At 71.9% G+C, this 54194-nt stretch carries 59 protein-coding genes (2 of these 59 only partly in view); 30 read left to right on the forward strand and 29 right to left on the reverse strand.

What is annotated here, in order from left to right:
- The 3 genes from ACZ6CL_RS01905 to ACZ6CL_RS01915 all read right to left on the reverse strand — a co-directional run.
- Window positions 1–242 carry the start of an NAD(P)-dependent oxidoreductase gene (locus tag ACZ6CL_RS01905; protein WP_468929920.1) on the reverse strand. It extends 370 nt beyond the left edge of the window, so the window shows 242 of its 612 coding nt (coding positions 1–242); it begins with the start codon at window positions 240–242; the stop codon falls past the left edge of the window.
- 141 nt (window positions 243–383) lie between these two features.
- Complete coding sequence (locus ACZ6CL_RS01910; protein ID WP_468929923.1) at window positions 384–1130, reverse strand: SDR family NAD(P)-dependent oxidoreductase; 747 nt, start codon at window positions 1128–1130, stop codon at window positions 384–386.
- A complete protein-coding gene (locus tag ACZ6CL_RS01915) occupies window positions 1127–1255 on the reverse strand; it encodes a hypothetical protein (protein ID WP_468929925.1) in 129 nt (42 codons plus the stop codon). The genes ACZ6CL_RS01910 and ACZ6CL_RS01915 overlap by 4 nt, the downstream gene beginning before the upstream one ends.
- A gap of 70 nt (window positions 1256–1325) precedes the next feature.
- Here ACZ6CL_RS01915 and ACZ6CL_RS01920 point away from each other — a divergent pair, with 70 nt between their 5' ends.
- Both ACZ6CL_RS01920 and ACZ6CL_RS01925 read left to right on the forward strand, forming a co-directional pair.
- Entirely contained in the window at window positions 1326–2210 is an 885-nt protein-coding gene (locus ACZ6CL_RS01920; RefSeq protein WP_468929927.1) for a LysR family transcriptional regulator, read from the forward strand.
- Window positions 2211–2473: 263 nt separating this feature from the next.
- A complete protein-coding gene (locus ACZ6CL_RS01925; protein WP_468929929.1) occupies window positions 2474–3265 on the forward strand; it encodes a GNAT family N-acetyltransferase in 792 nt (263 codons plus the stop codon).
- A 6-nt stretch (window positions 3266–3271) separates the two neighbouring features.
- On the opposite strand, the gene gap is transcribed toward ACZ6CL_RS01925, so the two are convergent.
- The 6 genes from gap to ACZ6CL_RS01955 all read right to left on the reverse strand — a co-directional run bounded on the left by gap (window position 3272) and on the right by ACZ6CL_RS01955 (window position 7499).
- Entirely contained in the window at window positions 3272–4270 is a 999-nt protein-coding gene (gap, locus tag ACZ6CL_RS01930; protein ID WP_468929931.1) for a type I glyceraldehyde-3-phosphate dehydrogenase, read from the reverse strand.
- A 113-nt stretch (window positions 4271–4383) separates the two neighbouring features.
- On the reverse strand, window positions 4384–5340 hold the full coding sequence (locus ACZ6CL_RS01935) for a GlxA family transcriptional regulator (RefSeq protein WP_468929934.1): 957 nt from the start codon (window positions 5338–5340) through the stop codon (window positions 4384–4386).
- Window positions 5341–5362: 22 nt separating this feature from the next.
- Entirely contained in the window at window positions 5363–5509 is a 147-nt protein-coding gene (locus ACZ6CL_RS01940) for a hypothetical protein (protein ID WP_468929936.1), read from the reverse strand.
- On the reverse strand, window positions 5493–6341 hold the full coding sequence (locus ACZ6CL_RS01945; protein WP_468929938.1) for a hypothetical protein: 849 nt from the start codon (window positions 6339–6341) through the stop codon (window positions 5493–5495). Before ACZ6CL_RS01945 ends, ACZ6CL_RS01940 begins: the two co-directional genes overlap by 17 nt.
- 85 nt (window positions 6342–6426) lie before the next feature.
- The gene (locus ACZ6CL_RS01950) at window positions 6427–6630 is read right to left on the reverse strand and encodes a DUF397 domain-containing protein (RefSeq protein WP_468929941.1); all 204 of its coding nucleotides are present in this window, start codon (window positions 6628–6630) and stop codon (window positions 6427–6429) included.
- An 11-nt stretch (window positions 6631–6641) separates the two neighbouring features.
- On the reverse strand, window positions 6642–7499 hold the full coding sequence (locus ACZ6CL_RS01955) for a helix-turn-helix domain-containing protein (RefSeq protein ID WP_468929942.1): 858 nt from the start codon (window positions 7497–7499) through the stop codon (window positions 6642–6644).
- Between the two features lie 159 nt (window positions 7500–7658).
- On the opposite strand from ACZ6CL_RS01955, the gene ACZ6CL_RS01960 reads away from it, so the two are divergent.
- Complete coding sequence (locus tag ACZ6CL_RS01960; RefSeq protein WP_468929945.1) at window positions 7659–7952, forward strand: hypothetical protein; 294 nt, start codon at window positions 7659–7661, stop codon at window positions 7950–7952.
- 133 nt (window positions 7953–8085) lie between these two features.
- On the opposite strand, the gene ACZ6CL_RS01965 is transcribed toward ACZ6CL_RS01960, so the two are convergent.
- Window positions 8086–9078, reverse strand: coding sequence for an alpha/beta hydrolase (locus ACZ6CL_RS01965; RefSeq protein ID WP_468929948.1), 993 nt, complete (start codon window positions 9076–9078; stop codon window positions 8086–8088).
- Between the two features lie 47 nt (window positions 9079–9125).
- Window positions 9126–9599, reverse strand: coding sequence for a hypothetical protein (locus ACZ6CL_RS01970; protein ID WP_468929949.1), 474 nt, complete (start codon window positions 9597–9599; stop codon window positions 9126–9128).
- A gap of 88 nt (window positions 9600–9687) precedes the next feature.
- On the opposite strand from ACZ6CL_RS01970, the gene ACZ6CL_RS01975 reads away from it, so the two are divergent.
- Complete coding sequence (locus tag ACZ6CL_RS01975) at window positions 9688–10335, forward strand: TetR/AcrR family transcriptional regulator (RefSeq protein WP_468929950.1); 648 nt, start codon at window positions 9688–9690, stop codon at window positions 10333–10335.
- A gap of 45 nt (window positions 10336–10380) precedes the next feature.
- Window positions 10381–11145 (forward strand): NAD(P)-binding domain-containing protein, encoded by a 765-nt coding sequence (locus tag ACZ6CL_RS01980; protein WP_468929952.1) that lies wholly within the window; start codon window positions 10381–10383, stop codon window positions 11143–11145.
- Between the two features lie 70 nt (window positions 11146–11215).
- Here the strand turns inward: ACZ6CL_RS01980 and ACZ6CL_RS01985 are convergent, their stop codons facing one another.
- From ACZ6CL_RS01985 to ACZ6CL_RS02005, 5 genes are all read right to left on the reverse strand, one after another.
- A complete protein-coding gene (locus ACZ6CL_RS01985; protein ID WP_468929955.1) occupies window positions 11216–12316 on the reverse strand; it encodes an ABC transporter ATP-binding protein in 1101 nt (366 codons plus the stop codon).
- A 12-nt stretch (window positions 12317–12328) separates the two neighbouring features.
- Window positions 12329–13366: an ABC transporter ATP-binding protein gene (locus ACZ6CL_RS01990; protein ID WP_468929958.1), complete on the reverse strand. Its 1038-nt coding sequence runs from the start codon at window positions 13364–13366 to the stop codon at window positions 12329–12331.
- A gap of 13 nt (window positions 13367–13379) precedes the next feature.
- Window positions 13380–14357, reverse strand: a complete 978-nt coding sequence (locus ACZ6CL_RS01995; protein WP_468929960.1) for an ABC transporter permease — start codon at window positions 14355–14357, stop codon at window positions 13380–13382.
- Between the two features lie 79 nt (window positions 14358–14436).
- Window positions 14437–16224 (reverse strand): ABC transporter substrate-binding protein, encoded by a 1788-nt coding sequence (locus ACZ6CL_RS02000; RefSeq protein ID WP_468929963.1) that lies wholly within the window; start codon window positions 16222–16224, stop codon window positions 14437–14439.
- Between the two features lie 54 nt (window positions 16225–16278).
- Entirely contained in the window at window positions 16279–17283 is a 1005-nt protein-coding gene (locus ACZ6CL_RS02005) for an ABC transporter permease (protein ID WP_468929966.1), read from the reverse strand.
- A 532-nt stretch (window positions 17284–17815) separates the two neighbouring features.
- Between ACZ6CL_RS02005 and ACZ6CL_RS02010 the strand changes: the two genes are divergently transcribed.
- The gene (locus ACZ6CL_RS02010; protein WP_468929968.1) at window positions 17816–18865 is read left to right on the forward strand and encodes a hypothetical protein; all 1050 of its coding nucleotides are present in this window, start codon (window positions 17816–17818) and stop codon (window positions 18863–18865) included.
- A gap of 24 nt (window positions 18866–18889) precedes the next feature.
- Here the strand turns inward: ACZ6CL_RS02010 and ACZ6CL_RS02015 are convergent, their stop codons facing one another.
- Entirely contained in the window at window positions 18890–21055 is a 2166-nt protein-coding gene (locus ACZ6CL_RS02015) for an alpha/beta fold hydrolase (RefSeq protein WP_468929970.1), read from the reverse strand.
- A gap of 353 nt (window positions 21056–21408) precedes the next feature.
- On the opposite strand from ACZ6CL_RS02015, the gene ACZ6CL_RS02020 reads away from it, so the two are divergent.
- From ACZ6CL_RS02020 to ACZ6CL_RS02055, 8 genes are all read left to right on the forward strand, one after another.
- Complete coding sequence (locus ACZ6CL_RS02020) at window positions 21409–21603, forward strand: hypothetical protein (protein WP_009715279.1); 195 nt, start codon at window positions 21409–21411, stop codon at window positions 21601–21603.
- An 84-nt stretch (window positions 21604–21687) separates the two neighbouring features.
- Window positions 21688–22572 (forward strand): N-acetyl-1-D-myo-inositol-2-amino-2-deoxy-alpha-D-glucopyranoside deacetylase, encoded by an 885-nt coding sequence (mshB, locus tag ACZ6CL_RS02025; RefSeq protein WP_468929972.1) that lies wholly within the window; start codon window positions 21688–21690, stop codon window positions 22570–22572.
- The gene (locus ACZ6CL_RS02030; protein ID WP_468929974.1) at window positions 22569–22937 is read left to right on the forward strand and encodes a DUF6113 family protein; all 369 of its coding nucleotides are present in this window, start codon (window positions 22569–22571) and stop codon (window positions 22935–22937) included. Before mshB ends, ACZ6CL_RS02030 begins: the two co-directional genes overlap by 4 nt.
- A 208-nt stretch (window positions 22938–23145) precedes the next feature.
- The gene (locus ACZ6CL_RS02035; RefSeq protein WP_468929976.1) at window positions 23146–25212 is read left to right on the forward strand and encodes a peptidoglycan binding domain-containing protein; all 2067 of its coding nucleotides are present in this window, start codon (window positions 23146–23148) and stop codon (window positions 25210–25212) included.
- A 165-nt stretch (window positions 25213–25377) separates the two neighbouring features.
- Complete coding sequence (locus ACZ6CL_RS02040; protein ID WP_468929978.1) at window positions 25378–26361, forward strand: ABC transporter ATP-binding protein; 984 nt, start codon at window positions 25378–25380, stop codon at window positions 26359–26361.
- 2 nt (window positions 26362–26363) lie between these two features.
- Window positions 26364–27107, forward strand: a complete 744-nt coding sequence (locus ACZ6CL_RS02045; RefSeq protein ID WP_468929980.1) for an ABC transporter permease — start codon at window positions 26364–26366, stop codon at window positions 27105–27107.
- Window positions 27104–28312, forward strand: a complete 1209-nt coding sequence (locus ACZ6CL_RS02050) for a sensor histidine kinase (RefSeq protein ID WP_468929982.1) — start codon at window positions 27104–27106, stop codon at window positions 28310–28312. The genes ACZ6CL_RS02045 and ACZ6CL_RS02050 overlap by 4 nt, the downstream gene beginning before the upstream one ends.
- Before the next feature lie 28 nt (window positions 28313–28340).
- Complete coding sequence (locus ACZ6CL_RS02055) at window positions 28341–28946, forward strand: response regulator transcription factor (RefSeq protein ID WP_468929984.1); 606 nt, start codon at window positions 28341–28343, stop codon at window positions 28944–28946.
- Window positions 28947–28958: 12 nt separating this feature from the next.
- Here ACZ6CL_RS02055 and ACZ6CL_RS02060 read toward each other — a convergent pair whose 3' ends face one another.
- Window positions 28959–29783 carry a transglutaminase-like and tetratricopeptide repeat-containing protein gene (locus ACZ6CL_RS02060; protein ID WP_468929987.1) on the reverse strand — a complete coding sequence of 275 codons (825 nt, stop codon included), beginning with the start codon at window positions 29781–29783 and terminating at the stop codon, window positions 28959–28961.
- Window positions 29780–30793: a GNAT family N-acetyltransferase gene (locus ACZ6CL_RS02065; protein ID WP_468929989.1), complete on the reverse strand. Its 1014-nt coding sequence runs from the start codon at window positions 30791–30793 to the stop codon at window positions 29780–29782. Before ACZ6CL_RS02065 ends, ACZ6CL_RS02060 begins: the two co-directional genes overlap by 4 nt.
- A gap of 112 nt (window positions 30794–30905) precedes the next feature.
- Here ACZ6CL_RS02065 and fdxA point away from each other — a divergent pair, with 112 nt between their 5' ends.
- Complete coding sequence (fdxA, locus tag ACZ6CL_RS02070) at window positions 30906–31232, forward strand: ferredoxin (RefSeq protein ID WP_014054705.1); 327 nt, start codon at window positions 30906–30908, stop codon at window positions 31230–31232.
- Window positions 31233–31385: 153 nt separating this feature from the next.
- Window positions 31386–32483 (forward strand): succinyldiaminopimelate transaminase, encoded by a 1098-nt coding sequence (gene dapC / locus ACZ6CL_RS02075; RefSeq protein ID WP_468929991.1) that lies wholly within the window; start codon window positions 31386–31388, stop codon window positions 32481–32483.
- 74 nt (window positions 32484–32557) lie between these two features.
- Here dapC and ACZ6CL_RS02080 read toward each other — a convergent pair whose 3' ends face one another.
- Both ACZ6CL_RS02080 and ACZ6CL_RS02085 read right to left on the reverse strand, forming a co-directional pair.
- The gene (locus ACZ6CL_RS02080; RefSeq protein WP_468929994.1) at window positions 32558–33193 is read right to left on the reverse strand and encodes an ATP-binding protein; all 636 of its coding nucleotides are present in this window, start codon (window positions 33191–33193) and stop codon (window positions 32558–32560) included.
- 203 nt (window positions 33194–33396) lie between these two features.
- The gene (locus ACZ6CL_RS02085) at window positions 33397–34314 is read right to left on the reverse strand and encodes a VldE C-terminal domain-containing protein (protein ID WP_468929996.1); all 918 of its coding nucleotides are present in this window, start codon (window positions 34312–34314) and stop codon (window positions 33397–33399) included.
- A gap of 136 nt (window positions 34315–34450) precedes the next feature.
- On the opposite strand from ACZ6CL_RS02085, the gene dapE reads away from it, so the two are divergent.
- Together dapE and ACZ6CL_RS02095 are read left to right on the forward strand one after the other, a co-directional pair.
- Window positions 34451–35521, forward strand: a complete 1071-nt coding sequence (gene dapE / locus ACZ6CL_RS02090; RefSeq protein WP_468929999.1) for a succinyl-diaminopimelate desuccinylase — start codon at window positions 34451–34453, stop codon at window positions 35519–35521.
- A gap of 163 nt (window positions 35522–35684) precedes the next feature.
- Window positions 35685–36434, forward strand: a complete 750-nt coding sequence (locus ACZ6CL_RS02095; protein WP_385445822.1) for an LOG family protein — start codon at window positions 35685–35687, stop codon at window positions 36432–36434.
- A 20-nt stretch (window positions 36435–36454) separates the two neighbouring features.
- Here ACZ6CL_RS02095 and folP read toward each other — a convergent pair whose 3' ends face one another.
- Window positions 36455–37315 (reverse strand): dihydropteroate synthase, encoded by an 861-nt coding sequence (gene folP, locus ACZ6CL_RS02100; RefSeq protein WP_468930002.1) that lies wholly within the window; start codon window positions 37313–37315, stop codon window positions 36455–36457.
- Window positions 37316–37415: 100 nt separating this feature from the next.
- Between folP and ACZ6CL_RS02105 the strand changes: the two genes are divergently transcribed.
- Window positions 37416–37847 (forward strand): DivIVA domain-containing protein, encoded by a 432-nt coding sequence (locus ACZ6CL_RS02105; RefSeq protein ID WP_468930004.1) that lies wholly within the window; start codon window positions 37416–37418, stop codon window positions 37845–37847.
- On the forward strand, window positions 37844–38440 hold the full coding sequence (locus ACZ6CL_RS02110; protein ID WP_468930006.1) for a DNA-3-methyladenine glycosylase I: 597 nt from the start codon (window positions 37844–37846) through the stop codon (window positions 38438–38440). The genes ACZ6CL_RS02105 and ACZ6CL_RS02110 overlap by 4 nt, the downstream gene beginning before the upstream one ends.
- A 93-nt stretch (window positions 38441–38533) precedes the next feature.
- Here ACZ6CL_RS02110 and chcB read toward each other — a convergent pair whose 3' ends face one another.
- Window positions 38534–39352, reverse strand: a complete 819-nt coding sequence (gene chcB / locus ACZ6CL_RS02115; protein ID WP_468930009.1) for a 2-cyclohexenylcarbonyl CoA isomerase — start codon at window positions 39350–39352, stop codon at window positions 38534–38536.
- Window positions 39353–39578: 226 nt separating this feature from the next.
- Here chcB and ACZ6CL_RS02120 point away from each other — a divergent pair, with 226 nt between their 5' ends.
- Window positions 39579–39746, forward strand: a complete 168-nt coding sequence (locus ACZ6CL_RS02120; RefSeq protein WP_003966491.1) for a DUF3117 domain-containing protein — start codon at window positions 39579–39581, stop codon at window positions 39744–39746.
- 120 nt (window positions 39747–39866) lie between these two features.
- On the opposite strand, the gene ACZ6CL_RS02125 is transcribed toward ACZ6CL_RS02120, so the two are convergent.
- Window positions 39867–40535, reverse strand: coding sequence for an O-methyltransferase (locus ACZ6CL_RS02125; RefSeq protein ID WP_123102139.1), 669 nt, complete (start codon window positions 40533–40535; stop codon window positions 39867–39869).
- Between the two features lie 131 nt (window positions 40536–40666).
- Here ACZ6CL_RS02125 and sigE point away from each other — a divergent pair, with 131 nt between their 5' ends.
- The 5 genes from sigE (at window position 40667) to ACZ6CL_RS02150 (ending at window position 45672) form a co-directional block, all read left to right on the forward strand.
- Window positions 40667–41470 (forward strand): RNA polymerase sigma factor SigE, encoded by an 804-nt coding sequence (gene sigE, locus ACZ6CL_RS02130; RefSeq protein WP_468930012.1) that lies wholly within the window; start codon window positions 40667–40669, stop codon window positions 41468–41470.
- A complete protein-coding gene (locus ACZ6CL_RS02135) occupies window positions 41467–42390 on the forward strand; it encodes an anti-sigma factor family protein (RefSeq protein ID WP_468930015.1) in 924 nt (307 codons plus the stop codon). Before sigE ends, ACZ6CL_RS02135 begins: the two co-directional genes overlap by 4 nt.
- 235 nt (window positions 42391–42625) lie before the next feature.
- A complete protein-coding gene (locus ACZ6CL_RS02140) occupies window positions 42626–44320 on the forward strand; it encodes a S1C family serine protease (RefSeq protein WP_468930018.1) in 1695 nt (564 codons plus the stop codon).
- Window positions 44321–44420: 100 nt separating this feature from the next.
- The gene (locus tag ACZ6CL_RS02145) at window positions 44421–44894 is read left to right on the forward strand and encodes a sec-independent translocase (RefSeq protein ID WP_468930021.1); all 474 of its coding nucleotides are present in this window, start codon (window positions 44421–44423) and stop codon (window positions 44892–44894) included.
- A gap of 118 nt (window positions 44895–45012) precedes the next feature.
- Window positions 45013–45672 carry a hypothetical protein gene (locus tag ACZ6CL_RS02150; RefSeq protein ID WP_468930023.1) on the forward strand — a complete coding sequence of 220 codons (660 nt, stop codon included), beginning with the start codon at window positions 45013–45015 and terminating at the stop codon, window positions 45670–45672.
- A 77-nt stretch (window positions 45673–45749) separates the two neighbouring features.
- Here the strand turns inward: ACZ6CL_RS02150 and ACZ6CL_RS02155 are convergent, their stop codons facing one another.
- From ACZ6CL_RS02155 to ACZ6CL_RS02165, 3 genes are read right to left on the reverse strand one after another with little or no spacing between them, the layout of a single operon-like run.
- Complete coding sequence (locus ACZ6CL_RS02155) at window positions 45750–46904, reverse strand: Mrp/NBP35 family ATP-binding protein (RefSeq protein WP_468930025.1); 1155 nt, start codon at window positions 46902–46904, stop codon at window positions 45750–45752.
- Window positions 46905–46946: 42 nt separating this feature from the next.
- On the reverse strand, window positions 46947–47474 hold the full coding sequence (locus ACZ6CL_RS02160; protein ID WP_468930027.1) for a DUF1003 domain-containing protein: 528 nt from the start codon (window positions 47472–47474) through the stop codon (window positions 46947–46949).
- Entirely contained in the window at window positions 47464–48747 is a 1284-nt protein-coding gene (locus tag ACZ6CL_RS02165) for a magnesium transporter MgtE N-terminal domain-containing protein (RefSeq protein ID WP_468930030.1), read from the reverse strand. The genes ACZ6CL_RS02160 and ACZ6CL_RS02165 overlap by 11 nt, the downstream gene beginning before the upstream one ends.
- Window positions 48748–48918: 171 nt before the next feature.
- Here ACZ6CL_RS02165 and ACZ6CL_RS02170 point away from each other — a divergent pair, with 171 nt between their 5' ends.
- Window positions 48919–49668, forward strand: coding sequence for a hypothetical protein (locus ACZ6CL_RS02170; protein WP_468930031.1), 750 nt, complete (start codon window positions 48919–48921; stop codon window positions 49666–49668).
- 196 nt (window positions 49669–49864) lie between these two features.
- Here ACZ6CL_RS02170 and ACZ6CL_RS02175 read toward each other — a convergent pair whose 3' ends face one another.
- A complete protein-coding gene (locus tag ACZ6CL_RS02175; protein WP_468930034.1) occupies window positions 49865–50422 on the reverse strand; it encodes a hypothetical protein in 558 nt (185 codons plus the stop codon).
- Window positions 50423–50516: 94 nt separating this feature from the next.
- Between ACZ6CL_RS02175 and ACZ6CL_RS02180 the strand changes: the two genes are divergently transcribed.
- Window positions 50517–51503 (forward strand): DMT family transporter, encoded by a 987-nt coding sequence (locus tag ACZ6CL_RS02180; RefSeq protein ID WP_468930036.1) that lies wholly within the window; start codon window positions 50517–50519, stop codon window positions 51501–51503.
- Here ACZ6CL_RS02180 and ACZ6CL_RS02185 read toward each other — a convergent pair.
- Window positions 51500–52600: a magnesium and cobalt transport protein CorA gene (locus tag ACZ6CL_RS02185; protein ID WP_468930038.1), complete on the reverse strand. Its 1101-nt coding sequence runs from the start codon at window positions 52598–52600 to the stop codon at window positions 51500–51502. The genes ACZ6CL_RS02180 and ACZ6CL_RS02185 overlap by 4 nt on opposite strands.
- Window positions 52601–53056: 456 nt before the next feature.
- Between ACZ6CL_RS02185 and ACZ6CL_RS02190 the strand changes: the two genes are divergently transcribed.
- Window positions 53057–53656 (forward strand): suppressor of fused domain protein, encoded by a 600-nt coding sequence (locus ACZ6CL_RS02190; RefSeq protein ID WP_468930041.1) that lies wholly within the window; start codon window positions 53057–53059, stop codon window positions 53654–53656.
- A 69-nt stretch (window positions 53657–53725) separates the two neighbouring features.
- Window positions 53726–54194, forward strand: the 5' portion of a protein-coding gene (locus ACZ6CL_RS02195) for a DUF6758 family protein (RefSeq protein ID WP_468930043.1). 170 nt of this gene lie beyond the right edge of the window; the window shows 469 of its 639 coding nt (coding positions 1–469); it begins with the start codon at window positions 53726–53728; its stop codon lies off the right edge, out of view.

Genomic DNA, 54194 nt, shown 5'->3' on the forward strand with positions numbered 1-54194 from the left:
GCCCCCGGACCGTCGTCCTTGCCGATACCGATGGCCGAGACGGCCGCCTCGACGTCATCCAGGCCGGGGAAGGTCTGAGGGGAGAAGACATCCGCCTGCCGGACGTCGACCTGTCGCGACGTGGGCACGGTGACCCGATCCGGGGTGCGGACGAGGGCCACGACCTGGTGTCCCCGCTCAAGTGCCTGGTCGACGAGCAGGCGGCCGACCCGGCCTGACGCGCCGAGTACTGCGATGCGCATGATGGTCCGTTCTCTGACTGAACAACTGTGGATGAAATGAGTGATCGGGTCACGTGCCCGCCGGGGACGGTCCCGCCTCCGGCCGATCTGGACCCCGGGCGGAACGCCTCGGTGGCCACGCGCCCCTCGCCGCGATGCCCCTTATGCCCGCCGCCCGCCGTCGACCGACATCGCGATCCCGGTGACGTAAGAGGCGGCGTCCGAGCAGAGCCAGACCGCTGCCGCCGCGGCCTCCTCCGGCGTGGCCAGCCGGCCGAGCGGCGTGATCGCCTCCTGCATCGCGATCATGTCGGTGCCGACCGCCACCTTCTCGAACCCCGGAGTGCGGGTCGGACCGGGGCAGACGGCGTTGACCCGGATGCCGTCCGGCGCGTAATCGACCGCGGCGGCCTTGGTGAGCCCGACGATGCCGTGCTTGGCGGCCACATAGGCGGGGGCGTGCGGGATCGCGTACAGGCCGCCGTTGGAGGCGATGTTGACGATCGCGCCGCCGCCTCTGAGCAGGGGCAGCTCGTACTTCATGCACAGGAAGGTCCCGGCCAGGTTGACGCGGGCCACGCGCTCGAACTCGTCCAGGGTCATCTGGTCGAGCCGCCGGTGGTGCGAGGCCATGCCGGCGTTGTTCACGGCGAAGTCGAGGCCGCCGTACGCCGTGACCGTGTGCTCGACGGCCGCCCGCACGGAGCGTTCGTCGGCGATGTCGACGGTGACGGCCAGTGCTTCCCCGCCGTCCGCCCTGATCATCTGCACGGACTCGGCCGCCGTGCTTCCGTCGATGTCGAGTACGGCGACCGCGGCGCCGCTCCGGGCGAACTGCAGGGCCGCCGCGCGGCCGATCCCGCTGCCGGCGCCGGTGACCAGTCCCACCTTTCGGGAAGCGTCGCTCATGCCAGCGGCTCCTGCTGCACGAGACCGGTGTCGAGCATGGCCCGTTCGATGGCTGCGAGATATTGGTCGAGCTCGGTATCGGGCGGCGGCTGATCGAAGGAAACGATCGTTGTGTGGTTGACCATGCGTCAATTCTTGGCGGCGTACGCCGCCGGTGTCCAAGATCTGTTCGATATTCGGCGATAACCTACAGGCATGATCGAACTGGAGACCCGCGAGCTGGAGTACTTCCTCGGCCTCGCTGACGAGCTGCACTTCGGCCGGGCCGCCGCCCGGCTCTCGATCGCCCAGCCGGCGCTCTCGAAGGCGATCCGAAGGATCGAGACCCGGCTCGGCGTCTCGCTGTTCATCCGCTCCAGCCGGCACGTCGAGCTGACCCCGGCCGGGCAGGCGTTGCAGGAACACGGCCGGCACGCGCTCAACGCGGTCAGCGCCGCCGTCCGGAACGCCCGGCGTGCCGGCGACACTCAGGCTCACCTGCGGCTCGTGCTCAAGCCCGGCGGCGACGCCGGCCTGCTGTCCGGGATCCTGGCCGCGTACGCCCACCAGCCTGACGCCCGCCAGGTGGACATCCTGTTCAGCGGCCCCGCCGACCGCACCGACTTCCTGCGCGACGGCCGGGCCGACGTCGGCCTGCTCTATGCGCCGTTGGACGATCTCGACGGCCTGGCCCACGAGACGCTGCACGTCGAGGACCGCGTGGTCATCCTCCCGTCCGAGCACCGGCTGGCCGGGCACACTTCGGTGCGCAGGTCCGATCTGGAGGGTGAGACGCTGCCACGCTGGAAAGGAATACCCGGGGGCGACGGCACCGGCCCCGAGGTCGCCGACGTCACCCAGCTGCTCCACATGATCACGGTGAGCAGGATGATCGGCATGCTCCCCCGCTCACTGGTCGAACCGGCTCCGGCCGGTCTGGTCTGCGTCCCGGTGACCGACGCGCCGCCCAGCCGCCTCGTGCTCGCCTGGAATGAGCAGGACCGCCGGCCGACAGTCGCATCATTCGTGGCCGCTGCGCTCAGGTCCCGGCTGTCATTCGAAGACGGCTCGGGATCTGGCGAGCGGAACGACGACGGCTGAGTCGCGTGCGGTCCGCTTGCGGAGAGCCGCGTTTCAGCTTGGCCCGCGCCCGGACCCTCATCCCCCAGCGACCAGGCGCTCACCTCCTCCTGGGACGGCGGGTATCGGTAGGTTCCCGAGATCCGTGGTATGAGATGTCCGCCTCCCCGGCCCACGAGTGACTGCCCGTATAGCCAAGGTGCCGGCGCTCGCTCCCCGCGTGGCCCGAGCACTCATCCGGCGGAGGTGAGGAAAAGAGAGCTGCCCCCATCTACGATCGCCCCATGCCGCAGAACGATCTTCAGCGTGCCATCGACTTCCGGCTGCTCTTCGCCCGCCGCCAGTCCGCCGAGGTCAGGCCGGTGCCGGGTGGGTTCCTGGTACTGGACGAGCGGTACGCGCACTCACACGAGCACAACCAGATCCACATCGACGGGCCCCTCGACCCCGCCGCGCTCCCCGAGGCCGCCGACGCGGCCATGGCGGGGCTGGCGCACCGGCGGGTCACCGTCTACGACGACCGGCTCGGGCTCGCGTGCGCGCCCTCGATGACCCTGGCGGGGTACGAGCACGACGTCGAGCTGGTGATGACCCACACCGGACCGGTGCCGGAACCGGTGGCCGGGCGCGGGAAGGTCGATGAGCTGGACCTCGGGCCCGATCCGTACGGGCCGCTGTGGCGGGCGCTGGCGAACCAGCAGCGGTTGTGGATGCCCGACGCCGACGAGGAGACGATCCGTCAGATGGTGGGGCGTCGGGCCGCCCGGCGGAACGGCGCGGAGGACGTGCGGTTCGTGGCCGTGCACGACGAGGGCGGCGAGGTCGCCTCCTGGGCGGACCTCTACCTGGAGCCCGCCGAGGGCGTCGCCCAGATCGAGGAGGTGGCCACCGCCGAGCACGCGCGCCGCCACGGATACGCCGACGCCGTGCTGTCCGGCGCCCTCCAGCGCGCGTCGGACGTGGGGTGCGCCCTGCGGTTCCTGGTGGCCGACGCCGAGGACTGGCCGCGCCAGTGGTACGCCCGCCGCGGCTTCACCACCGTGGGCCGCACCCACGTCTTCGCGCGTTTCAGCTGAGGCCCGTCAGCGGGCGGCGAGGAGTTCGAGCGTGTCGATCACTCGGTTCGAGAAGCCCCACTCGTTGTCGTACCAGGCGACCACCTTGATGTGGCGGCCGTCCACGCGGGTGAGGGCCGAGTCGAAGATCGCCGAGGCCGGATTGCCCGTGATGTCGGACGATACGAGCGGGTCGTCCGAGTACTCCAGGACGCCCGCGAGGCTCCCCTCCGCCGCGGTGCGGTAGGCCGCCAGCACGTCGTCGCGCGTCACGTCGCGGGCGACGGTCGTGTTGAGCTCGACGATCGAGCCCACCGGAACCGGCACGCGGATGGAGTCGCCGGACAACTTGCCGTCCAGGCCCGGCAGTACGAGGCCGATCGCCTTCGCGGCACCCGTCGTGGTCGGCACGATGTTGACACCGGCGGCGCGGGCGCGGCGGGCGTCACGGTGCGGGCCGTCCTGCAGGTTCTGCTCCTGCGTGTAGGCGTGCACCGTCGTCATGAAGCCGTGTTCGATACCGGCCAGTTCGTCGAGCACCGCGGCCAGCGGCGCGAGCGCGTTGGTGGTGCAGGAGGCGTTCGAGACGATCGTGTGCAGCTCGGGGTCGTACGCGTCGGTGTTGACCCCGTAGGCGAGCGTGACGTCGGCGCCATCTGACGGCGCGCTGACGAGCACCTTCTTCGCGCCCGCGTCGAGGTGGGCGCGGGCGGCCTTGGCCGAGGTGAAGCGGCCGGTGGACTCCAGCGCGACGTCGACGCCGAGTTCGGCCCAGGGCAGCCGCGCCGGGTCGCGCTCGGCGAGCACCTTGATGCGACGGCCGTCGACGACGAGGGTGTCGCCGTCGACGGTCACCGGGCGGCCGAGCCGGCCGGCCGTGGAGTCGTAGGCGAGGAGCCGGGCGAGGGTGGCGGGCTCGGTGAGGTCGTTGACGGCGACGACCTCGAGGTCGGTGTCGCGTTCGAGCAGGGCACGCAGCACGTTGCGCCCGATGCGGCCGAATCCGTTGATGGCGACACGAGTCATGAATACCCCTTGGTGTCTCTGCGGCTCGTCTGGGTTCGTCACCAGCCTCGCGTGCGGGATCCCGTGGCGGCCGTGGCGCGGGCGCCACAGTTCACAAGGATCGCGCCACGGGGCTATTCGCCCAGCGTGAACGTGCGCCGGTACTCGCTCGGTGTGGTCCCGAGGATGCGCTGGAAGTGCATCCGCAGATTCGAGCCGGTGCCGAGCCCGACGTCGTTCGCGATCTGCTCGATGCTGCGTTCGGAACGCTCCAGCAGCTCACGGGCGAGGTCGACGCGGGCGCGCATGACCCACTGCATCGGGGTGTACCCGGTGTCCTCGGCGAAGCGCCGCGAGAAGGTGCGCGCCGAGACGGCAGCGTGCTGGGCGAGGGTTTCGAGGCTGAGGGGCTCCCCGAGCCGGTGCAGCGCCCACTCCCGGGTGGCGGCGAACCGTTCGCCCAGCGGTTCGGGCACGCTGCGCGGCACGTACTGCGCCTGACCGCCGCTGCGATAGGGAGCCGCGACCAGGCGCCGGGCCGCGTGATTCGACGCGGCCACTCCGAGGTCGCCCCGCAGAATGTGCAGGCACAGGTCGATGCCCGAGGCGGCGCCCGCCGACGTCAGCACGCTGCCTTCATCGACGAACAGAACGTTCTCGTCCACCGAGACGAGGGGGTGCTTCGCCGCGAGCGCCCGCGTGTAATGCCAGTGCGTCGTGGCGCGCTTGCCGTCGAGCAGGCCCGTGGCGGCGAGTGCGAAGGCACCCGTCGAGATGGCGGCGAGCCGTGCGCCCCGAACGTGGGCGGCGATCAGCGCGTCGATGACGGTCCGCGGCGGGTCGTCGCGGTCCGGGAACCGGTAGCCGGGGATGAAGACGATGTCGGCCCACGGGAGCGCGTCGAGCCCCTGGGCGACGTGGTACGACAGGCCGTCGGCCCCGGTCACGAGCCCGGGCTTCGCGCCGCACACCCGCACCTCGTACGGCATGCTCGCGCGGGTCGTGAAAACCTGCGCGGGGATGCCGACATCGAGCGGTTTCGCACCGTCGAGCACGAGGACGGCGACACGACGCAGGCGGGAGGCTGGCACGGGAACAGACTATGTGGGGCGTCTAGCGGTCTGCCGAGGTCAGGGCCCGTTCGATGCCCCGGAGGATGCCGGGCCAGCCGTTGCCCATGCCGTCGAGCGCGGTCCGGCCGAGCGGGGAGTCGAGGTCGAAGCCGTCGGGGATTCCCGACGCGTCAAGGTTTTCCGGCACGCCATGCCTCGCCGTCCCACCCGTAGACGGGCAGTCCGTCGGCCGGGGTGGTGCGGAAGGGGCGTCCCCGGTCCGTGATCGTCGTGGTGCCGGAGACGGCGCCGTCCGACCAGGTGAGTCGGCCGGTCCAGGTGCACGCGCAGTGCCGTGTCGATACATCGATTTCGAGCGTGACGGGAGCGGCGGACGTCACCTTGTGCGGGAAGGTCATGGGGCGCTCGGTGCCCGGGACCCAGCGGGGCGGGGAGGCGTCGAGGTCCTTCTTCCCGTACCAGCGGGGGGTGGGGGGTTCGCCGCCTCCACCGCACCTCTGGAGGACCAACCGAGGGTCGAGCACCGTACCCGTCATCGGCTTGGCACGCTTGACGACATGCACGGTGAAGTCCTTGAGGACGATGGTGCGGCCTTCTTGCCCCGACACCCTGAGGCCGAGCCTGAGGGTGTTCGGTGCCGCGCCCCCGAAGGCGTACGGGTCCCGGTCCCAGGTCGTCCCGTCCCGGCTGGGTCGCTCCCCTGGTACGTAGTCGGCCAGCCGGGCCGTCGGCGTGGGGAAGACCCACCCACCGCCCGTGCCGCAACCGCTGTCGACGTGGGGCGTGACGTCCACCGCGACCAGCGGCCCCTCGCCGCTCGGGCTCGACTCGGCCATGGGTCGCGAATCGTGCGTCTCCATGGGGTCCGGTACGAACTTATCGATCAAGGGGCCCGCCGCGGAACGCAACGCGGCTTCGACCAGGTCGTCTGTCCATGCGACCATGCCGACGACCAGCCCGAGGGGCAGCAGCCACGCCAGCCACCCGACCCAGTGCGGCCAACCTCTGCCAGGCGTCATGGCGCCCCCGCTCCATGGGAGACGGACCGTCAGGCAGATGCCCGTGACGGTCCATCGTCAAACGGCGCGAGGCCCCCGCGCGTGGCTACGGCGCGAGGTGGTCGAACTCCCCGGCCTTGGCGGCGCGCAGGAACGCCCCCAGTCGGCCGGGGGTGGTGGTGAGCAGTTCGCCGGGGTCGTCGCTCTCGCGGAGATGTATTCCGGCCGGGGATGTCGCGAGTTCGACGCAGGCGTTCCCGTCGTCCGGTCCGGAGAAGGTGGACTTCTGCCACGTGAGTGGTGTGGACACTGTCCTGCCTTTCAGAGTTCGTGCGCGAGGCGGCGGATGAAGGTTCGTGTTTCATTCTCGGGGAGAGAAGTCGCCCTCATGCGGTCGAGGATGAAGCGATATCGCTCCAGCTGTTCCCGCGCGTCCAGGAAGACGCTGCCGTGGACTGAGTCGAACTGGACCGTATCAAGCTGTGGAACGGCGCCTCCCGCGTACATCATCGCGTTGCCGGAACCGGCGAACCCGTCGGCCTCGAAGGTGGTCACTCGCACGGTGACGTTGTCGCGTTCCGACAGATCGAGGATGTGTTCCAGCTGCGCGCGAGCGACCGCGCGTCCTCCGAAACGCATGCGGAGGGCTGCTTCGTGAATGATGGCCTCGAATTCGGTGGCTGAACCCGGATCGATGACGGCGCCACGGCGCAATCGGTGGGCGACGCGTGCGTCGAGATCATCCGGAGGCAAAGGGGTGGCGGCGTGGGCGAAGAGGGCCCGGATGTGGGCCTCGGTCTGAAAGACGCCGGGAATGTGCGAGATCTGGTAGGCGCACAAGCGCGTGGCGTGGTGCTCCAATTCGGCCAGGTCGAGGAATCCGTCCGGGAGGGTTCCCCGGTACTCCTCCCACCAGCCCTTCTTGCCGCGTACCTCGTCCGCCATGGTGCACAGCGCCTCGACGAGCACCGTGTCCTCGCACGCGTAGAGTTCGGCGAGCCTGCGCACGCGGTCCTCGCTGACACCGTAGCGACCTGACTCGATGTTGCTGATCTGAGGCTGGCTGCCTCCCAGGGCCTCACCGGCTTCGCGAGCGGACAGGCCAGCGGCCTCGCGTAGCTTGCGCAGCTCAACTCCCAGACGCTCCTGGCGTGCTGTGGGGTTACTTCTCGGCGGCATCAAGTCCTTCTCTCAGGCGCTACTGAGTCTGCGGCCCCACCCTGTCACGTCCTGGCACACCCTCAGACTTCAGGCAAATGGTTGCGCCGGTAAATGCATTTGCCTTACCGTCTGTAGTGGAGCACGTAGCGCAGCGTGACAGCACCATGGAGGTTCGGCATGTCCTTCTCCTATGACAAAGAACTCCACGCGATGGTCAACGACTTCGCACCCCGGCTGTTCGCCGTGGTCCAGGAGTACGACACGGAATCCGGCGAGCGCGACGGGGAGATCGCCGCGTGGGGCCTGGCCCATCCCGATGGGCATACGGACGTCACCAGCGTCGAGGGCACGCGCCGCCTCAGCCTCAAGTCGCCCGAGCGGGCGGCCTGGTGGTTCAGCCGGGAGGCGGACGTCTCGGCCCGGCTGATCTGGTGCGACTCGGTGCCACGGAGCGCCCCCGCAGCGCGTTAGGCGTCTGTTGCACCCAGCAAGGTAAGTCCGGGACTGACGGCGACGAACACTCGTAAGCCCCGCGCCCCCGCGCCCCCGCGCCCCCGCGCCCGGCGGACCCTCCGGTCCCGCCGGGCGCGCGGGCGTCGAGTTCTCACCCAGCGAGGGCCGCTCGCAGGAAATCGACGATCTCCGCCCGCGCGGCCTCGGCCTGCGGTACCAGGCGCGACATGGTGAGAAACGCGTGCCCGGCTCCGGGGTATTCGGTGAGCCGCACGGGCGTCCCGGCCACCCGCAGCCGTTCGGCGTAGCGGCGGCCGTGGTCGGCCAGCGGGTCCTCGGTCGGCACCTGGACCAGTGCTGGGGCCAGCCCGGAGACGTCCTCGGCATACAGCGGCGACACCGCGCGGGGATCCATGCCTGGCGGGACGGCGAGTCGGCGAAACAACCGGAGCTGCGGCAGGGTGAGGGTCGGGCTGTCGGCATGGTGGGAGACCGACCGGTAGTCGAGCATCGTGCCGGTCGCGTCGACAGCGGGGTTGACCAGCACCTGCGCTTGCAGTCGCAGGCCGTCCCCACGGGCCCGGAGCGCCACCAGGGCATTGACCAACGCGCCGCAGCTCTCGCCGAAGACAGCCGCCCGCGCCGGGTCGACGCCCCAGCGCTCGGCATGCTCCACCACGTGCCGGAGCGCATCCCAGCCGTCGTCGACGGCGTCCGACAGCGGACTGTCCGGGGCGAGCAGGCGGTGCTCGACCGAGACGACGGCGGCGGGCAGCCGGGCCGCGATGTGGCTGTTGGCCCAGTCGCACTGCGGCGCGGTACCGACGAACCCCCCTCCGTGCACATGGAGGACGAGCGGGAGGCCCGCGGCCGGTGCATCGCTCGGCCCTGACGTCGGCCGGTACACGCGGACCGGGAGGTCGTGGCCGGGTAACGCCACCTGCCGCCATTCGATCGCGGCGTCCGGATCCGGCGTCCCGGTGATCGCGTGCACAACCGGGGACGACCGCCGGCGGTTCTCCGCCTCGCGGTAGGCGACCAGCTCCTCGGTCGTCATCGCCATCCAGTCGGGCTCGTCGCCCACGGCATGCCGCCGCAGAGGGCCGCCCGCAGGCTGCTGCTCCGTACCAGTGGACTCGTTCATGGTCTCCTCCGTGAGGGTGGTTGACGGCCTGTGAGGGGCAGGGGCGCTCACGGGCGCGGTGTGGGGCGCCCTTGCCGCCAAAGCGACACCACGGTGACGAGCCCGGCGAGGCAGGGCAGCAGCGTCAACACCCCGTACGGGTACGGCACGATGACGTCGTAGCGCTCTCCGCCCAGGCTGAGGTTGGTCAGCGCCAGGAGAGCGCCGATGGCGAAGGCGGTGGTGGTGGCGGCTCGGGCCCAGCGTTTGCCGACGGCGACCGCCCGGATCGTCAGCAGCCACAGGGCGGACCTCAGGACGCCCGTGGCTACGAGGTAACCCGCGATCGCGGTGCGGTCGGCCGACACCGACCGCGGACCCCACTGTGGATAGGCGTCGCGGACGTGGTCGGACAGCGTGTCGACGGTGGCGATGTCGATCAGCGGCGCGAGCGTGGTGAGGACGGTGAGCGCCAGTCCGACGTACATCGCGGCGGTGGGTCCGATGTGCATCAACGGCGCGCGGCTGGTGGTTGCGGTCATGAAGCCCTCCTTCTGAAATCTACACCGTAGATTTCCTTCCGCACGGTAATTTCTACGGTGTAGATTTGGCAAGAGGAGGGAGTTGGACGTGGCCAGGCGTACACGGGGCACCTCGGCGGGGCTCGACCGCGAGCGCATCGCCGCCGCCGCCGTCGCACTGATCGACCGGGACGGCTTGGAGCGCTTCGGGGTCCGGCGGCTCGCGGAGGAGCTAGGGGTCGACCCGATGTCGATCTACCACCACATCAAGGGCAAGGCGGGGCTGCTGGACGCGGTGTCCGAGGCCGTGCTCGCCGAGGTGGCGGCAGAGGCCGACGGCGCGTCAGTCGGCTGGGAAGAGGTCGCCCGCGGCACGGCGCACGCCTACCGGGACATGGCCTACCGGCACCCGCGGGTGTTCCCGCTGCTCGTCACACGCGCCCAGACGTCGCCGGTGGCGCTCACCGCCCTGGAACGCCTCGTCACCGCGATGCGCGAGGCCGGGCTGCCCGATCAGGTGGTCGCGGACGCGCCGATGGTGCTGTTCGGCTTCCTCAACGGACACCTGGTGGCGCGCACGAGGGGCGGGCCCGACGGGCCCGGTCCCGTGCCCGCGTTCGATGCCGGGACGCACCCGACGATGGCTGCCCTCGCGCCTCTGCTGGACGACTTCGGGGCTGTGGGGGAGTTCGACCGGATGCTCGACACCGTGTTCGAAGGGATCCGGGGCCGGGCCGCCCGCCACGGGAGCCAATGAGCGCGCGTCAGTGCGGGAATGCTGATCGGACGACAAGGAGACGCAGTGCAACGCATCGGGATCATAGGCGTCGGCGAGATCGGTCGCGCCATCGTGGACGGCCTGTGCGACGGCATCGAGGAGTCGCCGGAGATCTACCTCTCGCCGCGGGGAGCCCGTACAGCCGCGGAGCTGTCCGGGCGCTACGAGGGCGTGCGGGTCTGCGACGACAACCAGGAGGTGGTGGACCGTGCCGAGATGGTGATCATCGCCGTACGCCGCCAGGACCGGCATGAAGCACTCGCCGGCTTGCGGGTGGACGACGGCAAGATCGTGGTCAACGTGATGGCGGGCGTCGGCAACGACGACCTGCGCCGAACACTGGCCACCGACGCCCCACTGGTACGGGCCATCCCTCTGCCCTCCATACGTGAACGCCGCTCCGTCACGGTCACGTATCCGGCGCACCCGGTGGTGGATTCCCTCTTCACCTACTTGGGCGGGGTGCTCCCGGTCGCGGACGAGGCGGCCTTCAACGTCTTCTCGGCGCTCACGGGAACGCTGACCGCCCACTACTGGTACCTCGCCACACTCACGTCCTGGGCGACCGGCCGCGGCATCGCCTCCGACGATGCGGACCGCTACGTTCGCAGCCTCTTCCAGGGGGTCGGCCGCGCCCTAAGCGACGAGACGCGCTCCCTGCACCAGCTCGCGGCCAACCACGAGACCCCGAACGGAAACAACGAACGCATCCGCACCACGTGGTTCGACACGGCCAACTCCGAGGCCCTGACCAGTGCTCTTGACGCGCTCCTCGCGGATCTCACATAGCCGCGCCGGCTCAGCGCCAACGGCCCTGACGTCCCCGGCGAGGCCGCTGCCTGACGAGCTCGGGGGCGGCTCAGGCCTTGGGTGCCCGTTCGGCGGCGGTCAGCGCCGGGTCGAGGACGATGTCCTCGTCGCGGGCCTCGGTGGTGGGGGCCTCGGGGAAGTGGCAGGCGGAGAGGTGGCCCTCGCGGTTGCCCTCGATGCGCAGCAGGGGCGGTTCCTCACGGGCGCACAGGTCCTGGGCCTTCCAGCAGCGGGTGCGGAAGCGGCAGCCGGAGGGCGGGGCGATGGGGGAGGGGACGTCCCCGGCGAGGCGGATGCGCTCGCGGCGGTTCACGGGGGCGTCGTCGTCGGCCATCACCACGGCCGCGTCCGGGACGGCGGACAGCAGGGCGTGGGTGTACGGGTGGCGGGGGCGGCGGTAGATGGAGTCGCGGTCGCCGACCTCGACGATCTTCCCCAGGTACATGACCGCGACGCGCTGCGAGAAGTGCCGTACGACGGCGAGGTCATGGGCGATGAAGAGGAACGCGATGCCCAGCTCGCGCTGGAGTTGCTGGAGCAGGTTGACGACCTGGGCCTGGATCGAGACGTCGAGGGCGGAGACGGGTTCGTCGGCGACGATCAGCCGGGGTTCCAGGGCGAGCGCGCGGGCAACCCCGATGCGCTGGCGCTGGCCGCCGGAGAACTCGTGCGGGAAGCGGTTGTAGTGCTCGGGGTTGAGGCCGACGGTCTCCAGCAGCTCCCGGACCCGGGCCTCGCGGCCGCCGGGCGGGCGGATGCCGTTGATCTCCATGGGCCCGGAGATGATGGTGCCGACGGTCTGCCGGGGGTTCAGCGAGGAGTACGGATCCTGGAAGATCATCTGGATCTCGGAGCGGACCGGGGCGAGTTGGGTGCGGGAGGCGTGGGTGATGTCCTGGCCCCGGTAGGCGATCCGCCCGGCGGTGGGCTCCAGCAGCCGGGTCAGCAGCCGCCCGGTGGTGGACTTGCCGCAGCCGGACTCGCCGACCAGCCCGAAGCTCTCGCCCGCGTGCACGGTCAGGTCGATGCCGTCGACGGCCTGGACGGCGCCCACCTTCCGCCGGAAGGGGAAGCCGCCCATGATCGGGAAGTGCTTGGTCAGCTTCTCTGCGACCAGGAGGGGTTCGGGTTTCCCCGACGCGATGGTCATGGGTGCGGCTCCTTAGCCCAGCCGGGGCTTGATCTGCTCGGTGAAGAGGGACTGCTTCCGCTCGGTGCCCAGGTGGCAGGCGGCGCCCCGGCCGTCCGGGAGCGCGGGCCGTTCGCCCCGGCACCGGTCATCGTCCACCTGCGCCACGTATCCGCAACGGGGGTGGAAGGGGCAGCCGGGCGGCGGGGCGAGGAGGCTCGGCGGGGTGCCGGGGATGGGACTGAGCGGTTCGTCGACGGCGGAGGACAGCCGGGGCATGGAGCCCAGCAGCCCCCAGGTGTACGGGTGCTGGGGCGCCCGCAGCACCTCGCGGACCGTACCGCGTTCGACGGCCCGGCCCGCGTACATCACCAGCAGGTCGTCGGCGGTGTTGGCGACCACGCCCAGATCGTGGGTGATCAGGATGATCGCGGAGCCGAACTCCTGCTGGAGTTCCTTGAGGAGGTCCAGGATCTGGGCCTGCACGGTGACGTCGAGGGCGGTGGTCGGCTCGTCGGCGATCAGAAGATCGGGGTCGCAGACCAGCGCCATGGCGATCATGGCGCGCTGCCGCATCCCGCCGGAGAACTGGTGCGGATAGTCGTCCACCCGCAGCCGCGCGTTGGGGATGCCGACCTTCTCCAGCATCTCGATGGCGCGCAGCCGGGCGTCCCGCTTGGAGGCGCCGGTGTGCTTGCGGTACGGCTCGGCGATCTGGCGGCCGACCGTGTAGTACGGCGAGAGGGCGGTCAGCGGATCCTGGAAGATCATCGCCATCGTGTTGCCGCGCAGCCGCTCCAGGGTGCGCTCGGGGGCGCCGGTCAGCTTCTGCCCGTCGAGGTGGATCTCGCCCGTGACCGTGGTGGTGCGCGGGTCGTGGAGGCCGAGCACGGTGAGGTTGGTGACGGACTTGCCGGAGCCGGACTCGCCGACGATGCCGAGCGTCCGGCCGCGTTCGAGGTCGAAGGAGAGCCCGTCCACGGCCTTGACGGTGCCGTCCTCGGTGGCGAAGCGGACGTGCAGGTCGCGTACGGACAGGAAGGGGCCGTCGGTCTTGGCGGAAGTGGTCACGGCAGGCGTCCTTCTAGGCGAGGCGTACGCGCGGATCGATGACGGCGTAGGCGGCGTCGACCAGGATGGTGAACACCACGATGGCCGCCGCGCTGACCAGCATCACGCCCATCAGCATCGGCAGATCGGTCAGCTGGACGGATTCCACGGCGAGCCGCCCGATGCCGTGCAGGGTGAAGGTGTACTCGGTGACCATCGCCCCGCCGAAGAGGGAGCCGAGGTCGATGCCGAAGATGGTGACGATGGGGGCGATGGCACCGCGCCAGGCGTACCGGAAGAAGACCGTCCGGCTGGACAGTCCCTTGGCCCGGGCCGTGCGGACGTGGTCCTCCTGGAGCTGCTCGACCATCTGGGAGCGGGTCATCCGGCTGTAGTTGGCCATGAAGATCAGCGAGAGCACCAGCCAGGGCAGCAGCATCCCGCTGAACCACTTCGCCGGATTGTCGGTGAAGGGGTGGTAGGCGGGCTGCTCCATGATCCCCAGGCCGCTGACGAACCAGGCCAGGCACAGCACGCCGACGAAGTAGATCTGCAGGGACGCGCCCAGCAGCGACAGCGAGCTGACGAACTTGTCGATCCAGGTGCCGCGCCGCCAGGCCGCGACCATCCCGATGCCGATCCCGCAGACCAGGAACACCGCGGCGCCGCCCAGGGCGAGCGAGAGGGTGGTGGGGAAGCGGTCGACGATGGTGCCCCACACCGGCTCCTGGCTGACGAAGGAGTAGCCGAAGCAGGGGGCGTCGCAGTGCCCGACCGCGAAGTCCCGCCCGGCGACGATCCCGGCCATGAACTTCACGTACTGCACCGGGACCGGCTGGTCCAGGCCGAGGTTCTTGTTGATGATCGCGAGCGAGGTGGGGTCGCAGCTCTTGCCGCAGGCGAGCCGGGCGGGCTCGGCGGGCAGGGCGAAGAAGAGGAAGAAGGTGATCGCGCTGATCAGCAGCAGGATCACGATCGCGCCGAGGGACCGGCGGGCGAGGAATCTCAGCATGGCGTCGGAGATCTTCCGGTAGGTGCGGGCCCGGCCGCGCCGCGGCCGGGCCCTGACGGCGACTGGGGAGCGTCCGCCGCTATTTGACGAAGACGGCGGTCGGGTCCACGGCCCCGTAGACCGCGTTCCACTTCACCCCGCCGATGCCGGAGCCCCAGAGGGTGAACAGCCGGTTGTAGAAGGTCGGGACCGCGGGCACCTGGTCGGTGAGGACCTTCTCGCTGAGCTTCATCCACTCCGTGGTGGCCTGGCCCAGGTTGCCGACCTTGCCGATCCGGCTGATCTCTCCGTCGACCGCCGGGACCTTCAGATGGCTGTAGTTCGCCGAGCCGTTGTAGACGTTCTCTCCGCCGTACACCGGAGGAACAACGGTCGAGGCGGAGGGCCAGTCGGCGGACCAGGAGGACCGGTAGAGGTCGTACGTGTTGTCCACCTTCCCGATCTGGGTGTAGTAGGTGGTCTGGTCGATCTCCTTCTTCTGGACCGTGAACCCGGCCCGCTCCAGGGCCTGCTGGACGACGACCGAGGCGTCCTGGTGGGTGTCGCCGTTGCCGTACGCGTAGACCAGCTCGTAGCCCTCCTCGCCCGCCTCCTTCAGCAGCTCCTTGGCCTTCTTGGCGTTGCCGCCGGGGTACTTCTTCTTCTGGAACGGGTCGAACGACGGGTTGTAGCCCTTGAGCGTCGGGCCGACCAGACCGCCCGCGATCTCACCGCCCTTGGGGCCGCCGAACTGCTGGAGATACTGACCGCTGGGGAACGCCCAGGCGATCGCCTCGCGCACCTTCTTGTTCTTGACCCGGTCCGTATTGATCGAGACGACGTCCACATACGGCTGGGTCTCGGTCATCGACCGGGCCATCGCGTCCTTGTTCTTGAGGACCGCCGATATCTGCGAGGGGTCGACCGCGTTGGTCCAGGTCATGCCGTTCTTGTCGGCGCCCTTGTCGGCCACCAGACGGCGGGTGGAATCCACCCACTGATGACCGAAGGAGACATCGAAGGCGTTCACATACTGATGGCGTATCGGATCGGTCTTGGGGTCCCAGTGCTCGTTCTTGACGAACTGGATGCCCTTGCCCGCCTTAAAGTTCTTGATCTTGTACGGGCCGCTGGCCACCGGCGCCTTGTCGTACTTCTCCTTGGTGTCCTTGCCCGGCGGCACCGCACCGATGTTGGGCATGGCCACGGCGAACGGCACCTCGGCGCGCGGCTGGTCGAAGTGGAAGACGACGGTCTTCTCGTCCGGTGTGTCCAGCACCGTCTTCGGCAGGTGCTTGCCCTTGTACGGGCCGTCCGGCAGCGCCTTGCGGTACTTCTGGCCCTCGCCCGAGAGCCACTGCTGCAGATACGTCGGGCCGTTGGTCTGATACGGGGCGTAGAGCCGCTCGACGGCGTGCCGGACGTCCTTGGAGGTGATCGGCGAGCCGTCCTCGAACTTCAGCCCGTCCTTGAGCGTGTACGTCCACGTCCGGCCGCCGTCCGAGGACTTGCCGGTGTCGGTGGCCAGATCGCCGACCAGCGTGACCTTCCCGGTCTTGTCGTCGATCCGGTAGTTGGTCAGCGTCCGGTTGTAGAGGGTCTGCATGATCAGCTCGTCGCTGACATAGATCTGGCCCGGGTCCAGGTGCTCGAAGGCGTCGCGCTGGAGGACCGACACCGTGCCGCCCTTCTTGGCGCCCGGCAGCTCCTTGGCGGGCCCGTTGGAGTCGGCGGCGCTGCCCAGGGTGATCCCCTGGGCCTTCATCTCCGGCTCCTTGGACTCCTTGGGGGCCGAGCCGCCCCCGCTGCTGCACGCCGAGAGCGCCAGCGCGCCCACGGCGAGGGCGACGGTGTAGCCGCGTGCTCTGCGCCTGCTGTTCAACGTCATGGTGGTAGATGCACCTGCCTCGCTGGACCTCGTCGGACGGAAGGGTGGTGCTGTTCAACGCGTGGTCTTCGGGTCCATGGCGTCCCGGACCGAGTCCCCGAGCAGGTTGAAGGCGACGACGAAGATCACCATGGCGATGCCGGGGAAGAACATGTAGGTGATGTCGCCCTCGTAGAAGTTGGCGCCCTTGGCGAACATCCGGCCCCAGTCGGGCGTCGGCTCGACCACCCCGACGCCGAGGAACGACAGGGCCGCCTCCGTCGTCACGAAGTTGGGCAGCATCAGGGTGGACTGCACCAGGATCGGCGTGCCGAGATTGGGCAGCAGCTCCTTGCGGACGATCCGCCACGGCGAGGCCCCCGTCACCTTGGCGGCCTCGACGAACTCCCGCTCCCGCAGCGACAGCACCTGACCGCGCAGCAGCCGGGCCAGCTGCATCCAGCCCAGCAGCCACAACACGGCGACCAGGGCCGTCACCCGGAAATAGGTGGGGGTCTCCTTCTGCGGGCTGACGAACAGCGCGGTGACCACCGGCATGAAGGCGACGAAGAACAGCTGCTGCGGGAAGGACAGCAGCAGATCGATCAGCCGCCCCAGGAAGTAGTCCGTGCGCCCGCCCAGATAGCCCGCGACGACGCCGATGACGATGCCGGTGAGCGTGGACAGTACCGTCGCTGCCAGCCCGATCAGCAGCGAGGTACGGATGCCGTACACCAGCTGCGTCAGCACGTCCCGGCCGAGCTTGGGCTCGATGCCGAACCAGAACTCGCCGTCGATGCCGCCGTTGGGCTTCATCGGATAGCCGGTGAGCGGATCCAGCAGCTCCGGGCGGTCGAGACCGTACGTCGTGTACGGGTCCTTTCCGTACAGCGCGGAGATCACCGGGGCCAGCACGGCGACGGCGAAGAAGAACAGCACGATGAAGGCGGAGATCACGCCCGTGCGGTCGCGCTTGAAGCGCCGCCACATCAGCTGGCGCGGCGATAAGCCGGTCGGCTGTCCGCCCTCCGTGGCCGGGGCGGTCTTCCCGGCCACGGCGAGCTGGGATGGACTCGTCATCGCGTAGCGCCCCCCATGGTGATCCGCCGCGTCGCACAAACCGTCAACTCGGTGTATCTACCCGCGTTGTGGCGGGTTGAGCACGGCGGGTTGAGCGGACTTTCGCAACGGATTCACAGCCGGGTCAAGGGGCGGGCGAGAGTGGATGTGCCCGGCTTCGGAGTCTTGAGCGAACATTTGGCAGATCGAGGTCCGGACGTGCTTGACAGTGATCACGAAGTGATGACAAAGCGTGATCACTAGGGAGGAATCGCGTTAACGCACAGGCAACTCGACTGACGTCACACCGATATACGGACGCGCCAGACTGAACTGCGTACGGCCGTGCGGGTGCCGTAGACCGGCTGGGGCGCCCATGTCGCCTCGGCCGGTTACCCGCCGCGTCATCCGGTTGGTCACGATCCGCGCACTTCTTCGCGTCGCGACGGTTGCCCGGGGTGCGAGGTGGGGGAAACCTACGGCTATGGGGCAGGGACGGATACTCACACGCGGAGCGCGTGTTTTCGGCGCACTCGTCTGCGCGGTGCTCGGCATGATCTCGCTGGCATGGATCGTGCGGGACCTGGACAAGGCGGACAAGGCGAGCCATCTGTGGTGGACATGGTCCGGAATGCCGTTCCGGGCCTCCGGGAGCCTCTTCGGCTCCTCCCTCTTCGATCTGGTCCTGCTCGTCCTGTGCGTCGCCGCCGGGATCGCCGCGCTGCGCTCACCGGCCGCCGCGGGGGCGCTCGGCGCGGTCGCGGCCGTGACGCTGGTGCTGCGGCTGCCCAGCCTGTGGAACCTGAACGCGGACTGGATGCAGGGCATCCCCGACGACCTCAAGACCCGGGCCAACCTGAGCGCGTGGGCCGGGGTGGTGCTCGGGGCGCTGCTGCTGGCCACCGTCGCCACGGCCCGGCGGCCCGCCGACGCGCATCCCGGCGCGCCGGGCGCCCTGCCCGCCGACCAGCCGCCCGGGCGGCCGGGGCCGGGAGCCGCGGTGACGGGGGCGCTGCTGCTGGGGGCGGCGGGGGCCGCCTTAAGCGCCTGGCAGATCTACTGGGCGCAGAAGGCGGACTGGGACATCTACAAGTACCAGCTGACCGGCAAGCACACCCTGGTCACGCTGCTCTCGCCGCCCGCCGCCTGGGAGGTCTGGGCCCTCGTCGCGCTCTGTCTGGCGGCCGCCGTGGCCGCGCTCGGGCGGGTGCCGCTCGCGCGGCCGCTGGGGATGGTGGCCGCGGCGCTGGTGCTGGCGGGCGGGGTGAGCGAGATATCGCTCTACAGCAAGATGGAGTACATCGAGCACGTCGACGATCTGCCGACGGTCGGGGTGCTGTCGGTGCTGACGGCGTTCTTCGAGCTGGTCGTGGGGCTGGTGGTGCTGCTCGCGCTGGCCCGGCGCGGCGAGCCGGACATCCCGGCCCCGGCGTACGGGACGGGCGCGTACGGGACGGGCGGGTACGGCTCGGGTGCGTACGGCTCGGGTGCGTACGGCGGTTACGCACCGCCCCCCGCCGCTCCGCCGGGCTACGCACCGCCGCCGCCGAGCGCCCCGCCCACGGCCCCGCCGCCTCCGTCGTCCCCGCCGCCGGGCTGGTGAGCCCGGCGGCGCCGGGCCGGTGCGTCAGCTCAGCCCGAGCGACCGCTTCAGGAAGTCGACCTGGAGCAGGAGCAGGTTCTCGGCCACCTGCTCCTGCGGGGTCATGTGCGTCACCCCGGACAGCGGCAGCACCTCGTGGGGGCGGCCCGCGGCCAGCAGGGCCGAGGAGAGGCGCAGCGAGTGGGCGACGACCACGTTGTCGTCCGCCAGGCCGTGGATGATCATCATCGGGCGGGCCGGGCCCTCCGCCACGCCGGACAGCCCCTCGTCCGTCACCAGCGAGTTCGCCGCGTACACCGCGGGCTGCTCGTCGGGGTGGCCCAGATAGCGCTCCGTGTAGTGGGTGTCGTACAGCCGCCAGTCGATGACCGGCGCGCCCACCACCGCCGCGTGGAAGACATCGGGGCGGCGCAGCGCGGCGAGCGCGGCGAGGTAGCCGCCGTAGGACCAGCCGCGGATGGCGACCCGGCCGAGGTCCAGCGGATACCGCCCGGCGAGCGCGGTGAGCGCCTCGACCTGGTCCTCCAGGGTGACGGCCGCGAGGTCGTCACGGACGGCCTTCTCCCAGGCGGGGGAGCGGCCGGGGGTGCCGCGCCCGTCGGCGACGATCACCGCGAAGCCCTGGTCGGCGAACCACTGCGAGGTGACGTACGCGTTGTGGGTGGCGACCACGCGCTGGCCGTGCGGCCCGCCGTACGGGTCCATCAGCACCGGCAGCGGCCCGTCGCCCTCGGTGTACCCGGTCGGCAGGAGTACCGCGCAGGGGATGTCGTTCTTGCCCGCGAAGGTGAGCTGCGGGCGTGCGGTGATGACGGGCGTCTCGGCGTACGAGGCGATCTCGGCGACCGTCTGCGCGGCGCCGTGGTCGGCGGCCCGCAGCAGCTCCGCCCGGGCGCCCGGCCGGTCCGTCCCGGCGTAGGCGAGCGCGATGAGCCGGTCGCCGCGCGTGGCAGAGTGCACGGCGGGGAAGGGCCGCTTGCCGACCGGCTCCCAGCCGCCCTGGTCGCCGCTGCCGCGGAACCAGGCGCGGTAGACGTCGATCTCGCCGGGCCGCTCGGGCAGCGCGGCCTCGGCGCCGGGCGAGGCGGAGAACAGCACGTCGTCCTCGCCGACCGAGAGGACCGCGCGCACGTGGAGGGCGCCGGAGGTGAGCTTGCGGTCGCCGACCATCAGGGCCCGGGCACCGCCCTCTTCCGCGATCCGGACGAGCCGCCCGTCGGGGGTCCAGACGGGCACGCCGGGGAAAAGATCCAGCCATACCGCGTCCTCGTCGACGTGCACGGTGCGGGTCCGTCCGGTCTCCGGTTCCACGGCCAGATAGAGCTGGCTGCGCTGGTCCCGGGCCTGGACGAGGAGCAGCGGCGGACCGTAGGCCGACCAGTGCACCCGGGCGAGGTAGGGGTAGCGCTGCCGGTCCCACTCGACCTCCGTACGGGAGCCGTCCAGGCCCAGCAGGACGAGCCGCACCTCGGCGTCGGCGGTCCCGGCGGCCGGGTAGGCGACCTCGGTGGGTGCCTGGCCCGGATGCGCGGGGTCGGCGATCCACCAGCGGCGTACGGGGGCGTCGTCGGCCCGGGCGACCAGCAGGGCGTCGCTGTCCGGGGACCACCAGAAGCCGCGGGTGCGGTCCATCTCCTCGGCCGCGATGAACTCGGCGAGACCGTAAGTGATGGTGTCCGCCTCCGGTTCGGCGAGCGCCCGGTCGCCCTCGCCGCCGGTGCCCGTGACGCGCAGCGCACCGCCCGCCACATAGGCGACATGGCGGCCGTCGGGGGAGGGGCGCGGGTCCACGACGGGGCCCGGAACGGGCATCTCGCGGGCCTCGCCGCCGATCAGATCGGAGACGAACAGCCGCCCGGAGAGGGCGAAGGCCGCCGTCTCGACGGCCTGGTCCACCGCGTAGCCGACCACCCCGGCCGACCCCTCGCGGCTGCGCTCGCGGCGCGCCCGCTCCTCGGCGGACAGTTCCTCGTCAGCGCCGCCGAGCAGGGCCACCGGATCGGCGGCCGGGTACTCCCGCTTCCCGGCGACGTCGTACACCCACAGCAGGCCCGCCCGGTCGGTGCCGCCGCGGGACCGGAGGAAGACCACGCGGGAGTCGTCGGGGGCCACGGTGAAGGCCCGCGGCGCTCCGAGCGTGAAGCGCTGGGTGCGGGCGTGCTGCCGAGGGAAGGAGAGCTGTCCGGTCATAGGGCGAGCGTACGGGTCCTGAAGATCGCGAGGGGCGTACTGACCGGTACACGCGTCGGGGCGTACGGACCGCGGGGGAAGGGCGGTCGGGGTGCCTCTTGCCAGGGGCACGGTCCGGCCGTCCAGCGGCCAGAACAAGCCAGCTTCTCAGTGGGTGAGATGGCGGATAACCAGCGGAAAGTCTCCCTGGCCAAGCGCCAGTTCGTGCGATCAGGCATGCGCCCCTGTCATGCTCCCGTGCACCGACTCGTGCGCACGCGCCGATAGTTATGATCGATTGCGCATAGTGGGTAGGCCCCGTGTGGCATCAATATGTTGTCTGTCCGAGCGCGTGTTCCTGGAGGTGAGTCGCTGTGGCGCTCTCGATCTCGTTGTCTGTGCTGCTGCTGATCATCGTCGTCATGCTCGTCAATAAAGCCGGGCTGAAAACCGCGCACGCGCTCATCTGTGTGCTGCTCGGCTTCTACCTCGCCAGTTCGTCGGTCGCCCCGACCATCGACGACCTCACCACCAACGTGGCGAACATGATCGGTGACGTGAAGCTGTGAGCCGCTGACAGCGCACGGGCGACGGCCCAGGGGGTCCGGGCCCGCGGTCCGCGGGCACCGGTGGGCGAATCGTAGGCTGTGCTCATGACCGTTCTTCCCGCCCGTCGTCTGCTCCTGGTGCACGCGCATCCGGATGACGAGTCGATCAACAACGGCGCGACCATGGCCAAGTACGCGGCCGAGGGTGCCCACGTCACCCTGGTGACCTGCACCCTCGGTGAAGAAGGCGAGGTCATTCCGGCAGCCCTGGCCCACCTCGCCGCCGACCGCGACGATGCCCTCGGCACCCACCGGATCGGTGAACTCGCCGCGGCCATGGAGGTGTTGGGCGTCCAGGACCACCGCTTCCTGGGCGGTCCGGGCAGATATCGCGACTCGGGCATGATGGGCGCCCCGCAGAACGACCGCCCCGACTGCTTCTGGCAGGCCGGCGTCGACGAGGCGGCCTGCCACCTGGTGGCCGTGATCCGCGAGGTCCGGCCGCAGGTCCTGGTGGCGTACGACACCGACGGGGGGTACGGACACCCCGACCACATCCAGGCACACCGCGTCGCCATGCGCGCGGCGGAGCTGGCCGCCGAGCCGGCCTACCGCCTGGACCTGGGCGATCCGCACGAGATCGCGAAGGTCTACTGGAACTGTGTGCCGCGCTCGGCCCTGGAGGAGGGCTTCGCCAGGCTGCGGGCGGCGGGCGAGGAGTCCCCCTTCCCCGGCGTCGCCACCGCCGACGACGTACCGGGCGTGGTGGACGACGCGGAGGTCTCGGCGGTGATCGACGGCACCGCGTACGCCGACGCCAAGACGGCCGCGATGCGCGCCCACGCCACCCAGATCGCGGTCGACGCGCCCTTCTTCGCGCTCTCCAACGACCTGGGGCAGCCGCTGTTCGTCCGCGAGTACTACCGGCTCGTCAAGGGCGAGCCGGGAGCGGAGCGCGAGGACGACCTGTTCGCGGGGGTGACGGCATGACGGCCGCGAGGCTCGGGGGATACGCGCTGCTCGCCGCCCTCGGAGCGCTGACCGGCATCGCGGGGGCGCTGGTCCAAGGGCTCTGGTTCCCGGGCGGGTTGCTGCTCGCGCTGCTCGGCGTCGCGGCCGTCTGCTACGGCGGCGTCAAGGCGACCGACCGTCGGCTGGGCGGCGGATTGCCCGCCGGGGCGTGGACGCTGGTGGTCCTGCTGCTCACCAGCGCCCGTCCGGAAGGGGACTTCCTCTTCGGCGCGGGCCTGGGGTCGTATGTGTTCCTGCTGGGCGGCATGTTCATCGGTGTGATGTGTGCCACCCTGCCGGTGGTGTCGCAACCGGGCGCGCTGGCGGTCCGACTTGGTAAGTGACGTGACGTTTACGGCGTGACGTCCCCGGGGCCCGGCGCGATGTTCCCGGGCCCTCGTACACTCCTCCGCCGACGCACAAGGGAGCCACCCGGTGCGGTCTTGGGGCGGCCGTCAAGTACGCGAACGCGGCGCCCAGTATGGTGGTGCGCGCCGCCGAGCCGCCCGCGCGAGGTCTGACGGGCGGCGGAGCTAACTGGGAGAACCTGCTTTGAGCCGTGAATCTGACAGTTCGTCCTCCGGGGCCCGGGGGGGTAGCGGCGGTGCCGCCTATCCGTCGGGCACCCCGCCGTACGGATCCCGCCTGTCCCCGTCGCCGGAGGCCCTCCAGGGCGGCGTCGGTGACGGTGAGGCGCATACCGCGGCCAAGCCGGAGGATCCGAAGACCGAAACCACTCTGACGACCCGCATCCGGATCAACATCCCGGGTTCGCGGCCCATTCCGCCGGTCGTCATGCGCAAGACCGTCGACGGGGAGAGCGTGCCCGCCCCCCGCTCCGGTGAGGACGACGGGGAGGACACCGGGGCCACGCCCCGGCCCGAAGCCGTCCGTTCCCCGGAGCTGGGCGCGGCGGCCGCGGAGGGCCGCGCGGACGGCGCCAAGGACCGCGAGAGCCGCGAGAAGACCGGCAAGGGCGGCAAGGGCGACGGCGAGAAGACCAGCGACTGGTTCGCGCCGCCCCGCCGCCCCAAGGGCTCCTCGACCACCCAGAGCACCCCGCTGCCCCCGGCGCCGGAGACCACCCAGCAGTTCCCCGCGCCGACCCTGGGCGGCGGAACGCAGGCCGATCTGCCGTACTTCACGGACACCCCGGGCACCGGCGGCCTCCCCGGGGCGCCGGAGCCCAGCGGCCCGACGACCGGCCCGGTCACCGGCGATATGCGGATGCCGGGCGCCCCGGCGCGGGACGAGGACCTGCTGGCCCCGCCCGGCCCCGGCACGCCGACCGGCCCGGGGCTGTCCGACAGCTCGGGCGTCGGCCCGCTGAACGGCGCGGCCGGGCAGCCCCCGACCCCGCCCGGCGGCTCGCCGCTGACCGGCAGCCTGGGTGCCACCACGGGCGCGAGCCCGACCGTGCAGCCCGGCCCGGCCGGTCCGCTCGGCGGGCCCGGCGCGGAGCCCTCGCCGTCGCTCTTCCGTGACCCGGAGTTCACCTCGCCCAGCGGGCCGGACCAGGTCTCCAGCGACACCCTGGTCAGCGGAGTGCCGGTGGTCCCGCCCGCCGACGCCGCGGCCAAGCCGCCCACCCCGCCCACCGGGGACAGCGCCCCGCCGAGCAGCCCGGCGCCGAAGGCGCCCGCGGCGGGCAAGGCGGGCAAGCCGAAGAAGAAGGGCCGCTCCAAGCTGGTCATGCTGGGCGCCCTGGTGGTGACCGCGGCCGGTGTCGCGTACGTGGCGGGCCTGGCGATGAACCACGCGGACGTGCCCAACGGCACCACCGTCCTCGGCGTCGACATCGGCGGCTCCTCCAAACAGGTGGCCACCGACAAGCTGGACACCGCGCTCGGCGGCCGCATCAACGCCCCGCTGAAGGTGACCGTCGACGGCGACCAGAAGGAGATCAAGCCGTCCGTCGCGGGGCTGGCCCTGGACACCGAGGCCACCGTGCGGGACGTCGCGGGCCGCGACTACAACCCGATGACGGTCATCGGCTCGCTCTTCGGCAGCACCCACGAGGCCGAGCCCACCGTGACGGTCGACGAGGAGAAGCTCCGGGACGCGCTCGGGCGGCTCGCGGGCAACTCGGGCACGGCGCGCGAGGGCACGATCACCTTCAAGCCCGGCAAGGTCACCCCCGTCTACGGCAGGGAGGGCCAGGGCCTGGACATCGACGAGGCGGTCAGCTCCGTCTCCGAGGCGTACCGGGAGCGGGCCGAGACCGGCAAGGACAAGCCGGTCGACCTGCCGGTCGTCGCCAAGCGGCCGACGGTCAGCAAGGCCGAGGTGGACGCGAAGCTGAAGTCCTTCGCCGAGCCCGCGATGTCCGGCCTGATCACGGTCAAGACGGATGACGCGCACACCATCCAGTTCGGTCCGGACCGCTCGCTGCCGCAGATCCTCTCGATGCGCCCGGTCGACGGCAAGCTCCAGCCGCACTTCGATCTCGCCGCGATCAAGAGGCTGTACGGCCAGACCTTCGACGGGGTGCTGATCGAGCGCGCCGACGGCACCAAGAAGGCCGTCACCCCGCAGGAAGTGGCGATCGCCATGCGGACCGCGCTGCTGGGCAAGACGCCCGCCGAGCGGATCGCGGTCATCGACACCGCGCCCAACTAGCGGTCATCGACGCCTCGCCCGACCAGAGGCGTCCACCGGCCCCTCACGGCCCCCGCCCCGGCATCCCGGGCGGGGGCCGTGGCGCGTAGCCATGACATCTGTCATCCCCAGGTCACGACCATCGACACTGCCGCCGGCCGGGCCCGCTCGGCGAGGCTTGGGGCCATGACAGCGACCACCGCACCCTCCGCCACCGGCGTCCGGGCCCGCACCGCGGCCGCCCCGCCGGTGGTCAGCTTCACCGGCGTCAGCAAGAGCTACGGCACCGTGCGCGCCGTGGCCGATCTCGACCTCCACCTCCACCCCGGCGAGACCGTCGCCCTGCTGGGACCCAACGGCGCGGGCAAGTCCTCCACCCTCGATCTGCTGCTCGGCCTGCGCACCCCCGACAGCGGCCGGGTCGAGGTCTTCGGCACCACCCCGCGGCAGGCCATCGCCCGCGGCCACATCGGCGCGATGCTGCAGAGCGGCTGCCTCATGCAGGAGGTGACGGTCCGCGAACTGGTGCGGCTCGCCTGCGATCTGCACCCCCACGGCCACCCGGTCGACGAGGTCCTGGAGCGGGCGGGCATCGCCGGGATCGCCGACCGCAAGGTGAACAAGCTCTCCGGCGGCCAGGAGCAGCGGGTGCGCTTCGCGTTCGCCACCGCGGGCGCCTCCGACCTGATCGTGCTGGACGAGCCGACGACCGGGATGGACGTCTCGTCCCGGCAGACCTTCTGGGGCACGATGCGCGAGCAGGCCCGGCAGGGCCGCACCATCCTGTTCGCCACCCACTACCTCGAAGAGGCCGACGAGATCGCCGACCGGGTGATCGTGCTGCACCGCGGCCGGGTGCTTGCGGATGGCTCGTCCGCCGAGATCAAGGCGATGGCCGGGGCCCGCCGGATCTCCTTCACCCTGGACGGCCCGCCCGACGAGGCCGCGCTGCGCGCCCTCCCCGCCCTGACCGGCCTCGACATATCAGGGCGTACGGTACGGACGCGGTCCACCGACGCCGACGTGACCGTGCACGCGGTCTACCGGCTCGGGCTCTACCCGCGCGGCCTGGAGGTCGCCGGGCTCGGCCTGGAGCAGGCGTTCCTCGCCATCACCGACGCCGCCACGACATCTGCCACGACGTCTGCCACGACGCCCGAGGAGGCGTGACGATGACGACCCTGGTCAAGCTGGAGATCGTCCGCGCACTGCGCAACCGTAAGTTCATGTTCTTCACGGTCGTTTACCCGTCCGTGCTCTTCCTGATGATCGCGGGCAGCGCGGACAAGAACGACCGCATACCGGGCACCGGCCTGTCGTTGCCGCTCTACTACATGGTCTCGATGGCCTCCTTCGGCGCGCTGACCGCCGTCCTCATGGTCAAGAGCGAGCAGATCGCCAAGGAGCGCGAGGGCGGCTGGGTGCGTCAGCTGCGGCTGACCGCGCTGCCCGGACGCGGCTATGTGGTGGCCAAGATCGCCTCGGCCGCGGTCACCACCCTCCCGTCGATCGTGATCGTCTTCATCGTGGCCGCCGCCGTCAAGGGCGTCCGGCTGGACGCCGCCTGGGAGTGGATCGCGCTGACCGGCGCGATCTGGGCGGGCTCGCTGGTCTTCGCCGCCCTGGGCGTGGCCATCGGCTACCTCGCCACCGGCGACGCGGTGCGGCCCCTGACGATGATCATCTACTTCGGTCTGTCGATCCTCGGCGGCCTGTGGATGCCGACCACCTCCTACCCGCAGTGGCTGCAGACCATCGGCGACTGGTTGCCCACCAACGCCTACGCCGCGCTCGGCCAGGCGATCGAGCTGGGCAACGCCCCGCACGCCAGGGACGTGGTCCTGCTCGCCGCCTATCTGGTCCTCTTCGCGGGCGCCGCGGCATGGCTGTACCGCAAGGACACCCGCACAGCATGACCCGGCCGACCTGGTGGCGCGACGCGGCGGCCTACGACGAGGAGACGGACACTCCGGCCATCGGCCAGAGCCCCGACAACCGGCGGCAGGCCCTGATCAAGCTGCTGTGGATCGGGATCTGGATGGCCTACATGGGCGCGCCGGTGAGCGACCTCGCGGACGGCCACCACACCGCCCCCGCCACCGTGTTCGGCGCGCTCGGCCTGCTGGTCTTCGTCAGCGTCTATCTGGTGCTGGTCTTCCGGCACACCGGCCGCGCCCTGACCCGGGGCGCCGTCCAGTGGGCGCTGGTCACGATCTGCGTCCTCGCCGCCGTCCTCACCATCACCCTGGGCGACGCCTGGCTGGTGCTCGCCGTCTACGTCTCCGTCGCCTTCGGCGCGGTACTGCCGACGCGGCTCGCCCGTTGGGCGATCCCGCTGAACACCGTCGCCATGGTGGGCGCCGGGCTGCTGGTCCGCGGCTCGCACGACCTGATGTCCGCCCTCGTCATCCCGTCCCTGCTCGGCGGCTTCGCGATGAGCGCGGTGCGGCAGATGGTCCGTACGACCCGGGCGCTGCGGGAGGCCCGCGCCACCGTCGCCCAGCTCGCCGCCAACGAGGAGCGGCTGCGGCTCGCCCGCGACCTGCACGACCTGCTGGGGCACTCGCTCTCGCTGATCACGCTCAAGAGCGAGCTGGCGGGCCGGATGCTGCCCGGCAAGCCCGAACAGGCCGCGCAGCAGGTCGCCGACATCGAACGGGTCAGCCGCCAGGCCCTGGTCGACGTACGGGAGGCGGTGAGCGGCTTCCGCCGCCCCACCCTGGAGGCCGAGCTGGCCGGGGCCCGTACCGCGCTCGCCGCCGCGGGCATCACCGCCGACCTGCACCGGGCGGGCGTCCACCACCCGGACCTCCCGCCCGACCAGGAGGGCGCCCTGGCCTGGGCGCTGCGCGAGGCCGTCACCAACGTGGTCCGGCACAGCGGGGCGCGCCGCTGCACGGTGACCCTCACCGAAGTGGGCGACGACCTGTGCCTGACCGTCACCGACGACGGCCGCGGCACGACCGGCCCGCACGGCAACGGGCTGACCGGCCTGGCCGAGCGGCTCCAGCTCGCCGACGGCCGCCTGGAGACCGGCCCGGGCGACCCGCACGGCTTCACCCTCCGCGCCCTGGCCCCCCTCTCCCGCACCACCCCCGCCGGCCTCCCGACCGAGCCCTGAACCGGCCGCCGCCGGATACGCTGCCCGGATGATCCGGGTATTGCTCGCCGAGGACCAGTCCATGGTGCGGGAGGCGCTGGCCGCGCTGCTCGGGCTGGAGGACGAGATCGAGGTCGTCGCCCAGGTGGCCCGCGGCGACGAGGTCGTGGACGCGGCCCGCGCTCACCGGCCCGACGTCGCGCTGCTGGACATCGAGATGCCGGGCGCGACCGGAATCGAGGCCGCCGCCGCGCTGCACCAGGCGGCGCCCGAGGTGCGGATCGTGATCCTGACGACCTTCGGCCGCCCCGGCTATCTGCGCCGCGCGATGGAATCCGGCGCCGACGCGTTCCTGGTCAAGGACGCCCCCGCCGCCCAGCTCGCCGACGCGATACGGCGGGTGCTGCGCGGCGAGCGGGTCATCGACCCGACCCTGGCCGCGGCGGCGCTGGTGGACGGGGCCAGCCCGCTGACCGCGCGGGAACGCGAGGTGCTGGGCGCCTCCGCGGACGGCTCGACCAACGCCGAGCTGGCCCGGGCGCTGAACCTGTCGCAGGGCACCGTCCGCAACTACCTCTCCACGGCCATCCAGAAGACCGCCGCCCGCAACCGGGCCGAGGCGGTCCGCATCGCCCGCGACAAGGGCTGGCTGTGAGGGGGCCCGCGGTCAGTTGAGCCGCGCCCGCGCCGCGTGCGCCTGACGCCGTACCGCCTCCGCCGCCTCCGGCTCCATCACGCCCACCACCTCCGCGTACTCCTCCAGCTCCCGCGCCCCGGTGAGGAAGTCACCGCGCTCGACCAGCAGCCGCGCCCGCTCGTAGCGCAGCCGGGCGGGATGGCTGGGCAGCAGCAGCGCCAGCTCGACCGCCCACAGCTGGACATCGGTGCGCTCGGGGCGGGCGGCCGCCCAGGCGCGGACGTTGTTGAGGATGCGCAGCATGATGTCCAGCGGATCGGCCGGGCCCAGCACCGACGGCTCCGGCGGCGCGCCGGTGACGCCCGACACCAGCAGCGCCGCGTCCTGGCCGGACAGCCTCCGGCCGCCGTCGAACGGGTCGGCCAGCACATGGTCCCCGTACGGATCGCCGAAGCCGACCACGAAGTGGCCCGGCAGCGCGACACCGTACACCGGAGCGCCCGCGCGCCGCGCGACCTCCATCCACACCAGCGACAGCAGGATCGGCAGCCCGCGGCGGCGCCGCAGCACCTGGTGCAGCAGCGAGGAGTCCAGCCGCCGGTAGTCGGCCGCTTCGCCCCGGAAGCCGTACCGCTCGCCGAGCACCCGGGCCAGCGCGTCGGCCCAGGCGGCGGGCGTGCCGGGGGAGAACGGCACCTCACCGGCCAGCCGGTCGAGTTCGATCTGCGCCTCGTCGATCCCGGCCTCGTCCAGCGCGTCGTCGGCCTCCATGCCCATCAGCAGGCACAGCAGGGCCAGGTCGGGGCGCTCCTCGCGGGCCGCGTCGGCGAATCTGCGGCGTGGTGTCTCGGTCATGCGCTGTCGGCGCCGGGCGCGCGCCAGTGGTGGTAGGTGTGGTGGAGGGTGAACCCCAGGCCGTCGTAGAAGGCGTGGGCGGCGCTGTTGTCCGTCTCTACCTGGAGGTACGCGGCCGAGGCGCCGTCGTCCAGCGCCGTGCGGGCCAGCGCGGTCATCACGGCCCGGGCCAGGCCCTCCCGGCGCCGCTCCGGCGCGGTCTCCACCGCCGCGAACCCGGCCCAGCGGCCGTCCACTACACAGCGCCCGATGGCGGCCGGGGCCTCTCCCGCCTCGCCACCTATCGTCGCGAACCACACCGACGGGCCGCCGGAGAGCACCGCCAGCGCCTCGGGGGAGGGCCGGGCGGAGCGCTGGTAGCGGGCCAGCCAGGCGTCGCCGATCTCCCGGGAGAGCGTCACGGCCGAGACGTCGGCGTCCTGGTCGGCGATCGGGGCCAGCGCCGCGATGCGCACCTGCGCGGAGACCTCCCGGGTCCAGCCGCGCGTCTCCAGCTCCGCGGCCAGCGGCTCCTGGGTACCCTCGGCGCCGGTGCTGACCTGGACGTACGCGGGCAGCCCGCGCTCGGCGTACCAGCCGGTCACCCGGCGCAGCGCCTCGTCGAGGCCGCAGCCGGGGTCGCCGAGCGGCAGGACGGAGTTGGCGCGGCGGGTGAACCCGCCGGACGCGCGCAGCTCCCACTCGCCCAGCCGCTCGCTGGTCACCGGCGGCCAGCCGCGGGCGGCGACCCGGTCCAGCTCGCGCGCGTTCGCCGCCGGGCCCCGGCGGCGGGCCGGTGCGGCGGGCACGACCTTGCCCGCGACCAGCGACGACTCCTCGATTCTGATGGACTCCCCAGTCCGGCGGGTGATGTGCAGCACACCCTCGGTCCACGATGTGAGAACCCCGACCACGTCGGTGAACCTCTCGGGGCCGCGTCGGTCGCCCGTCAGGAGCCTCACAGACACCCGTTTGCGCACGTCACCGGGGGTGATGCGAACCTCAAGCCGTCCGCCGGTGGTGAAATCCACTGCTCTGCCAACCCCTCATGTGCGTCTGGTGCCCCGGAACGGAGATACTAGGTGCGGGCATCGACGACGCCGCGCTCCCGCGCGATACAGCCCTAAGAGGAGGAACGACAGCGTGACCTACGTCATCGCGCAGCCTTGTGTCGACCTGAAGGACAAGGCGTGCATCGAGGAGTGCCCCGTCGACTGTATCTACGAGGGCCAGCGGTCCTTGTACATCCACCCGGACGAATGCGTCGACTGTGGGGCCTGTGAGCCGGTGTGCCCGGTCGAGGCGATCTTCTACGAGGACGACACTCCGGAAGAGTGGAAGGACTACTACAAGGCGAACGTCGAGTTCTTCGACGAGCTCGGTTCGCCCGGCGGTGCGAGCAAGCTCGGCCTGATCGAGCGTGACCACCCGTTCATCGCCGCGCTTCCGCCGCAGGAGCACGACGAGTGACCCTGCCCGGGTCATGAGACCCGGCGCGGCCTTCGGTCCCGTAGGGCATGTGGCCTGCGGGACCGGGCTGTTCCCGGTCTCCCACCGGGATTCCCGGGGCGCGGCGGGACATCCCGTACGCCCCGGGCTGTTTCGAAGAAAGTGAGCCACCCCGTGCCACCCGTCTCCGCCCGCCTCCCGGTCTTCCCCTGGGACCGGCTCGAACCGTACAAGGCGACCGCCGCCGCCCATCCGGACGGCATCGTCGACCTCTCGGTGGGCACCCCCGTCGACCCGGTCCCCGAGCTGATCCGCACCGCGCTGGCCGATGCCGCGGACAGCCCCGGCTATCCGACCGTCTGGGGCACCCCCGCGCTGCGGGACGCGCTGACCGGCTGGGTCGAGCGGCGGCTGGGCGCGGAGCGGGTCACCCACACCCAGGTGCTGCCGGTGATCGGCTCGAAGGAGCTGGTGGCCTCGCTGCCGACGCAGCTCGGTCTCGGCCCCGGCGACAAGGTCGCCTTCCCGCGGCTCGCCTACCCGACGTACGAGGTGGGCGCGCGGCTCGCGGGCGCCGAGCCGGTGCCGTACGACGCCGTCGAGGACCTGGACCCGGCGGGGCTCAAGCTGCTGTGGCTGAACTCCCCGTCCAACCCCACCGGCCGGGTGCTCTCCAAGGACGAGCTGCGGGCCGCGGTCGCGTGGGCGAGGGCGCACGGGGTGCTGCTGGTCAGCGACGAGTGCTACCTGGAGCTGGGCTGGGAGGCGGACCCCGTGTCCGTCCTGCACCCGGAGATCTCCGGCGGGCGCTTCGACGGGCTGGTCGCGGTCCACTCGCTGTCCAAGCGGTCCAACCTGGCGGGCTACCGCGCGGCCTTCCTCGCCGGTGACGAGGGCGTGCTCGGCGAGCTGCTGAAGATCCGCAAGCACGGCGGGATGATCGTGCCCGCGCCGGTGCAGGCCGCCACGGTGGCCGCGCTCGGCGACGACAAGCACGTCACGGAGCAGCGCGAGCGCTACGCGGCGCGGCGGGCCGCGCTGCGGGGCGCGCTGGAGGGGTGCGGCTTCCGCGTCGAGCACAGCGAGGCGTCGCTGTACCTGTGGGCGACGCGCGACGAGCCGTGCTGGGACACCGTCGGCGCACTGGCCGAGCTGGGCATCCTGGTGGCCCCCGGCGAGTTCTACGGCCCGGCGGGCGGGGCATACGTCCGCGTCGCGTTCACCGCGACGGACGAGCGGGTGGCGGCGGCGGTCCGCCGCCTGGCTGCCTGACGGCCCCCTAGCAGCGCTCGGGTGCCCCCGGCCGGTCGGCCGGGGGCACCCGCTGATGGTGGCTGACCGACCACTCAGCCGAGCAGCGGCAGGCCCTTGATGGGGAGGCTCTTGATCGGCAGTTCGTCGGCCTGTTGCGGGGCGCTGGGCGCGACCTGCTGAGGCGCCGGGGCCGGAGCCGGAACCGGGGCCGGAGCGGCGACGGGGGCCGGAGCGGGGGCCGGGACCGGAGCCGGGGCGGGACGCCTGGCGGCGTGGGCACCCTTGGCGTGGGCGCCCTTGCTCTTGGCCAGGCCCTTGGTCAACGACGCCTTGCCCTTGCCCTTGGCGTGAGCGCCGCTCTTGCCCTTCCCCTTGGCGTGAGCGCCCTTGGCCTGGGCGGACTTGCCCGCCGTCGCGGCCTTCTGCGCCGGTGCGGGCTTCGCCGCCGTGGCGGGCTTGGCGGCCGCGGCCTTCTCCGGAGCGGTCTGCGCCGGGGCGGCCTTGGCCGGGAGAATGTCCTTGACGGTCCGCCCGGCCTGCTGCGAGGCGATGTCGGCCAGATCGCCGACGGAGGAGGGGTCCAGTGCGCTCAGTCCGCCCAGCTTGGGGGTGTGCGGCAGGGCCGGATCCGCCGCACTCGCGGCGTCGGCGGCACCGACCACGGGAGTCGCACTCGCTGCGACCAGCAGCGCGGCCCGAGCGATCCGACGCGTGAGAGGGAGGGACATGATTCTCCTTTGACGGGGGGACATGGAGCGTTACGTGTCCAGCGATCGGACGCAGTGAATATCGCGTGAGCCGCGCGAAGGTTGCGGTGCGCCAAGGTAAAGAATTGATAATGCGTCGCATTATCCGTTGAGGCGCATAACGCGCGCCCGCGAAGATTGCCCAACGCCCCGTCAACGGCGCTGAGCTGCGGCGATCTATCGCGCTATCGCATAAGGGAAAGTCGTATATCCGACCCGGAACTCTTGTCGGACGTGTGCCAGCCGTCCCCTGAATTCCGGGCGTTCCATATGTGTTTGCCGTAAGAGACCCGTTCGATGCGCAACTCGTCCGAGTGAGCCACCGCCCAATAGGCCAGCTCCCAGCCGCGCTCCGTCCGGCCGCCCCGGGCCGAGTCGCCCCCCACCGGAACCAGCACCTCCCGGGCGGACCCGGCGTGCCTGCCGCCGCCCTGGCCCGCCACGTCCAGCCGCGACCGGGCGTCCGCCCCGAACTCCCGCTTCAGCGCCGCCTGGACGCGCGCCGGGTCGCCCGCCTTCCCGTCGTCCGGCGGCCCGGGGCAGCTGAAGGCGGCCGCCGAACGCCCGGTGAGGGTGGCGGTCAGCACCACGGCCTCCGTCTCGTGCTTCGCGTACGCCTGTGGGAAGCCGCTGTACTGCACCCGCTGCGCGGCCACCGTGAGCGGCAGCCGCGAGTAGCCGGGCACCTTCACCAGGAAGTCGTAGAACTTCCCGGCCGCGTACACCGGATCCTGGATCTGCCGCGCCGTTCCCCAGCCCTGCGACGGGCGTTGCTGGAACAGCCCGAGCGAATCCCGGTCGCCGTGGGTGATGTTGCGCAGCCCGGACTCCTGCAGCGCGGTGGCCAGCGCGATGGTGACGGCCCGTTCCGGCAGTCCGCGGGAGGCGGCCACGGCCTCGATCGTCGCGGCGTTCACGGCCTGTTCGGGGTCGAGCGGCACATCGCCGCCCTCCGCCCGCGCGACGCAGCGCGGCGGACCGCTACCGCCCGTCAGCAGATGCGCCGTGACATAAGCGGCAAGCCCCAGCAATACGGCACACGCGACGGCGGCGCGGAGCAGGCGGGGACGGCTGAAGAAGACGGACCGGGGCACACCGCCCACGTTACTGGGTGCCCCGGGGCCCGGTGCCGCACAGGGGCGGGGGTGGGGAAGGCCACGCGCCCGGGCGCGGGGGCCGGTCCGCCGGGGCCCGGCCGCCGGGGCGGGCGGGCCGGGGGCGCGGGTTAGGGTCACGGGTATGGCACACCCAGCACTCGACCTGTCCCTGGACGCGGCCCGGCTCACCGCCCGGCTCGTCGACTTCCCCTCGGTCAGCGGCGACGAGAAGGCGCTCGCCGACGCCGTCGAGCAGGCGTTGCGCGCCCTGCCGCATCTGACCGTCGACCGGGACGGGGACGCCGTCGTCGCCCGTACGCAGCTGGGGCGTGCCGAACGGGTCGTACTGGCCGGGCACCTCGACACCGTGCCGATCGCCGACAACGTGCCGTCCCGGCTGGACGAGGACGGCACGCTGTGGGGCTGCGGCACCTCCGACATGAAGTCCGGCGTCGCCGTTCAGCTGCGCGTCGCGGCGACCGTGCCCGAGCCCAACCGCGACCTCACCTTCGTCTTCTACGACCACGAGGAGGTCGCCGCCGAGCTGAACGGGCTGAAGCGGCTGGCCGAGCACCACCCCGAGTGGCTGGCCGCCGACTTCGCCGTGCTGCTGGAGGGCACCGAGGGCAAGGTCGAGGGCGGCTGCCAGGGCACGCTGCGGGTACGGGTGACCACGAGCGGGCACCGTTCCCACTCCGCGCGCAGCTGGCTCGGCGAGAACGCCATCCACAAGGCCGCCCCGATCCTCGACCGGCTGGCCGCGTACGAGCCGCGGCACGCGGACATCGACGGGCTCACCTACCGCGAGGGGCTGAACGCGGTGGGGATCGAGGGCGGCATCGCGGGCAACGTCATCCCCGACGCCTGCGCCGTGACCGTGAACTTCCGCTTCGCGCCGGACCGTTCGGAGGCGGAAGCGCTCGCCCATGTCCGCGAGGTCTTCGACGGCTTCGAGGTGACCCTCACCGACTCCGCGCCCGGCGCCCTGCCCGGGCTGTCCCACCCGTCGGCCGCGGCCTTCGTGGCGGCGATCGGCGGCGAGGCGGCCCCCAAGTTCGGCTGGACCGATGTCGCCCGCTTCTCGTCGCTCGGCGTGCCCGCGGTCAATTACGGCCCCGGCGACCCCAAGCTGGCCCACACCCGCGAGGAGCACGTGGACACCGCGCTGATCCTGGAGGCCGAGGAGCGGCTGCGGGACTGGCTGACCGCCTGAGCCCCCGCCTGGCCGGGCCGAACGCGGCCGTCCGCTTCGCCGCAGATCTTAAGAGGCAGATCAGAGAACAGATGAGCGTGGCGTGGATTTCGGCCTTTCGCCGCCCGGTGGGCCTACGCTGAACGACAGATCTTTGGCAGATCTTGGCGAAGGGAGCACACAGATGGGCAACGCCGAGGAAGAGCGAGCGCTGCACGAGCAGCGTCTGGGCCCGGTCGTGCGCCGTCGCCACCAGATGCGGCCCGGTACGACCGATCAGCGGCTGCTGGACAGCCAGGGCGCCACCCACTGGGTGCACGAGGACCCGTTCCGGGTGATGCGCATCCAGTCGGAGTTCGTGGAGGGTTTCGGCACCCTGGCCGAACTCGGCCGGGCGGTCAGCGTGTTCGGCTCCGCCCGTACGCCCGAGGGATCACCGGAGTACGAGGCCGGGGTGAAGATCGGGCGGGCCCTGGCCGAGGCCGGGTTCGGGGTGATCACCGGGGGCGGCCCCGGCGCGATGGAGGCCGCCAACCGCGGCGCGGTCGAGGCGGGCGGCGTCTCCGTCGGCCTCGGTATCGAGCTGCCGTACGAGCAGGGGCTGAATCCGTACGTCGACATCGGTGTGAACTTCCGCTACTTCTTCGTGCGGAAGACGATGTTCGTGAAGTATGCGCAAGGATTCGTCGTTCTGCCCGGTGGCCTGGGCACCCTCGACGAGTGCTTCGAGGCGCTGACCCTGGTGCAGACGAAGAAGGTGACCCGGTTCCCGATCGTCCTCTTCGGCAGCTCCTACTGGGGCGGCCTGGTCGACTGGCTGGAGAACACGCTGATCGCCCAGGGCAAGGCGTCCCAGCAGGACCTGGAGCTGTTCCACCTCACCGACGACATCGACGAGGTGGTCGACCTGGTCACCAAGGAGTCCGGCGCCTGACCGCCCCCGGGCCGCGTGCCCTACGCCAGTCCCCGGCGGGCGACCGCCGGGGGCCGGTGGCCCGCGATGGACGACACCATGTCCAGCACCTGACGGGTTTCGGCCACCTCGTGCACCCGGTAGACCTGGGCGCCCAGCCAGGCGGAGACCGCGGTCGTGGCGAGCGTGCCGATCACCCGCTCCTTGACCGGGCGGTCCAGCGTCTCGCCCACGAAGTCCTTGTTGGACAGCGAGACCAGCACCGGCCAGCCGGTGTCCCTCAGCTCCCCGAGCCGCCGGGTGGCCTCCAGCGAGTGGCGGGTGTTCTTCCCGAAGTCATGGCCCGGGTCGATCATGATCGCGTCGCGCCGGACGCCCAGCCCGGCCGCGCGCTCCGCGAGCCCGACGGTGACCCGCAGGACGTCCGCCACCACGTCGTCGTAGCCGATCCGGTGCGGCCGGGTGCGCGGTTCGGCCCCGCCCGCGTGCGTACAGACCAGCCCGGCGCCGTACCGGGCGGCGACCTCGGCCAGCTTGGGGTCGACCCCGCCCCAGGCGTCGTTGAGCACGTCAGCGCCGGCCTCGCAGACCGCCTCGCCGACCTCGTGCCGCCAGGTGTCCACGCTGATCACCACGTCCGGATGGCGCCGCCGCACCTCGGCCACGAAGCCGACCGTGCGCCGGGCCTCCTCGGCGGCGCTCACCTCGTCCCCGGGACCGGCCTTCACCCCGCCGATGTCGATGATCGCGGCGCCGTCCGCGACGGCCTGCTCGACGCGGGTGAGCGCGGGCTCGTCGCGGAAGGTCGCACCCTGGTCGTAGAACGAGTCCGGTGTCCGGTTGACGATCGCCATGATCACTCGCTCGTTCTCGTCGAACTCGCGTCGGCCCAGCCGCAGCATGCGTACTTCCTCTCAGGTGTCCGGCAGCGACGATAACTGTCAGTGGGGCATGGCACGATCGGGTCAGACAGTTGACGGGGCCGACGTCACTCGTGACGTCATGGCCGAGCCGCTCAAGCCGAGGAGAACGATCACCGTGTTCCTGTTCTTGCTGATCACGCTGGTCGTCGTGGTCGGTGCCGTCACCCTCGCCGTCGTCGGCGGCGGCGACGGCGGCCAGCTGTCCGAGGCGCCGCCCGACCGGCTGGACGACCCGCTCCCCGCCGACCGGCCGCTGGACCGGGAGGACGTCGAGGCGCTGCGGCTGCCGATGACCCTGCGCGGCTACCGGATGGCGGACGTGGACGATGTGCTGGGCCGGCTCGGCGCCGAGCTGGCCGAGCGGGACGCCCGGATCGCCGAGCTGGAGGATGCCCTGGAGGGCGCGCGGACCCCGGCGTTCGGGGACGGCAAGGCGGCCGGGGCCCCGGCGGACTATCCACCGGACTACCCGCCGAACTACCGGGCCGACTTCGACGGGAGCGGAGCATGAGCGCCCAGGGCGCGGTCGTCGGAGCGGACGGCCTGGCGCGCTGCCCCTGGGGGCTGGAGTCCGAGACCATGGCGGACTACCGCGTCTACCACGACACCGAGTGGGGCCGCCCGGTCCGCGGCGATGACGCGCTGTACGAGCGGATCTGCCTGGAGGCGTTCCAGTCCGGGCTGTCCTGGCTGACGATCCTGCGCCGCCGGGAGGGATTCCGGTCCGCCTTCGCCGATTTCCGGATCAAGGCGGTCGCGGAGTTCACCGAGGCCGATGAGCAGCGGCTGCTCGCCGATCCCGGCATCATCCGCAACCGGGCCAAGATCGCGGCCACGGTCGGGAACGCGCGGGCCGCGGCGGAGCTGGCCCCGGGCGAGCTGGAGGAGCTGATCTGGTCCTACGCCCCCGACCCCGCCACCCGCCCGGTCCCGCACACCTTCGCTGACGTCCCGGCGATCACCCCGGAGTCCACGGCGCTCAGCCGAGAGCTGAAGAAGCGCGGCTTCCGCTTCGTCGGACCCACCACGGCCTACGCCCTGATGCAGGCGTGCGGTCTGGTCAACGACCACCTGGCCGACTGCCACGTCCGCGGCAGCGTCTGAGCCCCGTCCGCACGCGGCCCGACCCGGCCTGACCCGGACGGTCCGGCGGCCCGGCCCGCCCGGCCCGCTTCCGGTCCGGGCGGGAGCCGCTGGTCAGCGGCCGGTGAACCGCGGCGGCTGCTTCTGGACGAAGGCGTCCACGGCCGTGCGGTGGTCCTCCGAGGCGCCCGCCCGGCGCTGCAGCTCGTCCTCCTTGGTCAAGGAGTCGGTGAGGCTGTGCCCGGCCGCGTAGGCGAGCGATTCCTTGATGGCCGCGTAGGCCGCGGTCGGCCCCTCCGCCAGCCTGCGGGCGACCGCCGCCGCCTCGGCGGGCAGCTCCGCGGCGGGCACGACCCGGTTGGCGATGCCCAGCTCCAGCGCCTCCGCCGCGCTGACACCGCGGGGGAAGAGCAGCAGGTCGGCGGCCCGGCCGTGGCCGATCAGCCGCTGCAGGGTCCAGGAGACGCCGGAGTCGGCGGTGAGCGCGACGCCCGCGAACGAGGTGTTGAACGAGGCGGTGTCGGCCACGATCCGGTAGTCGGCGGCGAAGGCGAACCCGGCCCCGGCCCCGGCCGCGACCCCGTTCACCGCCGCGACCACCGGCTTCGGCATTCCGGCGATCGTGGTCACGATCGGGTTGTAGTGCAGCGAGACGGTGGTCATCGTCGACCCCTCGCTCTGTTCCCCCCGGGCCTGCGCCTCGCGGTCGGCGGCCAGCAGCCCGATGTGCTCCTTGAGGTCCTGCCCGACGCAGAACGCGCGCCCGGTGGCGGTGAGCAGGACGGCCCGGACCGCCGGATCCTCGGCGGCCTGCAGCAGCGCGTCGCGCAGCGCCACCTTGGTGTCGATGTTGAGCGCGTTCATGGCGTCGGGACGATTCAGCGTGATCGTCGCGAGGCCGTCGGCCAGGTCGTAGAGCACGGTGTCGGTCATAAACGGCCCTCCCAGTGGGCAGGTGTTCGGTCGCGGCGGGCGTACGCTATCGCGATCGCCTCCCCGAATTGAGTGGTTTTGGGGGAGCGTCCTGTACGGGGGTTGCCGACCGATGTTGGTCATCGGGTCATGGCATGCGGGATAATGAATGAGAAGCAACGTGTTCGATGCCGGTGACGCCTGGGTTGTCGGCTGCGATGAGCTGGTTTCAGGAAGGGGAACGAGCATGGCGGCCATGAAGCCGCGGACGGGCGACGGCCCGCTCGAGGTGACCAAGGAGGGGCGGGGCATCGTCATGCGCGTTCCGCTCGAAGGCGGCGGTCGGCTCGTCGTGGAGCTGACACCCGACGAGGCCGACGCGCTCGGCGATGCACTGAAGAAGGTTGTCGGCTGAGCCACCGGCCCCACCATCACCCGAGCCCCGCCCCGGCGTCCGGTATGAGGTACCGGACGCCGGGGCGGTGCTATGCCCGGACGCTTCGTGGGTGGTACGGCCTCGGCCGCCGCGGCCTGTTCAGCCGCCGCGGTTGACCGCGCACAGCAGGCCGTCCCCGACAGGCAGCAGCGAGGACTGCAGCACGGTGGACTCCCGTACGGTGCGCAGCAGCTCACGCAGCCGCAGCACCTCGGCGGGCTGGGCGGCGGAGTCCACGGTCCGCCCGTTGGCGAAGACTCCCTCGAAGCAGACCAGACCGCCCGGGCGCAGCAGTCGCAGCGCTTCCTCCAGGTAGTCCAGGCACTCCAGCCGGTCACCGTCGCAGAACACCAGGTCGTAGCCGCCGTCGGCGAGGCGGGGGAGGACGTCCAGGGCGCGGCCGGGGATGAAGCGCGCCCGGTTGCCGGCGAACCCGGCCGCCCGGAACGCCTGCTTGGCGAACTGCTGCATCTCGGGCTCGGTGTCGACGGTGGTCAGCACGCCGTCGGGGCGCATGCCGTGCAGCAGATGGATGCCGGAGACGCCGGTCCCGGTGCCGATCTCGGCGACGGCCTTGGCATCGGCGGCGGCGGCGAGCAGGCGCAGCGCGGCGCCGGTGCCCGCGGACACCGAGCGCAGCCCTGCCTCCCGGGCCCGGTCACGGGCCCAGTGAAGGGCTTCGTCCTCGGCGACGAACGCGTCGGCGAACGCCCAGCTCGTCTGCCGGTTGCCGGTAATGACCCTCTCCTGTCCCCGTAGTTGGCGCAACGGTGACTGTATCCGCTGCGCACGGGAACCCGCAGATGGGACCAGGCGTTGAGGAGAGAAGGGGGGACCGTATGGATCACGGCCAAATGCAGGTCAAAAATACTTATCCGGAGCTAACGGGCGAGGTGGATATGGTAGGGGCTCTACTGGACACCACCAGAGCCGACAGGGGAGGTGCGGCTACGGCCGGTGACCGGAGAGTGCTGAGGCGCTTTCGCAGGTCAGCGGGCGAGCCGAAATCCGTGACCGACACCGCTGACCGTTCCCGTTCCGCCAACTCCACCACCGCGACTTTTGCCACTACCGCGTCGTTCGGTGCGGACGGGGACACCCCGGCGTGGACGCCTCCCACCTGGGAGGAGATCGTCAGCACGCACAGCGCTCGGGTCTACCGCCTCGCCTACCGCCTCACCGGTAACCAGCACGACGCCGAGGACCTCACCCAGGAGGTGTTCGTCCGCGTCTTCCGCTCGCTGTCGACGTACACCCCGGGCACCTTCGAGGGCTGGCTGCACCGCATCACCACCAATCTCTTCCTCGACATGGTCCGCCGTCGTCAGCGCATCCGCTTCGACGCCCTCGCCGAGGACGCGGCCGAGCGGCTCCCCAGCCGCGAGCCCTCTCCCCAGCAGCACTTCAACGACACCCACTTCGACGCCGATGTACAGCAGGCGCTCGACACCCTCGCGCCGGAGTTCCGCGCGGCCGTCGTGCTCTGCGACATCGAGGGCCTGTCGTACGAGGAGATCGCCGCGACGCTCGGTGTCAAGCTCGGCACCGTGCGCAGCCGGATCCACCGTGGCCGTTCGCATCTGCGCAAGGCGCTGCAGCACCGCGCCCCGGCGGGCGCGCGCGCCGAGCAGCAGCGCGAGGTCGCCGCGGTCGTGCCGCGGGTCTCCGGACCGCGGCTGAGCGGGGAGGTCGGGATCGCGTGACCCGATCAGGCGGTCCGTCCCCCGCCGAGCAGCATCTCGGCGACCGCCTTGCGGCTCTGGTCGACGGTGAACTCGGGCATGACGCGCGTGAGCGCGTGCTCGCACACCTGGCGACGTGCTGTAAGTGCAAGGCGGAGGCCGACGCGCAGCGGCGGCTGAAGAGCGTATTCGCCGAGACGGCGCCCCCGGCGCCGTCCGAGGGCTTCCTGGCCCGGCTGCAGGGCCTCCCGGCCATCGGCGGCGATGACGACGGTATGGGCAGCGGTTCCCCCTTCGCGGACCCGGGCGTCCTCGGCCTGCGCGGCGGCGCGCGGGACGTACGGGGCGACGTACCGGACGTACGGACGTCGGAGCGCAGACGGGAGCAGGCGTTCGCCTACCTGCCCGCGGTGGCACCGGTGACCCCGGTGGACCCGGTCGCCGCGGCTTCGGTGCGCCGGGAGCGCGGCTTCCGGATCCATGAGGTCGAGCGCCCCGCGCCGCGCCGCCGCTTCGCCTTCGCGGCCGCGGGCGCGGTGTCCCTGGCCGCCTTCGCGCTCGGCGCCACCCTGCCGCTGGAGGCGGCGGTCGACCCCGGCCCCCGGCCGGACGGCTCGGACGCCGCGGTCACCCCGGTCGACGCCGAATCCGTCGGCACGGGCACGCGCGGGGGCACCGCCCGTGACGTGGGGCTGCTCACCACTGCCGAGACGCGGCCCGCCCGGCTGCCGTCCCCGAGCGCTACGTCGAGCCACCCGGTGCTGGGCGGGCCCTCGGATGCCGCGGTGAACCCGCTGATACAGCCGGTCCTGTCGGTCACGGAGCTGCTGCGGGCCCCGACCTCCGCCCCGGCCGCGCCCGCCCCGACCCAGCCGGAGGGCCTGGTCCAGCCCGCCCCCGGCGTCTCCCCCTACCTGGGCCTCAGCGCGCCCCCTCCCTAGTTCCGACCTAGGTTCCGACCCCGGCGATTCCGCGCAATATCGCTCACACGTCCGGTCGTTCCGCTCGTTCCGCGCACGCGGGGCCGGGTGGACTGATTGAATCGCTTCCGGGCACCCCCGGCGAAGGCCGGGGAGGCTGAGGCGCCCCGGAGGCGCAGCGAGCCTCGAAGAGTCGCGGTGACGTATGACCCGGGCGGCGCGGTGGGCGCCTTGTCGCGGGAACTGTGGGGAGATCATGGACGAGCGGAAGGCCCCCGGGCCCAAGCCGAAGTGGTGGAGCCGTCCGGTCGCACGACCCGGCGACCGGCCGACGGACGAGGCGGCGGAGCCCGGAGCGGAGACGGCGAGCGGGCAGTCGGCGCAGGCGCCGGAGGCGGCGGCCGAGCGGGCGGTGCCGTCCGGGCCGGAGGCCGAACGGCCATCCGGCGTCGACGACGGCCGCGAGGCGGCGGACGGGGCCCGTGCGGGCACCGCGCGCCCGCTCCACGATCCCGATCCGTACAGCACCCCGCCCTACGGCGGCCCCGGCCCCTGGGCCCCGGCCCCGCCCGTACAGCACCCGGGCACGACACCGGCCCACGGCACGCATCTGCCGCCCGGAGCGGTCCCGCAGCCCGCCCCGCACCCCGCCGCTCCCCAGTCCGGCATCGCCCAGCCAGCGGCCGCCCAGCCCGGCGTCGCCCAGCCCGGGGCGATGACCCCGGCGCACGGCACCCCGCTGCCGCCCGGGAACCCGGGCGCACCGCCGCCCCCGCCGCACCAGTGGCAGAGCTACGACCCCTGGACCGTGCCGCCCCCGGCGCCCGCCGAGCGCAAGGTGGTCTCCCGTCGCCGCGCCTTCGTCGCCGTCCTGCTGATCGCGCTGATCGCGGGGTGCCTGGGCGGCGGGATCGGCGCGTACGTCGAGCGGGACCGGGCCTCAGGGGGCATCGATGTGAAGCTTCCGCAGGCCCCGCTGGAGAAGGGCACCCGGGCCCCGGGCAGCGTCGCGGGCATCGCCTCCAAAGCCCTGCCGGGCGTGGTGACCATCCATGTCAGCGGCAGCTCCGAGGAGGGCACCGGCACCGGGTTCGTCCTGGACAAGCAGGGCCACATCCTCACCAACAACCACGTCGTGGCCCCCGCGGGCGCCGACGGCGCCATATCGGTGACCTTCAACGGCGGTCAGTCCGCCCGCGCCAAGCTGGTCGGCCGGGACGCCGGGTACGACTTGGCGGTCATCCGGGTCGAGGGCGTCTCCGGGCTGAGCCCGCTGCCGCTGGGCAACTCCGACTCCGTCCAGGTCGGCGACCCGGTGGTGGCGATCGGCGCCCCGTTCGACCTGGCGGGCACGGTCACCTCCGGGATCATCAGCGCCAAGGAGCGCCCCATCACCGCGGGCGGCGAGAAGGAGGACGGCAGCGACATCTCCTATGTGGACGCGCTGCAGACCGACGCCCCGATCAACCCGGGCAACTCCGGCGGCCCGCTGGTCGACGGCAAGGCGCGGGTCATCGGGATCAACAGCGCCATCCGGGCCGCCGACGACGGCGCCGAGCTGGGCGGCCAGGGCGGCTCCATCGGCCTGGGCTTCGCGATCCCGATCAACCAGGGCAAGCGGGTCGCCGAGGAGCTGATCAACACCGGCAAGGCCACCCACCCCGTGATCGGCGTCACGCTCAACATGGAGTACACGGGCGACGGTGCCCGGGTGAACAGCAAGGGCGCCTCCGGGCCGCCGGTCACCCCGGGCGGGCCGGGCGACAAGGCGGGGATCGAGGCCGGTGATGTGATCACGGAGGTGGACGGCGTCCGGGTGCACAGCGGCCAGGAGCTGATCGTCAAGATCCGCAGTCACCGCCCCGGCGACCGGCTGGAGCTGACCCTCAAGCGGGACGGCGACGAGCGCACCGTGGAGCTGACGCTGGGCTCCGCGAGCAGCGATGGCTGACGCCCGATGTTGGTCCGGGCGTCTCCCGGGGCGCCCCCACCGCCAGGTACGGTGTGGTGTGGCCTGATTTCCGGCCTCAGACGTCTCTAGGAGCTGCAGGGTGTTCAACGACATAGGGGCCCTCGAGCTTGTCGCGCTCGTTGTCCTTGCGGTGCTCATCTTCGGCCCGGACAAGCTTCCGAAGGTCATCCGGGATGTTTCGCAGTTCATCCGCAAGATCCGGGAGTTCTCCGACAGCGCCAAGGAGGACATCCGTACCGAGCTGGGCCCCGAGTTCAAGGACTTCGAGTTCGAGGACCTGAACCCCAAGACGTTTGTGCGCAAGCATGTGCTGGACTCCGATGAGCTGGGCCTCAAGGAGATCCAGAACGGCTTCGACCTCCGCAAGGAGATGGCCGAGGTCGCCGACTCCGTGAACGGCCGGGAGAGTGACGTCGCACACGGCTCTTCAGGGGGCTCCGGCGCCGCCCCGCTGTCCCTCTCCAAGGACGATTCCGGCACCCCTGACCTGCTGCGCAAGCGTGATGCTCAGCCTCGCGAGGACCGTCCGCCTTTCGACTCCGACGCCACTTGATCCCCCCGTATGCCCGGGCTGGTTGACCCGTATGGCTATCCTCCCTTTGTCCGGGGTGAGGTCGCCCGAAGGGGGGCGGGCCGCCCACGACGAAGGGCAACGAGGAGGCTCCGCGCACATGGGCACGACGAGTCGGCTAGGGGTGCATGGGGTGAACGGTGCGGCGCAGGGGATGCCCGCTGAGGCGCGGCGGAGCGTCGACGGCTACCTGATGGCCGCCTTCCCCTGGTACGGCCTTGACGAGGCGTTCACCGGGCCGCGCTGGCTCATGCAGGTGGGTGCGGCCGCCGACGGGCGGGTGGAATACGGCTCGACCGGGCACGGCGAGGAGCCGTCGCTGCGCGTCGAGACCGATATGGACCAGCAGCGCTTCACGGCGGTGGTGACCGTCGGCGGACGCCCCGTACGGGACAGCGCGGACGGCACCGGCAAGCTGGAGGCCACCTCGGTCTCCTCGGCCGCCTGGCTCGCCGGTTCGGGCCTGCTGTCATGCACCTGGCCTACCCGGATGGAGCGGGGGCTGCGCCAGGACTGGCTGGACCAGCAGACCGCGATCGCCTGGGAGCTGGCGGACGCCCTGGACGGCGACGAGTGGTCCTCGCTGTCGCTGCCGGTGGACGGCGTGCCGACCGACTTCCACTACCGCGAGTCGGAGTACGGCTGGGTGCTGGCCGGGTCGGCGGGCGAGAGCGTGCACATCGGGGCGTACGGGCGCGGGATGAGCGCCTACGGCCTGGGCTTCTCAGTGATCAAGGACATCACCGGCTACGACGCGTAGCGCCGGTACACGTGCGCGGGGGCGGCCTCACGGATGAGGCCGCCCCCGCGCACGTCTGTGGGGTCTGGTGCGGCGGCTCAGAACTTGTTGCGCGGCGTGACGCCCAGCGACATGCCCGCGAGGCCCCGCTGCCGTCCGCCGATCTTGCCCGCGATCGCCCGCAGCGCGCTGCCCGCGGGGGAGTCGGGGTCGGACAGCACGACCGGCTTGCCCTCGTCGCCGCCCTCGCGCAGCCGTACGTCGATCGGGATGGCGCCCAGCACCGGCACCGTCGTTCCGGTGGTCCGGGACAGCCCCTCGGCGACGCTCTGCCCGCCGCCGGTGCCGAAGACGTCGACCATCTCGTCGCAGTGCGGGCAGGGCAGCCCGGACATGTTCTCCACCACGCCGACGATCTTCTGATGGGTCTGGACGGCGATCGAGCCCGCCCGCTCGGCCACCTCGGCGGCGGCCTGCTGCGGCGTCGTCACGACCAGGATCTCGGCGCCCGGCACCAGCTGGGCGACGGAGATCGCGATGTCACCGGTGCCCGGGGGCAGGTCCAGCAGCAGGACGTCGAGGTCGCCCCAGTAGACGTCGGCCAGGAACTGCTGGAGGGCGCGGTGCAGCATCGGTCCGCGCCACACCACCGGAGCGTTGCCCGGGGTGAACATCCCGATCGAGATCACCTTCACGCCGTTCGCCGACGGCGGCATGATCATGTCCTCGACCTGGGTCGGGCGGCCTTCGGCGCCCAGCATGCGCGGCACCGAGTGGCCGTAGATGTCGGCGTCGACGACACCGACCTTGAGCCCGTCGTCGGCCATCGCGGCGGCCAGGTTGACCGTCACCGACGACTTGCCGACGCCGCCCTTGCCGGAGGCCACCGCGTACACCCGGGTCAGCGAGCCGGGCTGGGCGAAGGGCACCTCGCGCTCGGCCTGGCCGCCGCGCAGCGAGGTCGCCAGCTCACGCCGCTGCTCGTCGCTCATCACATCCAGCTCGACGGTGACGCCCGTCACCCCGCCGACCTGGCCGACCGCGTCCCGCACCCGGCTCGTGATCGTCTCCCGCATCGGACAGCCGGCGACCGTGAGGTAGACCTCCACCGCGACCGTGCCGTCCGACGCGATCTCGACGGATTTGACCATGCCGAGGTCGGTGATCGGCTTGTGGATCTCCGGGTCGTTGACCGTGGCGAGCGCGGCGCGCACCGCGTCTTCGCTCGGTCCCGGGACAGTGTCGGTAGCCATATGGAGATGGTACGGCGCCGGGGGTACGCGCCGGTAAGCCCGTCAGTGGTCGCGTTCCTCACGCGAGGGGGCGCGCGGCGGAGCGGGTGAGGGCGCGGGCCGCCGCTCGTCCAGTTCCCGGACCAGTGCCTCGAACTCGGAGCGGATCCAGTCCCGCGTCGCGACCTCGCCGAGCCCGGTCCGCAGCGACGCGATCTCCCGGGTCAGGAACTCGGTGTCGGCGATGGACCGCTCGTCCCGCGCCCGGTCCTGTTCGAGGTTGACGCGGTCGCGGTCGGCCTGCCGGTACTGGGCGAGCAGGATCAGCGGTGCCGAGTACGAGGCCTGGAGCGACAGCATCAGCGTCAGGAAGATGAACGGGAACGGGTCGAACCGCAGCGGGTCCGGGGCCAGGGTGTTCCAGGCCAGCCAGGCGACGACGAAGACCGTCATCCAGGCGATGAAGCGGCCGGTGCCCAGGAAGCGGGCGATCAGCTCCGACGCCCTGCCGAACGCCTCCGGGTCCCAGCGCGGCAGCGGGCTGCGGCGGGGCTCCTTGGGCCGGTCGAGACGGCCCCCGTCACCGTCCACCGCCCACCTCCGGGACGTTCACGCCGCCGTACAGTTCGCGCTCCCGCCAGTCGGGGGGCAGCAGATGGTCGAGGACGTCGTCCACGGTCACCGCGCCCAGCAGCGACCCGCCCTCGTCCACGACCGGCGCCGCCAGCAGGTTGTACGTCGCCAGATGACCCGCGACCACCGGCAGCGGGGTCTCCGGGCGCAGCGGCCGCAGATCGGTGTCCACGGCCGCGCCGACGAGGGTGAACGGCGGGTCGCGCAGCAGCCGTTGGAAGTGGATGGTGCCCAGATAGCGCCCGGTGGGCGTCTCGTCGGGCGGGCGGCACACATACACCTGGGCGGCGAGCGCCGGGGTCAGGTCCTGGTTGCGCACCCGCGCGAGGGCGTCCGCGACCGTGGCGTCCGGCCGCAGCACGATCGGCTCGGTCGTCATCAGCCCGCCCGCCGACCCCTCCTCGTACGACATCAGCCGCCGCATGTCGGCCGCGTCCCGGGGCCGCATCAGGGTCAGCAGCCGTTCCTTGTCCCGTTCGGGCAGCTCGGACAGCAGGTCGGCCGCGTCGTCCGGGTCCATGGCCTCCAGGACGTCGGCCGCGCGCTCCTCCTTGAGCTTGCCGAGGATCTCCACCTGGTCGTCGTCCGGCAGCTCCTCCAGGACGTCCGCGAGCCGCTCGTCGTCCAGCGCCGCGGCGACCTCGCCGCGCCGCTTGGCGGAGAGGTGGTGGAGGACGTTGGCGAGGTCGGCGGGGCGCAGCTGCTCGAAGGTGGCCAGCAGGTTCTCCGCGCCCTGCCCGTGCTCCTCCAGCGAGAATCCGGTGACGGCCGACCAGTCCACGGTCAGCGTCTCGCCGCGGCGGCGCAGCGCACCGCTCTTGCCGCGGCGCACGAAGACCTTGGCGATCTCCCATTCGCGGCGCGCGGGCAGCTGGCCCATCGCCACGTCCAGGACCGTGACCTCCTCGCCGGTCTCCACGATCCGCACCGTGCGGTCCAGCAGTTCGCCGAGGACCAGCGTCTCGGTGGGGCGCTGCTCGAAGCGCCGCATGTTGACCACGCCGGTGGTGATGACCTGGCCCGACTCCACGCCGGTCACCCGCGTCATGGGCAGGAAGATGCGGCGGCGGGTGACCACTTCGACGACCAGCCCGAGGACCCGCGGCGGCCGCCCGGCCAGCCGCAGCATCGCCACCAGGTCGCGGACCCGCCCGACCTGGTCGCCGTTCGGATCGAAGACGGCGACGCCCGCCAGATGCGAGACATAGATCCGCGAGGCGCCTGCCGGCATGTCATGCGCCTCCTTCCGCTCCGCATTCGAGCGCAATCACCGGGTTCAGGCTAGCCTGCCCCGTTCTGCCCCGCCGCCGGACGAGCGGTCCCCGGAGCCCCGCGCACGCATCCGTACGGCACCGGTACGCTGCCGTACTGCACCGGACCGGCATCAGGAGGCAGAGCGGACGTGCGCATCCGGAACACGGCTCTCGTCGCGGTGATGTGCGCGGGACTGGCCGCGCTCACCGCGTGCGGCGGCGAAGGGGAGAAGGCGGACCCCGACGCGGGAACGAACGGCGTGGGCAAGCTCCCCGCCAAGAAGATCGAGAGCAAGGCCCGGACGGTGGCGGGAGGCGCGGACGCGGTCCATCTGTCCGGCAGCCTCGTCTCCAAGGGCCGCACCTACAAGGTCGACATGAAGCTGAAGGGCGACGGCGGCACCGGCGTCGTCTCCACCAAGGGCTCCCGCTACGAACTGCTGCGGGTGGGTGAGGAGCTGTACCTCAAGGCGGACGCGGGCTTCTGGGCCCACCAGGGCGCGAGCGGCGGGGGCGGGCACAGCGGCGACGCGGCCGCCGCGGACAAGCTCGACGACAAGTACGTGAAGGTCCCGTCCGGGGACCCCTCCTACCAGCGGCTCAGCGGCTTCACGGACAAGAGCGTCATGCTGGACGGGCTGCTCGGCCTGCACGGCACCCTCACCGCGGGCGAACGGGGCGAGGTCGGCGGCATCCGCACGATCCGCATCCTCGGCGGCGAGGGCGGCGGCGGCACCCTCGACGTCTCCCTGGAGGGACGCCCGTACCCACTCCGTCTCCAGCGCGCCGGGGGCGCGGGGGTGATCCGGCTGGAGGACTGGAACAAGGACTTCAAGCTGGCCGCCCCGAAGGAGGACCACGTGGTGGACTACGGCCAGCAGATCCCCACCGGCACGTAACGCCGCGCCGCAGCCCGGCGCCGGAGGGGCGGTGATGCCCCACCCCAGCCCCCTGGGGGCACCTCCCAGCGGTAGCTGGGGGAGTTTGAGGAACGGGGTCCAGGGGCGGAGCCCCGGCGGGGGGCCGGGGGCTTGCCCCCGCCCCGCGGCGGAGCCGCACATCGATGGGTGCGGGAAGGGGCGGGGTGGGGAAAAATCAGCCCGCCTTCCGCGCGCGCTTCCCCCGCGCCAACAGCTTCGGCAACCCCGCCGGAATCGCCCGCCGCGTCACGGCGGGACACGGCAGCGGCGCCGCCGCAAGCGACCCCGTCTCCGCCGCCACGAGCGCCGCGTCACGCACCGGCTCCAACCGCAGCACCCGGCACTCCCGAGCCCACCGCTCCGCGATCGCGTCCGCGTCGACCGCGTTCAGCCGCTTGCCCTTCAGCTCACCGACGGCCGAGGTCCACGCCTCGCCCTCCGGGGTGAGTTCAACGACCCGCGCGGACCAGCCGATCAGCCGCCCGCCCTTGTCCTTGCTGCGCACGGTCACCGTCGCGGTGCCGCCGTCCACGAGCCCGAGCCCCTTGAGCGGCTGCTCGTCGGGGCCGTCCCCGACGAGGCAGACGGCACCCTCGTGCCAGATGTGCCACAGGGCGCGGGCGGCTCCCTCGGCGCCCTGAACCCAGACGAGGGCGGACTTCTTGGCCGCCTCCTCGACCAGGGCGCGGTCGATCGGGTCCATGGCGCCCATAGGCGTCGGCGTCTGCGTCATGCGAACAGCCTAGGCCAGCCACCTGCGCCGGCCGTGCATCCCACCCAGCGAAACGACAGTTCCATACCCGGCACACGCACCTTACGCTGAGCCCGTGCCCACGACGCGCTCCACCGGCCCCACCCGCACGCCCACCGCCGCCGCCCCCGCACCGCGCCCGGCCCTGGACACCGCCCTGCTGGCCGTCGCCGTCGCCGGGGTGTCGCTCTCCGCCCCGCTGGCCGCCGCGACCGCCGCCCCCGCCCTCGCCGTGGCGTTCTGGCGCAACGCCATGGCGGTCGGCGTGCTCACCCCGCTCGCCCTGTGGCGCCACCGGGGCGAGCTGCGCCGGATGGGACGCCGCGCGGTGGCGCTCTCCGCCGCCTCGGGGGCACTGCTCGCCCTGCACTTCGGGACCTGGCTGCCGAGCCTGCACATGACCTCCGTGGCCTCCTCGACCGCGCTGGTGACCACGACCCCGATCTGGACCGCGCTGCTGCTGCGGCTGCGCGGCCACCGCCCGTCCCGGGCGGCCACGCTCGGCACGCTGCTGGCCTTCCTCGGTGTGGTGATCCTCACCGGGGTCGACCTGTCCGCCTCTCCGCGGGCCCTCGCGGGCGACGCTCTCGCCCTGGTGGGCGGCCTGGCCGGGGCCGGTTACGTGGTGCTGGGGGCGGAGGTGCGCCGGGTGGCGAGCACGACGGCGTACACCTACGTCTGCTACTCCACGGCCAGCCTGTTCCTGCTGCTCACCTGCCTGGTCGCGGGCGCGCGGCTGCACGGCTACAGCGCGGACACCTGGCCGAAGCTGGTGCTGCTGATGGTCACCGCGCAGCTGCTCGGGCACACGCTGATCAACCGGGTCGTCAAGGGCCTGGGCCCGTCCGTGACCTCGACCGCGATCCTGCTGGAGACGCCGGGCGCGGCCCTGATCGCGGCGGTGTGGCTGGGCCAGCAGCCACCGGTGGCCGCCTACCCGGCGCTCGCGGTGATCCTCGCCGGGCTCGTGCTCGTCATCCGGGGCGACCGCAAGCAGGCCCAGGGCGCCCCGCGGGACACACCCCAGGGCATCCCGCAGGACACCCCGCAGGAAACCGCCTAGAGCCAGCCGTTCCGCTTGAACCCGCGGTGGATCGTGACGCAGATCCCCACCGTGACGGCCATCACCATCGGGTAGCCGAACTTCCAGTGCAGCTCCGGCATGTACGTGAAGTTCATGCCGTAGATCCCGGCGATCATCGTCGGGACCGCGCAGATCGCCGCCCAGGAGGTGATCTTGCGCATGTCCTCGTTCTGGGCGACCGTCGCCTGCGCCAGGTTCGCCTGGAGGATCGAGTTCAGCAGGTCGTCGAAGCCCAGCACCTGCTCGTTGACCCGGGCCAGATGGTCCGCGACGTCCCGGAAGTACTTCTGGATGTCCGGGTCCACCAGCCGCATCGGGCGCTCGCTCAGCAGCTGCATCGGCCGCAGCAGCGGCGAGACGGCCCGCTTGAACTCCAGCACCTCGCGCTTGAGCTGGTAGATCCGGCCCGCGTCGCCGCCGCGCCGGGAGGTCGCCTGCGAGAAGACCTCGATCTCGACCTCGTCGATGTCGTCCTGGACGGCGTCCGCGACCGCGAGATACCCGTCCACGACCTGGTCGGCGATGGCGTGCAGCACCGCCGAGGGGCCCTTGGCCAGCAGCTCCGGGTCCTCCTGGAGCCGGTGGCGCAGGGCGCGCAGCGAGCCCTGGCCGCCGTGCCGCACGGTCACGATGAAGTTGTGGCCGGTGAAGCACATCACCTCGCCGGTCTCCACGACCTCGCTGGTCGCGGTGAGTTCGGCGTGGTCCACGTAGTGGATGGTCTTGAAGACGGTGAAGAGGCTGTCGTCGTACCGCTCCAGCTTCGGCCGCTGGTGCGCCTGCACCGCGTCCTCGACGGCCAGCGGGTGCAGCCCGAACTCCTGCGCGATGCCCGCGAACTCGCGCTCCGTCGGCTCGTGCAGCCCGATCCAGGCGAACCCGCCCTCGGCGCGCACCCGCTCCATCGCGCGCGCCGGGCTGACGTGGTCGCTGACCCGCTTCCCGTCGCGGTAGACGGCGCAGTCGACCACGGCGCTGGTGACGGACGGGTCCCGGGTGGTGTCGTAGTTGCTGGTGTTGTGGACGCGGCGCAGGGCGGGGCGGACGGCTGCACGCAGGTCACGGATCATCGACATGACGGGCTCCTTCACGGGCCGGCCGTCAGCGGCGGGCGCGCGGCGCAGCGCTGCGCCCGGAAGGTGGACGTACGGCACTCCCGTGAGAGGCGTACGTACGTCCGCAAAGCGGGCGGCGCTCCGTGCGATGACGCTGACGGAGTTCGCGGAGAACAGAACAGATGCGATACGAAGGCGCTCTGCCGTCAGATGCCCTTGATGCGAGAGAACTTCACGTGTTTCACCGCGTGGCGGTGGGGTACGGGAGGTTTCAGATCATGAAGCCGCATACCAAGGGGAAACGACGGGAGAACTGTCGGTACTGCACGGTCGACTAGGATCCACCGCAGCCCCACCTCCTCCGGCCGGTCCCCCGTGGGGGACGACGTATTTCCCTGGGCAGGCAGCAAGGCTATCAGTCGGCAGAACCGTTAAGCCGCCGCTTTGCCCGTTCGATACGCGATCTATGCTCACCGCATGTCAGACGTTCTGCAGCTGGTCGAGGCCCGGTTGGTCACCGCGCTGGGCGAGCCGGACGCCCGCGCCGCCGTCACGTTCGTCGGTACGGACCGCATCGAAGTGCTGCGTTTCCGGGCCGATGGGAACGTCGTCCGGTACGCCACCCTCGGCATGTCGGACCATCCGATGACCGACCCCACCGCCGCCATCGCCGATCCCCTCCGCGGTCCTCGCGCCGAGCTGGTCCTCACCGTGCGCGGCGACAGCGGCCCCGGCTCCGCCGTCCTGGACGAGGTGCTGCGCCCGCTCGCCGTGCTGGGCGCCTCGCCGCAGGTCGAGGGCGTGGTGGTGACCCCGGGCGCGTCCCTGGAACTGGGCGGCCCGCTGTGGCCCGGGGCGCCCTTCACCTCCGTACTCGTCGGCGAACCCGGCGGCCTGGTCGAGGACTTGGAGCTGATCGCGCCGATGGAGCCGGTGCGCTTCCTGCCGCTGCTGCCCATGACCGGGAACGAGGCGGCGTGGAAGCGGGTCCACGGCGCCGGCGCGCTCCAGGACCGCTGGCTGCGGCACGGCACCGACCTGCGCGATCCGGCCCGCTCCGGGGTGCCGCTGACCTGAACGGGGACCCCACTCCAGACGGGTGACCGTCCTTGACGTGAGGACGGGCGGGGAGGACCGTGGGGCCCTATGAGGGGCGAACCCAGTTGCCCGAAGTGCGGTGGCCGGGTGCGTGCGCCCGGTCTCTTCGCCGACTCCTGGCAGTGCGGTGTGCACGGCATGGTGCACCCCGTTCAGCCGGTCGTCCCGCCGAGCGTGGAAGCACTCGTGGTGGTCACCAACCGTGCCCGGGTGCCCGTATGGATGCCGTGGCCGCTGCCCGTCGGCTGGCTGTTCACCGGGGTCGCGTGCGCCGGTGACGACCGCAGCGGCGGCCGCGCGACCGTCGTGGCCTGTTCCGGCCCGGGCCCGCTGGGCGGCCCGGGGGAGCTGCTGCTGATCGCGGAGGAGCTGGGCGTGGGGCTCGGCGCGCGGTACGCGGGCATCCCCGGCCCCGACCCCGGACCCGGGATGCGGGTGGACAAGCCGCCGCACGTCAAGGTGCTGGCCGCCGGGCGGCCCACCCCGCTGTGGCACGTCGAGGGCACCCCGGACGACC

The organism is Streptomyces sp. NPDC041200 (assembly GCF_055591805.1).

What these genes read in the sequence shown, in the direction of transcription:
- ACZ6CL_RS02045 (WP_468929980.1), top strand. Translation starts at nt 26,364, where the DNA reads ATGACGACCCTGGTCAAGCTGGAGATCGTCCGCGCACTGCGCAACCGT.
- ACZ6CL_RS01995 (WP_468929960.1), bottom strand. Translation starts at nt 14,357, where the DNA reads ATGCTGAGATTCCTCGCCCGCCGGTCCCTCGGCGCGATCGTGATCCTG.
- ACZ6CL_RS01985 (WP_468929955.1), bottom strand. Translation starts at nt 12,316, where the DNA reads ATGACCATCGCGTCGGGGAAACCCGAACCCCTCCTGGTCGCAGAGAAG.
- ACZ6CL_RS02060 (WP_468929987.1), bottom strand. Translation starts at nt 29,783, where the DNA reads ATGACCGAGACACCACGCCGCAGATTCGCCGACGCGGCCCGCGAGGAG.
- ACZ6CL_RS02000 (WP_468929963.1), bottom strand. Translation starts at nt 16,224, where the DNA reads ATGACGTTGAACAGCAGGCGCAGAGCACGCGGCTACACCGTCGCCCTC.
- ACZ6CL_RS01925 (WP_468929929.1), top strand. Translation starts at nt 2,474, where the DNA reads ATGCCGCAGAACGATCTTCAGCGTGCCATCGACTTCCGGCTGCTCTTC.
- dapE (WP_468929999.1), top strand. Translation starts at nt 34,451, where the DNA reads ATGGCACACCCAGCACTCGACCTGTCCCTGGACGCGGCCCGGCTCACC.
- ACZ6CL_RS01915 (WP_468929925.1), bottom strand. Translation starts at nt 1,255, where the DNA reads ATGGTCAACCACACAACGATCGTTTCCTTCGATCAGCCGCCGCCCGAT.
- ACZ6CL_RS02155 (WP_468930025.1), bottom strand. Translation starts at nt 46,904, where the DNA reads ATGGCTACCGACACTGTCCCGGGACCGAGCGAAGACGCGGTGCGCGCC.
- folP (WP_468930002.1), bottom strand. Translation starts at nt 37,315, where the DNA reads ATGCTGCGGCTGGGCCGACGCGAGTTCGACGAGAACGAGCGAGTGATC.
- ACZ6CL_RS02110 (WP_468930006.1), top strand. Translation starts at nt 37,844, where the DNA reads ATGAGCGCCCAGGGCGCGGTCGTCGGAGCGGACGGCCTGGCGCGCTGC.
- ACZ6CL_RS01945 (WP_468929938.1), bottom strand. Translation starts at nt 6,341, where the DNA reads ATGACGCCTGGCAGAGGTTGGCCGCACTGGGTCGGGTGGCTGGCGTGG.
- ACZ6CL_RS02190 (WP_468930041.1), top strand. Translation starts at nt 53,057, where the DNA reads ATGTCAGACGTTCTGCAGCTGGTCGAGGCCCGGTTGGTCACCGCGCTG.
- ACZ6CL_RS02010 (WP_468929968.1), top strand. Translation starts at nt 17,816, where the DNA reads ATGATCTCGCTGGCATGGATCGTGCGGGACCTGGACAAGGCGGACAAG.
- ACZ6CL_RS02165 (WP_468930030.1), bottom strand. Translation starts at nt 48,747, where the DNA reads ATGCCGGCAGGCGCCTCGCGGATCTATGTCTCGCATCTGGCGGGCGTC.
- ACZ6CL_RS02120 (WP_003966491.1), top strand. Translation starts at nt 39,579, where the DNA reads ATGGCGGCCATGAAGCCGCGGACGGGCGACGGCCCGCTCGAGGTGACC.
- ACZ6CL_RS01920 (WP_468929927.1), top strand. Translation starts at nt 1,326, where the DNA reads ATGATCGAACTGGAGACCCGCGAGCTGGAGTACTTCCTCGGCCTCGCT.
- ACZ6CL_RS02150 (WP_468930023.1), top strand. Translation starts at nt 45,013, where the DNA reads ATGGGCACGACGAGTCGGCTAGGGGTGCATGGGGTGAACGGTGCGGCG.
- ACZ6CL_RS02040 (WP_468929978.1), top strand. Translation starts at nt 25,378, where the DNA reads ATGACAGCGACCACCGCACCCTCCGCCACCGGCGTCCGGGCCCGCACC.
- ACZ6CL_RS02080 (WP_468929994.1), bottom strand. Translation starts at nt 33,193, where the DNA reads ATGTCCCTCCCTCTCACGCGTCGGATCGCTCGGGCCGCGCTGCTGGTC.
- ACZ6CL_RS01955 (WP_468929942.1), bottom strand. Translation starts at nt 7,499, where the DNA reads ATGCCGCCGAGAAGTAACCCCACAGCACGCCAGGAGCGTCTGGGAGTT.
- gap (WP_468929931.1), bottom strand. Translation starts at nt 4,270, where the DNA reads ATGACTCGTGTCGCCATCAACGGATTCGGCCGCATCGGGCGCAACGTG.
- ACZ6CL_RS01960 (WP_468929945.1), top strand. Translation starts at nt 7,659, where the DNA reads ATGTCCTTCTCCTATGACAAAGAACTCCACGCGATGGTCAACGACTTC.
- mshB (WP_468929972.1), top strand. Translation starts at nt 21,688, where the DNA reads ATGACCGTTCTTCCCGCCCGTCGTCTGCTCCTGGTGCACGCGCATCCG.
- ACZ6CL_RS02030 (WP_468929974.1), top strand. Translation starts at nt 22,569, where the DNA reads ATGACGGCCGCGAGGCTCGGGGGATACGCGCTGCTCGCCGCCCTCGGA.
- ACZ6CL_RS02015 (WP_468929970.1), bottom strand. Translation starts at nt 21,055, where the DNA reads ATGACCGGACAGCTCTCCTTCCCTCGGCAGCACGCCCGCACCCAGCGC.
- ACZ6CL_RS02050 (WP_468929982.1), top strand. Translation starts at nt 27,104, where the DNA reads ATGACCCGGCCGACCTGGTGGCGCGACGCGGCGGCCTACGACGAGGAG.
- ACZ6CL_RS02095 (WP_385445822.1), top strand. Translation starts at nt 35,685, where the DNA reads ATGGGCAACGCCGAGGAAGAGCGAGCGCTGCACGAGCAGCGTCTGGGC.
- ACZ6CL_RS02005 (WP_468929966.1), bottom strand. Translation starts at nt 17,283, where the DNA reads ATGACGAGTCCATCCCAGCTCGCCGTGGCCGGGAAGACCGCCCCGGCC.
- chcB (WP_468930009.1), bottom strand. Translation starts at nt 39,352, where the DNA reads ATGACCGACACCGTGCTCTACGACCTGGCCGACGGCCTCGCGACGATC.
- ACZ6CL_RS02140 (WP_468930018.1), top strand. Translation starts at nt 42,626, where the DNA reads ATGGACGAGCGGAAGGCCCCCGGGCCCAAGCCGAAGTGGTGGAGCCGT.
- ACZ6CL_RS02055 (WP_468929984.1), top strand. Translation starts at nt 28,341, where the DNA reads ATGATCCGGGTATTGCTCGCCGAGGACCAGTCCATGGTGCGGGAGGCG.
- ACZ6CL_RS01970 (WP_468929949.1), bottom strand. Translation starts at nt 9,599, where the DNA reads ATGACCGCAACCACCAGCCGCGCGCCGTTGATGCACATCGGACCCACC.
- ACZ6CL_RS02175 (WP_468930034.1), bottom strand. Translation starts at nt 50,422, where the DNA reads ATGACGCAGACGCCGACGCCTATGGGCGCCATGGACCCGATCGACCGC.
- ACZ6CL_RS01965 (WP_468929948.1), bottom strand. Translation starts at nt 9,078, where the DNA reads ATGAACGAGTCCACTGGTACGGAGCAGCAGCCTGCGGGCGGCCCTCTG.
- ACZ6CL_RS01910 (WP_468929923.1), bottom strand. Translation starts at nt 1,130, where the DNA reads ATGAGCGACGCTTCCCGAAAGGTGGGACTGGTCACCGGCGCCGGCAGC.
- ACZ6CL_RS02105 (WP_468930004.1), top strand. Translation starts at nt 37,416, where the DNA reads ATGGCCGAGCCGCTCAAGCCGAGGAGAACGATCACCGTGTTCCTGTTC.
- sigE (WP_468930012.1), top strand. Translation starts at nt 40,667, where the DNA reads ATGGTAGGGGCTCTACTGGACACCACCAGAGCCGACAGGGGAGGTGCG.
- ACZ6CL_RS02185 (WP_468930038.1), bottom strand. Translation starts at nt 52,600, where the DNA reads ATGTCGATGATCCGTGACCTGCGTGCAGCCGTCCGCCCCGCCCTGCGC.